The organism is Thermophagus xiamenensis (assembly GCF_900112795.1).
GTDB classification, from domain to species: domain Bacteria; phylum Bacteroidota; class Bacteroidia; order Bacteroidales; family Marinilabiliaceae; genus Thermophagus; species Thermophagus xiamenensis.
Map to the genome: position 1 here is coordinate 1 of NZ_FONA01000021.1, position 57671 is coordinate 57671.

Here is a 57671-nt window from a genome sequence, read left to right on the forward strand (position 1 = left end):
GAATGCAAAAAGGCGACCCTGGATGGACGGAATATTTGCGAAAGTGGAAAGCCTAAGTCCACCTTTTAATTATTCTAATGCATAATCCGGGATAAGTCGATTCCCTATCTAAAAAAAATCAAATAATTATAATTTACGGTATGATTTTTCGTAAACATTAGACACATCAGATATCATAAATAGATTTAACGAGCATAACCATGAAGACTTGTCTCCAAAATGCTTTGACGGAAATGGCTCCGAAACGCTCTTCAAATATATTGGTGATGATCACACGTTGGATTTCGGGATAAACTGGTATCTCAATAAAGACAAATTAAAACTGGCATTGCACTATGTCATTCAGAACGGGTCCATTTCGCCAAACACGGGTGATTCCATATGGCTGGCTTGTCAGATGAGATTATAAAAACCTTTATCCCGATACTTCAGAAACAAAATTATAGTTACCTAAAATTAAACCACTATGAAAAATACATGGATCCAACTTTTATTTATACTATCCTTCGTCATTTATCTCTCATCATGTGTCCCGGCACAGAGAAAAGATATTACCATGGCATAAAGTTTGATATTTCACCTTGTGTAAAATTCATGCCACGTGTAATGAATAATATTCTACGAACCATATTATTCGTAACCTTATTATTCCTTTCGCCCTGTAAATTTCAACATTTTATACAGGCCCAACTTGGTATTGCTCAAACAAAGGTTCCCAATCCACATAAAACAACCATCGGCGTTTCAACCTGCAGCATTTCTGAATTATCATCCAGTTGCTTTGTAAACATTGAATCACCTTCTCCTTCGCATCACTTAACCGGATTAAAATCCGGCAACAATTTCTACAACGCATTTTCACTTTATCCCGTCACTTACCGGTATCCCGAAAAGGAAAGAACTCTCATCTCTTCTAAAATACCTCTTTACATTTTGTTTCATAACATTAAGGTCTTTCTATGACCACACAAACTCCGGAAATTTAGTATCCCATTATCCTGCACCGATTAAAGGGATAACTCGAAATTATATCCAGTTGATGAAACGAGCATGGCAACTTAGGGTTGTCACAAAAGAAAATGTATAAAACGACAGAGGCAGAAGGCAGAAGAAGTTTTTAATGAATCTGCAGGAAAATCTTCTGATCGCATCTATCATGCCTATTTTCAAAAGAAGTAAACATTAACAACACTAAATAAAAAATTTATATACCCATGAATTTTCAAGACAAAACAATAACGGTAAGTTATAAATCGGTAGTAATTCTTCGTGTTATGGTCAGCCTGATTTTTATAGTGGCTAGTTTTAGTCATTTTTTCAAACTCGAACATACCGTCAGCCGAATAGAAAGTGCTAAACTGGGGTTTATCGGGCACATGCTCGGCTCGCCCGAAACGGCAGTGATTCTTTCCGGCATTGTTATGCTTATAGCAGGAATTTCATTACTTATAGGTTTTAAAACGAGATGGGCAGCCATTGCCCTTATCGCAGTTTTAATCCCCATTACCTTAACCATTCAGGTAGGACAAATGGCAACATTAGGACCGCTTTTCAAAAATATTGCCATCCTTGGTGGACTTATTTTTTTTAGTATGAACCCAAAACTAAATGACCAAACATCATGAAAAATTGGATAATTGTTTTATCAACAATACTTTCCCTTTTATTATCGGGAACCCATCAATTAAACGCAAGCAATAAAATCCACGAAAAGGACAACTATCTGATATTTTCGAAAGACATACGGCAAATAGGTCCCATACTGACAACCGCTAAGGAATTAATGAATGAAGACGATGAAAAATTTGGTGAATTTCACGTTGTTTTCTGTGGAAAAACGGTGAAAGACATTCCCAATAACACCGATTTTATAAAGTTATTGGAAGAAGCCGATGCGCTCAACATAAAAGTTTTTGCTTGCGGTATTTCTCTTAACAAATTTAGCGTTGACAGAAATAGCTTACCTGAAAAAATTAAAATCACGGAAAATGGAATTCTATACGGATTACAACATACAAAAAATGGGTTTATAACGCTTTCAATATAACAGACCCACAAAAAATTCCGGTTGAATAAGAGGGTGTCTGAAAAGATTATATCTTTCCGGAACCACATTACAATCTGGTTGGGGAAAGAATTATAATCATCAGTAACGTTAGGCACCCTCTCTTCCACTTCTCCGGTCGTTAGTCTATTCTTACTTTCTTCAGGGGTCAATACACTCGACACCCTCGCATCAAAACGCCCATAAACAATTGTTATAGTTCCTCTTACCAACCCAATCTTTATTCTCTCTGGCCGGGAATCTTATTGATTGGTCCTGCTCGCCTCAATATTTTTTTAAAAAACTTAATACTATGTATTGCATAGTACTAATTTTATTTCATATATTTGCAATACCTTATTCAGGGTATTGACAGGTAATGTGTGTAAGTTTGCACAAAACAATTCATGCAGAATACCTGAAACCAACGACTTAAATAAAATTTACACAAATGACATGAAGAGAAAACAACCACTCACAAAAAGCAAATGGACAACCATCATTGCTGTTAGCGGCCTCTGCTTTTTGTCCGTTCTAACGGGCCAATGGCAACCGTGCCCAAGTGAAGAGGATAAACCTTCAGTCACCACTGAGATAATGAAAAAAGATGTTGAACACTGTTCCGAAGCAGATTCGGGACACGAAAGATCGAATACAGGAACCCATGTGTTCATGATTGGTCTTCCGTTTTAAAAAACAATCTTATGAAGATAGAAAATGCCAAAGCTCAGATGCGTAAAGGTGTGCTGGAATATTGCATTCTTTCGGTGCTATCCAGAGGTGATGCATACGCCTCTGACATCATTAAAGACCTTAAAGAAGCACGTATCATCGTGGTAGAAGGAACGCTTTATCCACTCCTTACCAGATTAAAAAATGCAGGGCTTCTTTCCTACCGATGGGAAGAGTCGACACAAGGTCCTCCAAGAAAATATTATGAGCTGACCGACCGTGGTCAGGAATTTCTTCAGGAACTTGACAAATCCTGGAAAGAGTTAGTAGATTCTGTTAATTCTATAAATGAAAAAAAACATAACGATGAAAAAAGTAGTTACCATTAACATATCAGGTCATTCCTTTTATATTGATGAAGATGCCTTTGCACGGCTGGATGATTATCTTAAAAAACTGGAAACCTGGTCGCAAGACAAGGAGAGCGGCCGGGAAATATATTCCGATATTGAAGCACGTATCAGGGAATTGTTCGAAGAGAGAATTAACCCTTCCACTTCGGTCATAACGACTACTTTGGTGGACGAAATTATCGCTATTATGGGTCATCCGGAAGATTTCTCGGAAGAAGGTACTGACGAACCATTCGACGGACAAAAATCTAACACATCCTATTCTACTCCTCCGCCCCGACGTCGCTTATACCGCGATATAGAAGACCGCGTCATCGGAGGTGTTTGTTCAGGAATAGCAGCCTATTTCAACATCGACAGGGTTTTTGTTAGGGTATTGTTTGCCATTTTGCCTTTTTTAAGCTTTGGTGCCATCATACCCATTTATATTATTTTGTGGATAGCCATCCCACCTGCACTAACAGCGACCCAACGACTGGAAATGCAAGGCCATGATGTTAATATTTCAAATATTGAGAAAAATATTCGCAATGAATATTATAAAGTAAAAAACAAATTCCAGCAATCGGATGCTTACCGAAGAGGAGAAAACTATCTTTCAGGCATTCAAAAGCGAGACCGCACAGCTTTGATAATTGCATCGGTAGTTATAGGCGTTATAATCATTGGCAATTTAATAAACATCCCTTTTAATTTGGGCTGGGCACCGGGGTTCCATGTTAATTTACCCTTTGTACATATGGGATTTCCCGGTGTTTTGCCTCTGACAGTAATACTATTAATTTTAGGACTGGCTTTCCGCACTGCCCTGAAGGGATTTCTGATATTGATAGGTGTGCTGCTAGTTTCGGCTTTTCTGTTCAAAATGATCGGGATTTTTATTTGGCCCCATTTAATTTTCCCTCATCTTTGAAACTCTTGACTATTTAATGCATTTTTCATTACCATAAAATATTAGCAAACCTGACATCATGAAAAAAACCATACAAATCAATCTAGCCGGACATGCTTTTAGCATGGACGAAGATGCATATGATCGGCTTAACACCTATCTGGAACAAGTAAAAGCCAAACTTGGGATGACTGCAGAAGCACAAGAAACCTTTGAAGACATCAACCTTCGTATTGCCGAGCTCTTTAGAAGCATCCATCCCGATGCCACAACATCGGTTACCATTGAAAATGTAGAAGAAGTCATCAAAACATTAGGCGATCCGGCCGATTACGATACCCCTTCCGACCCAGATGACTCATCAAGCGCCTCATATGCAAGAGAACCTTACCGAAAAAAACAGCTATTCAGAGACCCTGACAACCGAATATTGGGTGGAGTCTGCAGCGGATTGGGTTATTACTTTAACATAGACCCAATAATTTTTCGTTTACTATTTATCCTGGGAACATTTTTCTATGCATCATCAATCCTTATTTATCTAATACTATGGATTGCGATTCCCAAAGCCAAGACCTTGCAACAACGGATTATGATGACAGGCGTTTCGGCAGGTATTGAATCATCAGGGAAACGACCGGCAGTGAGAAGCCAAAGCAACGATTTAATTAAACGCACCCTTCGCATAATTTCAATAGTTGCCGGTATAATCCTGATTGTTCTCTCATTTATATCCCTCACCGGATTAATCATGACCTTTTCCATGACAGATTTGGTCTTCGAAAAAATATTTAGTCATGAAATATGGCTTCCTGAAATTGAACAACTATTCCTTTTACCTGAACAGCAAATAATGGTATTAATCGGCTCACTTCTAATCGTTGGCATTCCGTTATTGGTAATATTTTATCTGGGATTATTTCTTGTTTTTAGATTTAAAAAGGGTGCAGTAACAATCCTGGTCACCTCACTTATTCTATGGTTAATTGGAATAGGCCTGATAAGCTATTCTGCCATTCGAATGGCCACCGAATATTCCGCCAAAATGGAAATAGAAGAACGAAAATTATTGGAATTACCATCTTCGGACACTATCTATATAAAACCTTCAGCTTCGTCACTTAAATTAGGGGAAGGAGAACAAATATTTAGCAGTAATGGTATCACTATCAAAAATCAAAAAGAAGGATTAGTTCTGGTGGGGACACCCAAATTTAACCTGATTAAAAATGCAAAAAATTTCGAAATATCAATCCGGAAAAAGTCGCGGGGTCGCAACTCAGAAGAAGCTCTTAAAAATGCTGAAAGGATTGAATATTTTTTTCTGCAGGATGATTCTCTTTTATTACTCGACCGCTATTTCAGCATCCAGAATCCGGGGATATTGCGAAACCAGACCATTGAGGTAAATATTCAAATCCCAGAAAACAAACATATCGTTGTAGCAGATGAATTTAAATATTTGATGCAATAGGGATAGAAAAGACAGAGTCAGAAAAAGTGATTAGTCACTAGTCAACAGTCATTAGTGTTAATGGAATAGTAACTAATGAACTAACCACTAATGATTACTTTTAAGAAACAATATATCAATGAAGTAAGTAAAATTTATACGGATGAAACGAGCATGGCAGCTTTTGCCACAAAAGAACATGTAAATTTTATTAAGCCATGCGAGTTCCATTCGGCCAATGAGTTAAATAAATTATATACGAATGAAAAAGATATTACTAATAATTACTGTTTTATTAGTTGCAGCTCCGGCACTTAGGGCTCAACTTAGCGCATCTGAAAAATTATATGCCGGTCTGGAAGGCGCCGAAGGTGTAACCATTCTCACACTATCCAAAGATATTATTGATCTGGTGGATATGACGGTTGATGAAGAAACTAAACAAGTAACCGGTCCATTGCAAAAAGTAAAGCTAATGATATGCAATGAAGCGAATGGCTCCTCTGCCATAGGCTCGGTATTAAAAACAATGAGAAGCAGGCCTTACAAAGAAATTGCAGAGGAAGATATAGAGGATACGGACAGTCGGGTTTTCGTCCTCCGTTCAGGAAAAAGGATTAAAGAATGTCATATTATTGACCACAACGAAGGGAAACTGATTATGCTTTCATTTTACGGCAATTTTAAGGTAGAAGATATCGACAAATTTAAACAAAAGGCTGACGACATAAGATAATTTAGTAACTTAGTCATTGGAAATCAGACTTAAGTTTCAATATCTTAAAAAATGACACGAAAACTTTTAGTCACTCTCTTCATATTATTAATTACTACAGTCATAATTCCTCAGAAAATATGTGATGACACACTTTCAGATAAGGAAATAAGACATATTCTTGGCACACTGCCGCGTTTAGTACCCAAGTTAAAAGAAGTAGGCATAACCGTATCGCCGGCTTATTATATTTGGCCCAGGGATGCTTCATTACATTCTACAGGTCAATCAATTCTCGAACAATTTGGATATGATGCACTTTTGCTAGATGCTTTGGAAACCTTTTGCAAAGCCTGGTTTTGTCTTAATTACGACACCCTAAATAATGACAGGCTGCAATTTTTACAAACCACCAAAGAACATATTAACGAAAATCCCTATATTTCCGATGAGCAGAAAAAAATTAACATCCGTATTCTAAACAAAAGCCTTGGGCATAACAAAGAAGAATTGAAACAGGTTATTGGAGAAAAAAATTTAAGAATAATACGTACTTATCGCAGTAAGATTTCAGAACTTTGGGCAAAATTGGACTAACACACAACTCCCCAGCAGGGGTCAGTACTTTAAAGAACTTATTTAAATTCCATTCCTATCAATGAAATATCATCAAAAACAGCGCCCAATTCAATGTGGTAAGAAACCAATTGCTTTGCTTCTTCCATATTTTCTTCAATACTTTTTTGATTGGTAATAATCTTCTCAATATTCATCAACCCAGAATGCACCTCATTGTCACGTTCCAATTCAATAAGCCCATCTGTAAAGGCCATTAGTTTGGCATTTTTGGGAACTTTTATCTTACCTACTTCGATGGAAGGAATAACATCCAACATGCCTAAGCCTATACAACCCTGGTCAAGAGACATTAGATGTGATTTTCGTCGGTCAAACAGCAAAGGCGGTAAATGTCCGGCATTTACATAAACAAGCCGACGACTGCGCAGGTTATATTTCCCAATAAAAAGCGTGATGAATTTTTCATTATTGGCACTGGCATTTACTCTCTGATTCAATTGATGAATCAGTTTTTTCATATCAATCCCGGAGGTGAAAAGTGTGCGTACAACAGCCTGAAAATTGGACATTAATAAAGCTGCAGAGATACCTTTGCCTGAAACATCGGCCACGCAAAATCCAATGGAATGACGTGACAAAGGAATAATATCATAGTAATCACCACCTACACCCCAATGAGGATGATAAAACGCATGCAATGACAATTTTCGATGGTTTGGAAGATCCTCCGGACTGGGAATGAGTTGAGTCTGTATTTTGGAAGCCACCTCCATCTCCTTCTTAAGGGCCTCTTGTTCCAGGATAGCTTCCTGCATGCGTTTGTTTTCAATGAAAACAATAATCAGATTGGATATTATTTGTATTAACTTTAAGTGCTTTATGGTAGGACTTATTCCGTGGTGTTCTTCTTCCACATCACCAATAAGAACATATCCTATAGCACGATAACGATGGAAAAGAGGAATTACAGCATCAAACCCTTGCAAGGGGAGGGGCGGAGAAAGGGTAATATTTTCTATTGTTTTGAATGGTAATAAATCCCTTTCAACTTTAATTTTTTCAACCTCTTGGGCAGAGACACCAGAAACCAGCAAATTTTTCCACTCACCATCAGAATTGGTAAAAACAAGAATTTTCCCAACCTCTAACTCTTCTCGAAGCAATATTTCAAACTCGGCCAGCAAATCTTCAACCGAATGGTCCTGGTTGATGGTTTGCGCTATATCTAACAATATATTGAGTCTATCTTTATATAATCGAAGTCGCTTCTTTTTCACCTGCGTAATCATGGGAATTTAATGTCATACATTCCGCATAAATGTACGAAATTATATTATTCTTTGCGAAAATTTATTTTATTGAAATTTATCAACAATAAAAAACCTGCCAAAAGTATCAGATACTTTTTTGACAGGTTTGGAAAATTATTTTTTAACGTCAAAAGAACTATTAACCTAAATACTTTTAATCTTTCACTCTTTCCACATATGATTGGTCGCGAGTATCCACCTTAATACGATCACCGGTATTAATAAACAGAGGAACCATAATGGTGGCACCGGTATCAATGGTGGCGGGTTTCAATGAGCTGGTTGAGGAAGTATCGCCCCGCACCCCTGGCTCGGTATAAGTAACCTCATAGGTAATAAACTGCGGCAGATTAACCATCAAAGGGGTTTCGGTATCGGCGTGATAAACCACCTCAACTTCCAATCCTTCTTTTAATAAATGAGGACTTTCTACAAGGTCCTTTGCCAAATTGATTTGTTCAAAGGTTTCACTATTCATAAAATGATACCCCAAATCATCGTTATATAAAAACTGATGGGGTCGTCGTTCCACACGCGCCTCATTAACTTTATGTCCGGATGGAAATGTATTATCAATTACTTTCCCTGTTGCCACATTTTTAAGTTTGGTTCTGACAAAGGCAGGACCTTTACCGGGCTTCACATGCTGAAACTGGACAATAAAGTAGAGCTGCCCGTTTAATTCGATGCACATGCCATTTCTAAAATCTGCAGTAGTTGCCATTTAATTTTCTGTTAAAATTAGATGTGTAATTTTTGCCCTGCAAAAATAGTGTAAATCAGATTAACCCTCCAAATTATTGGCTTTATTCTACCACGAAACTGGAAAATGGTTCCTGAAGGCCTCTAAATTGTTCCAAGTTACAAGTAAAAGCTCCAACCCTTAGCTGAAACCGAATACGTACGGGCACGCGGTTCTTGTCACGAGAGATCCAAACTTGCATATCGTCCTCGGTTTTAAAGGCACGACCGACCTCTGTCACCGGTGAAAACAAATAGCATTCCAATTTGCCCAACGGGGTATTTATAACATCTATGCCCATATAACGAATGCGAAGGGGGAACAACTCATCTGAGAAATAGGTCATAATTTCGATAACCTCGCCTTTTTTCAGGTTATCATTAAATTTATTTTTACGCGCATAATAAAATGCAGAAAGAATATCCTGAATATTCTTGGGGACCCAATGTTCACCAGATTTTTGGCTTCTTACCAATGCAGAATCCTCATGATGATGTTCAAACAATACTTCATTATAATATTTGTACCCCCCTTCCCGAATGCTTCGGATGGCTTTAACAGGTAATTGGGAGGAAGGATCAATAAAGCTTTCATACCGGTCACGCACTTTATAAACGGCGTCCGCCAATCCAACAGTTCTGCCACTGGCTACGACATGATGCACCGGTTTCCCCAATAAAACAGTATCTTTTACAGTCAACCGGGCCTCTCCGCCTTTTATGAATCCATATTTGAGGGAATAAACGAGTTCCTCACCAGGAGAATAGTTCATGCTACCACTGCCAGGAAAAGGTATAACCATATTTCCGGCCAAGGCAGATATCCCTGCAAAACAAGACAGAATAAAAAAAGTAGCTTTAAAAATCATAACAATAAGGTTTTGCTCCCAAAAAACTAAATATTTATAGTTTTTATATGGGAGCTTTGCTTAATTGTTACAATTTTAGGGCCAATTTATTCATAGCGTAATGCATCGATGGGGTCAAGACTGGCAGCCTTACGGGCCGGATACCATCCGAAAAAGATTCCAACTACTGCACAAACGGCAAATGAGAGCAAAATGGATTGCTCGGTTACCAATATGGGCCAATTCAAAAAATTGCCTATTCCATAAGAAACAGCCAGACCAAGAAAAATTCCTAACAACCCCCCTCCCACACTTACAATTATGGCTTCCATAAGAAACTGCGACAGGATATCTATCCCGCGCCCTCCGATAGCCATTCGCAATCCTATTTCGCGCGTCCGCTCCGTTACGGAGACAAACATGATGTTCATGATGCCAATGCCACCTACCAACAATGAAATTCCCGCAATGGCACCTAAAAGAATGGTAAGCATCTCACTGGTGGAACTAAATGTGGATATCAATTCCTGTTGAGACCTTACGGTGAAATCATCTTCATCGTCCTCACCAAGTTCGTGAGAAAGCCTCAAAGCCTCAGCTATTTCTTCTTCTGCGGCTTCGGAATCGGCCTCGCTGGTAGCACTGGCATAGATATCCTGAATGTGTGTAATGGCCATGACTCGTTTTTGTACAGTGGTGTATGGCGCCAGAATAATATCATCCTGGTCCTGTCCAAAAGAGTTCTCTCCTTTTTCGCCCAATACTCCAATCACCTTAAAGGGAATTTTTCCAAACCGAACCGTTTCTCCAATGACCGATTCTTTGTCCGGGAATAACTCTTCAACCACTGTCTGCCCCAACAAACAAACCTTGGATGCACGTTTAATATGATAATCACTAAACATGACCCCCTCGTCCACTTCCATTTTTCTGATGTCCAAGAATTCTGTGTTTACGCCTTGAATCATGGTAGGCCAGTTATTGGAACCTGCAATGGCCTGCCCCGATGTTTTCACCACGGGAGAAATAGCCGAAATATGCTCAGCATATTTTTTTATGGTCTCTATATCTTTCATATCCAAGGTTTTCATGGATGACGGATCAATTCTCACGCCACCCCGCTCTTCACTTCCCGGGCGAATCATCACCATATTTGCACCCATGGAAGAAATCTGTTCCTGAATACTTTGTTTGGATCCCTGCCCTATGGCCAGCATGGTAATAACAGATGTTACCCCGATGATGATTCCCAGCATGGTCAGAAAGGTTCGCATCTTATTACGAAACATTGCCTTGAGGGCTATCTTTGCAAGATTAAATATATTCATGGTTTGTGAAATTTCTGATTACATGCTTTTTGCCGGACGACCAATATTGGCATAATCGTCAATAATTTCGCCGTCTTTTAATACGATGGTACGTTTGCTGTACTCGGCGATGTCAGGTTCGTGCGTAACAAAAACGATTGTTTTTCCCTGACTGTTCAGCTCCTGAAACAGAGACATGATGTCGAGGGTTGTTTTGCTGTCGAGATTTCCTGTGGCTTCATCGGCCAATATCATTACGGGGTCATTGACCAGGGCCCGGGCAATGGCCACCCGCTGCTGCTGACCGCCGGAAAGCTGATTGGGCGCATGGTCCATACGATTGGCCAATCCGACAATTCGCAGGGCTTCAACAGCCATTTCCTTTCTTTTACGTGAAGGAATAGTGGAATTATACATTAAGGGCAACTCCACGTTTTCCAAGGCTGAAGTACGAGGAAGCAAGTTAAAAGACTGAAAGACAAATCCTATTTTCCGATTTCGGATTAAAGCCAGTTCATTTTTGGACAAACTGCTTACATCGACCCCGTCGAGGAAATAATGCCCGGATGTGGGCTTATCGAGTGCACCAAGAACATTTAATAAGGTAGATTTTCCCGAACCACTGGTTCCCATTATGGTAACGAATTCGCCCTCTTCCACGGTAAAAGAAACACCTCGTAAGGCATGAACGGTCTCAATCCCCACAATAAAATCTCTTTTCAGCTGCGATATTTTTATGATTTCATGCTTCATTGCATCATTTCGTTTTATCAAAAATTCATGTTAACCCCGAATAACCGGTACTTTCTAAACCACATTTCTTAAATAGTTCCGAATTGTGTTTTCGGGAAAAAGATACCGAAGCTTTCCGACAATACCATCAAGAAGCATTATCTTCTGCCCCCACCCGGTCTGCTGGGCATAAAAGGACTCCTGTCCGACTCGGAAGAACCATTGATTTGTGCATGATCCATTCCTATAACTACCGAATCCCCGGGCAAAACCCCTTCTTTTATTTCGTAAAAAACACCATCATCTATTCCGGTAATCACGATGGTTGGCTTTAAAGTGCCATGTTCCCACAGCCATAATCTTTTATGATCTGCGGCCGATTCATCTCCCATCCTATCTTCTGGCCCTCTATGAGGAGGCATATCCATTCCTTCTGGCATATTCCCTTCCGGCGAAAACTGAAAGGCAGCAGCAGGAACAACGGTAACATCCGTAGCTTCCTCCGTTATAATGGTAACCTCGGCCGTTAACCCCGGTTTTAGTTTCAAGTCAGGGTTGGGCGCATCGATAATAACGGTATATGTCACCACATTACTCTCTTCCACAGCCTCCAGGCGTACCTGGGTTACTTTACCGGCAAATACCTGATCGGGATAGGCATCAACGGTAAAAGTCACTCTTTGCCCCTCTTCCACCTGGCCAATATCTGCTTCATCAACATCTGCTTCCACTTGCATTTGCGTCAAATCTTTGGCAATCAAAAATAAGGTAGGCGTACTAAAACTGGCTGCCACAGTCTGTCCTTCTTCCACACTTACACTAAGAACAACGCCGTCGATAGGAGAATAGATGCGAGCATAAGAAAGATTAACCGCTGCTTGTTCAACCTCCGACTCAAGAGATTCAACCGAAGCTTTAGCTGTCCTGTAAAGGTAGTTGGCTTCATCATATTCGGCCTCGCTCACCATGCCTTTTTCAAAAAGCATTTTAACACGCTGAAAGGCTTTTTCCTGATATTCCAGTTCACTGCGTGCTGATGATAAACTTGCCTTACGTTGCAAGAGACTTGCACTTAAAGCACTTTCATCAATTTGAGCTATTAACTGTCCTTTGGTAACTTTGTCGTTGTAATCGACAAAAATGTTTTGGATGACACCCGAAACCTGAGTACCCACTTCCACCTGATCTATTGGTTCAACGGTTCCCGTTGCGGTAACGGTGTTAACGATACTCCCTTTTTCAACCACTTGAATACGCGGTTTCAATTCATTTTCAGGGCTCTTTTTCCCCACAAAAAAAACAATTACCAGGATCAGAGCCAGGATGGCTGCACCCCCATAGATGTATTTACGCTTCATAATGTTGTTGGTATTTCGTGACATTTTACTTTAAAAACGCGAACACGTTCTCTCTGTTAAGTTTATTATATAGTTTTCAAATTCTTCCCTTTTCCCAAAAGGGTACGGGGAAGCACCTGTTAAAATTTTCTATTCACTTGTATTTGTTTCCATTGCCGTATCGTAATTCTCCGTACCAATAGGATAACCTCTGTAAAAATCCAATATCTTGTGGTACAACAAAACCGAATATCTGGCTTGAATAAGTTCCGCATTGGCGTTTAACAAATCGTTTTTAGACTGCCGCAAGTCTATTGCATTGGACATCCCCAACTGAAATTGCTCCTGCTGATATTCGTAGCTAATCTTTGCTGCATTTACTTTCTCAAGAGCCGCCTGATAGCGTTCCTGTTGTCCTTTAAGTTCCACAAAAACCTGTTCAACAGTTTGCAGAAGATTATTTTGGGTTTCCCGGGCATTCAATTCAGCCTGGTAGACCATTACTTTCGAACGGGCTACATTGGCTTTATTCTGGTTCCGACTGAAAATGGGAACACTTAATGATAGCCCCACATACTGAGTGAACCGGTCATTAAATTGAGAACCCAAAGAACCATCGTAATTATCGGAATAGGAAGAACTGGCAGAAGCATTAAGATTAATTGTTGGCAAATATCCTGCCTTAGCGTTGGCGAGGTCAATACGTGCAACCTCAGTTGACAAATTACTGTTTTTTACCTCAGGACGTTTGGTTAAAACCTCTACCACGATGGTGTCCAATGAAGGGACCTCGTCGTTTGGGACATCCACCCGGTCAGGGAACAGTGGACTAAAATCAATATCATACGATAGATTGAGCATGGTTTTCAGGTCGGTGATGCGGATATCCAACTCATTTTTTGCAGTCACCATAGAATAACGGTCCGAAGCATATTGGGACTCGATCTCTGCTAAGTCTTTTCGCGAAATGGTTCCGGCATCAAACAATGCTTTGTAACGTTCCAGATTTACCTTTGATGTTTCAACCACATCCTGATAGTACAGATAATTCTCTCTAGCATAAAGGATATTGAGCCATGCCTGAGTAACCGACAAAACGATATCATTTTGGGCTTCGGCAACATCAAGTCGTGCCTTCTCTAATTCAATTTCTCCGGCCTTGATGTTATTATTTATGATGCCTCCCTGATAAATGGGCACTTCAGTATTTACTCCAACCTGTACGCCTTTTGAGAACTCACCACCCGTATTATCAAAAGCCCGGGAATTATTGCCCGACAGGGTTGATGAAGCACTTAATGAAGGCAGTCGACTACTCTTTGTTTCCAAAAGATTTGCTTCTTCTGCTTCTATGGCTATTCTTGCACTTTGAACAGATATATTGTTTTCGAGCGCATATTCTATACATTTTTCCAAGGTCCATCCTTTCGCTCCTTCTTCATTCTGCGAATAAAGAGGAATAGTGAATAACAGCCCTAATAACAGTATTGCGTTAATTATTCGTCCCATCTTAGAAATTTCAGTTTTGATTTGGATGCCTAAATTATACCAGCAGATATTCATTCTTCCATTTTTTCATTCAACAACCACTTTTTCACTACCATAATGTATTTTATCTCTATATTACGAACTCTTTAAAGGTGTAGCACCGGCTATCTTTGTTAACATCTCATTAACATGGAATAAAAATTCAAAAACATATCTTTGTTAAGAATCAATCTAAATATTAAGAACAGATTTTATTAACCTAAAAACAATAGTACTATGAAACGTAAACTGGCTTTATCCTTTCTTTTGGTATTTACTTTAGCAATTACGGCTCCCGTAATGAGCAGCGCAGCTATTCAGGAACCGGAAAAAACCGAAAAAAAGGCATGTGACAAGGAAAAACCATGCTGCGAAAAAGAAAAAAAAGCATGTGACAAGAAAGCAGAGAAAAAAGAATGTAGTAAGGCTTGTGATAAAAAAGCTAAAGAAGAAAAAAAATAGTTGTTGTATGACAAGAAAAAGGGCTTCCTATCAAATTAGGATAGCCCTTTTTTTGTAAAGCTTTAGAATCGTCCCATGGGGAAAGGCCTGTCGCCAGGGGGTCCCTCCATAAGTCCGGGACGTTCCGGTCGCTCCATACGTTGACCGAAGAAATCGCGAAAAGTCCAGGTAAAGGTAACCATAGCATAACGTTGCACTACCAAAGAACGACTCTGTTCTTCATAAGTTTCGGTAACAGTACGCGATATACTTTGGTTTTCTTTTAGAATGTCATAAACCCCAAGTTTTATCTCCCCCGATCTATCCTTAAAAATTTTTTTCCCTAAAGATGCATTCAGCAACGTATAATTGGGATCAATAGATTCCGACAACCCCACATACCAAAGATGGTTCAACGTGGAATTAAAAACCCAGTCATCACCAAAAATCCAGTTTACTTTACAACCAGAAGTCTGGGTATAATAACTTTCTTCTTGAGTATCTAACGTCGAATGGACCTCATCCCATCCACCATTCCAAAAAAGGGAAAAATCCAAATCCTCACTAATGTTACTGGAAAGCTGAACACCCTGATTAAATGACCATGTTTCTTTTTTAGTAACCTGATCATTGACCATGCCTGGCGTTCTATTATAGCCCAAATCAGTATTAAGAGACAGGTTGCTACCCAACCAAGTTACCGGTGTTCCAAAATTAATCACGCCTTTTAAATCCCAATAGCCATCCATGTTTTCAGGAATGGTCAGCTGACCACCATCAGGTACGGTATAACCCTTCGGTACCGATTCATTATTGGTATAGGTATGATTAACAATATAATCGGAACCAATTTCCAGGAATAGAATAAAAGCAACATTTCTGCCGGTTTCAGCATTGACGTCGGTATACCGAGCCATGGCACGATGGATCGTTTGCTGTGAAAGGTTGGGGTTTCCGGTGGTAAGGAACAATGGTTCGCTATTATCAACCACATCCTGCAACTGATTGGCACTTGGCTCCTGGGTCGAAGCATTATACATGGCCATAAGATTTTTACCCTCACCTGGTTTCCAATTAAGCCAAATACGCGGTCTAAAACTGGTAAAACTTTTTTTCAGGTCATAGGATTCCGGATATTCACGATTTGCCTTAAGTTTCGATTTTTCTGCCGACAATGATAGAGTAATATTAAAAGCACCTTTATTAAATCGATATCCAGCTTCCGAAAAATAGGTTTCGAACGTGCTGGAAAATACATTAGACAGAGTGGGATCCAAAGTATATTGATACAGCTCATTGGAAAAAACCCACTTCTCATTTTCCGAATCGGAGAATGAACCACCTAGGGTAAGCATCACCTGGCTGTATTGACCCACAGGTTCGGTATAAACTAACCGGCTACGGATACTGCTGGTGGTATTCTCAATAAGCTTATCCAGGTCATAATCGGTTAAAATATCTGATTCACCGAACGTTTCCTCAATCGTCTGTTGCTCTTCCTCTCCTTCTTTTTTATTATAGGAATTATTAACCATTAAAGAAATGGTACGTCCTTTTAGTCCAAACTTATGCCTATAAATTAATGTATTTCCCAAATTATATCCGTCATTCTCCTTGTCCAAATCTGTCTCCGTAGCATTTAGCAAATCATCTCCATCAAAAGTTTCACTATAACTGAAACTAAAACTCTCATTATTCTGAAAGCTAGCCTGAGGCAGTAATATGATAGAGTTATTTTCATCGATATCGTAAATAATACGGGCATTAAGCCGATTATTAAAATTGTAGAATCCGGATTCACTTTTTTCAGAATAAAACTTTAACGAATCGGTTCCATAGAGAAAATCTCTCCATGTTTCAGATTCATTTTCATTATCAATATAGTTAAAGAAGTAGCTGGCACTCACTGTCAGCTTTTCACCAAACTTATTTTGGTAGTTAATACCAAATGAATTGGTACTGTTGATTCCGCCATTCGAGGCCATTTGGATTGACTGGTCCAGCGGGCCTCTCAGGGCTCCACCACCGCCACCTCCGCCACGACGGCCTCCCCCCATTCCGGACATAGCCCCCAGCATGTCTTCACGAGTAAAATTCTGCCGGTTTACATTATTAAATGAGGTAATGATGGAAATCCGATTGTCACCATTAAATTTGTTATACATCCCTCCTGCTTGGTAATAATGGTCGGTACCGTAACCGGCAAACAACTTTCCAAACTTACCGTTACGACGAGATGGCTTGGTAATAATATTCATGGTTTTTTGACTATTGCCATCGTCAAACCCGGAAAATTGGGCCTGATCACTCATCTTATCAAACACTTGCACCCTTTCAATAATTTCTGCAGGCAAATTTTTAAGAGCAATGGACGGATCGCTTCCAAAAAATTCATAACCATCTACAAGCACTTTTTTTATTTCTTCACCGTGTGCCTTTACTGTACCGTCTTCCACAACAATTCCCGGCATTTTGGTCACCAGGTCTTCCACACTGGCATCTTGATGGGTTTTAAAAGATTCGGCACGAAATTCCGTGGTGTCCCCAACCACTTTTACCGGTGGTGCCCAATCCTTAACTGTCACTTCTTTTAGGTTATATGCTTCGGGCTGCAAACCAACGGTTGCCTTTTGATAACCTCCTTTTACGGCGATAACACCTCCCTTGGTTCTATAGCCAATAAATGAAATACGATAATAATAATTCCCTGCTTTGGGCAGTTGAATCTTAAAAAATCCTGATTCATTGGTTACTCCAAAATATTGTCGGCTTGCATCCTCGCGATCTTGGATAATAACATTCGCTTGAGACAATCCTTTTCCGCTTATTGAGTCTATTACCTGAATCCCTATAGTGTATCCACCATCCTGACCGACAGCGCCAAGCGAGACAAATATCAAAATTAACAATAAAACCTTTCTCATAGCTTTTAAATTCGCATGATACATTTATAAAAAAACTACCACAATCATTGTCAGTAAAAAATTCATTTAATTTATTGGTCAGATGGAACTCGCATGACAAATTTTTTTATTAAGGTTCTATTGTGACACCATTTATTGTCATACTTATTTCATCGATTTTACCACGAATGCACCACAAAAACATCTTCATATTAAACCTATTAGCACACTCGTCACAAAACAAACCTAAAGAATCCACCTACGGGTAGAAATTTTTTTCATCCAAAGGTTTTATTTCTTCTACATTCAAAGCTTTTACTTCTACTTTCTACCATGACAAAAAATGGAACTATTGCTTTTTGGTAGTCATATTAATTTTGAGTACAGTCTCTTAACAGAATAGAGGGGAAATGAGTAAATATTATTCTTTCAATGCAGATCAATTAGGGTCCTTTATCCGTGGCAAATAATTCTGCCCATTCTTCTTAATTTATTAAAGATTAACATCTTTGTCCTTAAATAATTACAACCACTAAGGATTAAAGCCTGGCACCATTGGTATTTTACAAATGGTTATTACCCATAACTTTTTGAGCCAATAAGTTCAGTTTCTAAATAAAAGGATTATATGCCCTCAACACCTTGGGGTTAAAAAAAGAACCCAAACCAAAATATTTAATCAACCATTATTTTTAACATATTACATAAGTCGAGAAGGATAACATTTCATAAAGAAACGTCACGCCCCATAAAAAGAAGAAAGTTGTAATCAAGGTTATAGATTGAAGAGGCTTTTTCGAACCTCATCACGATAAGACTGACCTATAGGTACCACCTTTGATGTATGATGCATCTGCAATTGATTGCCATACAGTGCCTTTACCTGCAAACGATTAACGATATATGATTTATGAACACGCATAAAAACTTCGGAAGGCAGAGTCTCAATAAGTTTTTTCAACGAATCGAGAGAAACCAGTTTTTGGTCGATACAATGATATGCCACATACTCCCGCAAACTTTCGATAAACAAAATATCAGAAACTTTGACCCGATAAGATTTATGGTTGGCCTTAACAATAATATATTCCTGTTCGTGTTGGAAATTTTGCACCAATAGGTTATTATCGGTGGTTCGTGCTTGCAACCGTTCTCCCGCCTTTTGTACCGATTGTACAAAACGTTCAAAAGAAAACGGTTTTAGTAAATAATCGATTACATCCAATTCATAACCTTCGAGAGCATACTCAGGATAAGCAGATGTGATAACAACTAATATATTTTTCAGATGAAATGATTTAAGAAAATCCATTCCCGAAATCTCCGGCATTTGAATATCGAGAAAAGCCAGATCAACAGAGCCACTCTGCAAAGCGGGCAATGCTTCGAGGGGCGACTTAAAGGCCCCGACCAACTCCAGATGCGGAAATTTTGTAATATAATCCTTCAAAAGCGACCGGGCAGGAAATTCATCATCAATTATAACACATCGAATAGTCATCAGGCATCAATTTCCAGTTTAACTTCAAAAACATCCTCATTGTCTTCAATAACCAGTTTATGGCATTCTTTATATAAAACAGAAAGTCGTTTTTTTACATTTTCAATCCCAATACCTTTCAACCGATCTTTGGAAACATGCCCCCTGGGCTTACTGTTTAAAATATAAAAAGAAAGATGTCCACCTGTATCTTTCAATGACATAACAATACGTCCATTCTTTGTATCATCGATATTTCCATGTTTAAAAGCATTCTCGACAAAAGGGAAAATAAGCATAGGTTCGATTCGTCGATCCCGATCAATTTGTTGAAAATCTATTTCAATATTGGGTTGTTCTTCTAATTTAATTTTTTGAAATTCAATAAAATCGAGGATATAGTCGACTTCTCTTCCGATGGGAATTTTTTTGTCATCCGTTTCATACAAAATATACCTCAACATTGAAGAGAGTTTTAAAATCAACTGGGAAGTTTTGGGATTACCCTGCTGAGAAAGGGAGTAAATATTGTTCAGGGCATTAAATAAAAAATGCGGATTCATCTGGGATTTAAGAAATTTCATTTCTGTCTCCAGATTCTGGTTGGTTAAAGAGAGTTGTTCCTTTTCCTTTCGCTTTGACTCCAAAAAAACCCAAAACAAAGTACTAAGAAACAACATTCCCACAAATGGAAGTAAACCGAAAATCATACGACGAGGAAAAATTTCCCCTCTCGGACGAGGACTATTGGTAGGATTTCTCAACCCAAAGGTTCGCCTGTTGAGGGAAAGAGTATCAATTTGAACTTCTCTGCCACTTGGTGGAGGCGGCACTTCATTAGGGACCCACACCTTTCGAACTCTTAACTGTTCCCAGGTTTCTGGTTTTATTGGATCAGTTACGTGATATATAAAGGAAACAAAACTTAGCAAAAGTATTAACGAGAAAATATACCCCTTAATTTTATTGCGTCCCATTAAAAGAGGCAGCAAAATAAGAATATTGATATAAAATATAAATGCATTGATTCCTAGCGTTCGAATGGTTAAAATAATAGCTGTACGGGTATCAAAAAATATTGCAGGACCATAAAAAAAGACTATTGAATACCCCACCCACAGAAGAATATGCCACCTGCCAAGTCGTTTCCATTCTCGAACAATTATCGCTAAAATATTTCTCAAACAGCTATTTGTCATTCTTCAAAAATAAAAACTTATCCTGTGAAATTATTCATATATTCTCAAAATTCTCCAACCTCTATTCTCAGTTGAAACTATCATAAATATTTTAGTCACACCAAGACATCAATAAAATAAACAAACAGGAAGGGTGAGTGTATTGGTTTTTAAGTCTTTAGTTTTTTTCTGACAAAAAGAAACTAACAGGATTAAGAATTCTTTTTATCAATCAAAAATATTAAAAACTAAAAGATGATTCTTCCATCCGGCAAATAACATAGAAAATATTTTATGCGGATGAAATGAGCAAGGCAACATTATCCACCACAAGAAAATGTAAAAAATAATAAGGCCATGCAAGTTCTAATAGACTTATGCACTAAAAAACATTATTCCAATATTTATTTTAAAAAAGGAATACCTGATCACCTAACAAGTGATCAGGCTTTAAGGTTAATCATTATCGTCCTGTTCTTCGTCAGGATAAAAGGTCCACACATCATCAAAATAGTAGCCAGAACTATTACCGGTGGCCACGAAAGCCTGGTTATTAATCGTAAATGCCACCGCATCCGTCCGGGAAGAACCTTCGAAATTAGACTTCTCTTCCCAAAAATCGGTCTCCGGGTCATATTCCCAAGTTCTATTTCCGGCATATCCTGGACCTCCGGTAGTAATATATGCATAACCATTTAGTGTGAATGCAACACCATTAGATCCTACAATGCTATAATCATCATCATAACTTTCATCGTCGTTGGTTCCACTGGTTATCTTTCTTAATTCGGTCCAGACATCGGTTTCAGGATTATATTTCCATGCATCTGTAACATAATCACTGTTGTCTACACCCGTAAATATGTATCCTTCCCCATTAATAACAAAAGCTACGGCATCGCGTCGTTTAGAACCTTTGACACTTTTCTTCTGAGTCCATTGTCCGGTTGAAGGATCATATTCGTAAAAATCTTTCAGTCTGTTACCGTCATAACCGGTCCCTACGTACCCTTTATCGTTAATTGCGAAGGCAACGGCACCATAACGTCCCGAACCGGGGAAATCAGCAATACGCGTCCAACTACCCTTCGCCCCGTCATTGGGATCAAATTCCCAAAAGTCATTTAGCTTATTCTCATCATCATCAAAACCGGTACCTACATATCCTTTCCCGGCAGCAGCAAAAGCTACGGCACCATTACGAGCGGGAGCCTCATCAGGCAGGGGTGCCACTTCCTCCCAAGTGTCATATTGTGGATCATATCTCCAGAAATCACGGTAGCGTTCATCTTCTTCACCATTATATCCGGTTCCTACATAGGCATAATCACCGATAACAAAAACTACGGCATCGGTACGGGGCAGCCCCTCAAAGGCACCAAGTTCAACCCAGTTACCCCATAGTTCATCATCATCGTCACTATCACATCCATTTATAATTGCCACAACAGCCAAAAGTGTCAACCAATACAAGAAGGATTTTTTCATTCTTACTTTTTTTGTTTCCATATTTTACTTTTTGTGTAACTCAAGGAAGCAAATAAAGCGTACAGCGCACCCAAGATGATATTTTTTCAACCAAACACTCATTATTGTCTTACAATCGGTCATTTTTTTTCTATTATCCATATATTTTTGGGTTCATAGGAAAAATTAGCCAGTTGATAGGAGTGACTCTCTGCTTTGTTGAAAAAAAATCAGCTTTCTGAATGCCCGGTCTAAATTCGTGCTCAAATAATTAATTATTTTATGCAAAGAGAGATAGGAAATATCAGACCAATAATTATACTTCTTCTGTTGACCGTGGTCCCTCTCCTTATACCATCCTGCTCGGAGGGGGACCTTTCTATTGGTGACCAATTTGTCAAAACGGATACCTATACGGCCATTGTTGACACATTTAGTTTACAGCTTTCTACCATTAAAATGGATTCTGTAGAAACTTCTTCCACCGGCATTGCGCTAACCGGCTACTACACAGATGACTATAGCGCAACCAAAGCTGTATCCTTTTTTGAAATTATGAATGAAGCCTATTCCATTGACGGAAAAGAGCAGTTCGACTCAATTTGTTTAATCTTAAATCATTCGGGCTTCTATTTGGGAGATACATCCCAAGTTTTCACCATAAACGTACACCGGGTGGAAGAGGAAATAGAAACCAATACTTCGGGGACAATAAGTAACAATAGTTTCTTAAAATATTCTGCAACACCCCTTGCCAGTTATCAGTATACCCCAGAACCTTATAAGGAAAGAACTATTTATATTAGGTTGGATGATAATCTGGGAAAAACCTTGTTGGATACCCTACAGACTGATACTAATTTAACCTCTTCCGAATTTATCGATTGGTTTAAAGGATTGGCTTTAGTTCCAGACACTGTCAACAACAATCTCATTCTGGGTTTTGAAGCCGGAAGTGATAGTATCTACCTAAGACTTTATACTCACCGGGTAGAGCTGGAGAAAGTTAAAAATTACTTCGATTTTTCTCTAAATGAATCATCATTACAATACAACCACATCAAAAGTTATCCGGTTAATACCGCATTAGAAACACTTGATTCATACAAAGAAAAACTTAAATCCGAGAATCTGGACAAAAAGGCCATTTTAGAAGCCGGAACAGGTTATTTTACCCGAATCGACATCCCAGGACTATCCTCAATGAAAGCTTTACAACAAATAGGCAGAATTGTAAAAGCCAATCTGATAGTAGGAGTTGACCCATCAACTTTTGATTTCCAAGATCCGCCGGAAACCATTTATCTTCTTGAAGCAGATAAAATTAATCAGGTAGCGGGTTATATCGTCAACAGCAGTGACTACCCTGTTTCGGGAACCTTGGTATCTACCTCAACTCTTTACGAAAAAGAATGGTATTATACCTTTGATATAACCTACTTTCTCAACGCACTGGTAGATGAAGAGATAACCTCTGAGGGCACAGGAATGCTAGTTGCCTTTTCCGAAGATAATCTACAGGGTAGTTGTTATAAAATGATTTTCGATGGTTATGATGGTGAAGGCGCTTACACTCAACTAAATGTTTTTTACTATTACTACGATGTCGAAGAAAAATAAAATCAATCACAATAACCTCTGTTATTACTGAACATAAAGCAATGCCGCTGAAAATATTAAATAAGTCATCAATACCAAAGCTTCGTTGAGGGGGATAAAAAGGTTTCAACGATAGAGTAACAAATCGAGATTTAACAAAAAATGAAAAAAATATTCCTAATCATATCATCTCTTCTAATGGTCTGGCATTATACTGTTAAAAGTCAAAACAGCACTTCTTCTCCTTACTCTGTCTATGGATTTGGTGTATTGGAATCCACGACCAATACCATCAACAGTGGTATGGGTGGAAGCGGCGTTGCGTTGCCTTCGAATGGTTATCTGAACTATCAAAACCCGGCATCTTTAAGTGCTTTGGATAGTTTAACCTTTTATTTTAATATCCAGGCAAAAGGAATAATTAACCATTATTCCATGTCGGGAAAAGCTCAGAGCAACTTTGATTCGAATATAGATGCTTTTTCATTTGGTTTTAGAGTAGCACGCTTTTGGGGAATGAGCTTTGGTTTGTATCCTTTCTCAAGCGTAGGATATACCATCGAACAAGAAAACGACATACTAGGGTCTTCTCTGACATATCCCGTAATACTGGAAGGTAGTGGAGGACTTTCGCGTATTTCCCTATCCAATGGCTTCCGATTAACCAAAAATTTTTCAGTAGGATTAGATGCTTCATTTATCTGGGGCTCCACTGATATTGTAGAAACAGCTGATTATTCAGCATTAGGCCAAAATAATATCATTAATACCCGAAAATGGTATTTCAACAATCTTCTGTTAAAATACGGGCTGCAATATCAAAGCAAGCAAAAGCATGGTGCACTTTTTGCTGGAATATCATGGCAACCCGAAACCAACATCTACGCCACATTTAATCAAACCATTGAGGATGAATCGACAACATCGTATTACGAAAATGATGCGTCAGCCGACGACGTAATACTTCCCAACATGTACAGTGCTGGTTTTGCCATATCCAAAGACAAAGGATGGACATTTTCAGCCGATTATTCTTTCGCTAAGTGGTCGGTTTTAAACGATTATTCAACCCTCAAAGGTACCTTCTCCGACTCATATACCGTAAATACCGGTATAGCCTATTCACTTCCGAAAAACAAATCCAAATTCATTAACCAGATTCAATGGCGTGCAGGGGCCTTTTATTCAGACGGCTACCTAAAAGTTAAAGAACAGAAAATTGATGAAAAAGGTATCACAGCAGGTCTTTCCCTTCCTTTAAGCAGAAATGGAAACATTTTACACATTTCTTATGCCTATTCGCTCAAAGGAACCAGCAAGTCAAGCCTTGTTAGGGAACAATACCACACCATTAAAATAGGTTTTTCCATGACCGAAAGGTGGTTCTCAAAAAGTATGTTTTATTAGAATTAAATTATTTTCCGTAAAGCAATTTCTTATTCCTATTTTTAAAAGCTAAAAGGTTTAATTTTTTCACACCAGTAATCCGAGGGGTGATTTAATATTTTTTATATTTTTGCACAAGCAACCACTCATTTTATTACCCCATGGTTGAATTTTTAATATTTATATGCATCATAACCCCATTTTTGTCAGGGTATATTAAAAAAAGAAAACAACTTAAAGAACTAAAAATTAGTCACACCCTTTTACAAAGGGAATGTGACAAATGGCGCTCTACTGCCGGCGATAATAGGGATGAGTCCTACTCAAAAACTAACGATAAGGAAAAACAAACGGAATTACTTTCAATTGTTGCCACACAAACTGAAAATGCCATCATGATAATGGATCCTGAAGGAAACATTGAGTGGATAAACGAAGGATTTACCCGCATGTATGGCTATACCTTTGATGAATTTATTGAAACCAGAGGGAGCAACATTCGCCAAACAAGTTTTAGCAGCATAATAGAAGAGCGTTTATATAAATGTAAAATATTAAAACAACCGGTCTTTTATGATGCACCTAACATTACCAGAGATGGCAGAGAAATATGGACGCGTACTACGTTAACTCCCATTTTCAACGATAAAGGGGAAGTCATACATCTTGCAACCATAGATACCGACATAGACCGGCGAAAACGGGCAGCCGATGTTTTGTTAAAAGAATTATCCGTTTTACGCCAACGATTGAATCAGCTAACCCATCACCAGCAAAAAGTAAGCAATGTAATTAATCATTTATTACATAATCAAAAAAAATCGGGTAAAGAGGTAGAAGCGACAAAACAAATTATATCATTCATCAATGATGTATCGGATCGGGTAAAAATTATGGGTTTGAATGCTTCCATAGAAGCAGCCACCATTGCCCGCAATGGACAAAAGAATATGCATGAAGCAGGATTTAGGGTTTTGGCATCAGAAATTATTAAACTTTCAGAAGAAACAAAAACCAAATCTTCTGAAATCGGCAAAATAATAAACCGATTGGACGAATCGTTCGACGTTGTAATTCAATACAAAAACGAAGTAGAAAATACCACTCGGTTATTTATGCAAAACATAACCCGCTTGGAGGAGGGTTTAAAAAAAGTTGAAGAAGTGGCTGAAAAATTAAATGAATAACAGAAAAAAAACATTTAAAGCCAAATAAAAAATCCTGTATTATTTCATATTTAAGAAATTACCCCTAACAATTTTCAGGAAAGAATAATACTTAACCTTAAAATAATTTCCGGTAGAATGTTCCCAACGCAAACGACAATCTTTACAAGTGGGATCATCACAAAAGAAAAAAGAAGGGTCTTCCTTTAATTTTTTCATTTCAACCGCAAGGGTACCTGCCATGTCGGTCAATGCGGCATCGGCATTACCAACTTTTATCCACTTTAAACAACCGGCCTGTTCATACAACGGGATAAACTTGGGAAAGCCACGTGCACAGCCTCCATTCCAGTTCACTTTAAATAATTTAATGTTCCCCTCTTCATCCAAATAATTAACTCCTTTGGGTGGATTTTTCTTGGTAAATCCCAGCTTTTCAATGGCCACATGAGTAGTTCCTACCCCAATTGTATTGCGTCCTACCGAAAGATTAAGTGCGCCCATACGGGCCATCCGCTCGAGCACATCATATCCACCACTTTCAGGGGTGTGGTTATCCATGAGTTCATGAGCCAGTTTCCCAATAGCCGTAAAGCGTTGAATGGGATGCTTACTTCTAACCATAAGCGGATGCCTAATCATTACATTAGCCAATGCCCCTGCATAGGAAGCGGTCTTTGGGGTGCTAATTTGCCGGGCATGCTTTTTGCTCAAAGGTAAAGGATAAGAAGTAACAAAAGAATCGATAACCAAAGTACCTTCAGGGCCAACTGTATCAAGCAATGCCTCTAACAATGTTTCGGCACCCCCATCAATTTTACCAATAGCTCTAATCGATACTTTCAAATGTAATAGGGCACCCTTGGGGATACCACCCTTTTTCAAATCCGAAACTAAATCTTTTTTTGTCCACATCATTGCCTTGATAAAATTTTTTTTGAAAGCAAGCTTTTTTAAAAAAATCGAAGAAAATTGTCGTCCTAAAACAATAAGAAAATAAGATAAATAATCTCAACGGTATTTTTCAACTAAGCTCCATTCAAAAAATCTTCAAATACTTCAATTTTTTTCATCCTTGCCAGTAATTTTCTGGCTTTTGAAACGGTTGGTGGCGAAATAAACATACCCTTTTTTACAGAGATTCCTCTGTTGGCTTTATTGGTTTCTTCAGCAAGCTCAATAATTTCTTTCGCTCTATTCAATTCTATCGGGTCTGGTGTATAATAGTTTTTTACCAACTCAATTTCACTAGGCGACATAACCAGCATACCTTCAAATCCCAGTTCTTTAGCTTCTTCCATATGTCTTTTTAAGCCTTCTCTGTCGCCAATATTAACATAAGGGGTATCAATTGGGACAACCCCTGCTGCTCGGGCAGCCATACTAATCATATGCCTCGGCATAAGAATAGATCGACCACCAGGACCATGCTCTCCCTCTATCTCGGCTAAAAAATCTTCACTACCAAACAAAAGGGCAACAACCCGCTTAGAAGCTGTAGCTATACTATAAGCATTTAATATGGCTTCAGGCGTTTCGAGAAGAGCAATAATCTTAAAATGCCCCTTTTCAATACCCAGATTTTTCTCTTTTAAGGTCAACTGAGCATCAAAAACTTCCATATCCCTGGCATTACTTGTCTTGGGATATACAAATCCATATAGTCTAGGATCGGCCACTGTATCCAAATCCTTTAAGGTATCTCCAGTCTCCATCGGATTAATTCTAACAAATACCGGCCGACGATCTATCAAATCAGAGTTTAATACCCTTGTAATGGAAACCCTGGCTTCCTCTTTTTGGGATACTGGGACAGCATCCTCCAAATCCAAAACAATAACATCGGCATCGGAAGCAAAGGCCTTTTCCACATAATGAGCATTGTGTCCGGAAGTGAACAACAAAGTCCTAGCAACAAAATCGCCGTTAAATCTTGAATACGTCATTATTTAATTCTTTTTTGGAATCAAAACTTCCCTTAAAAAAGAAAGAACCTTCTCACCTTTTTGATTGGTTACCGTCGTTTTAACTTTAATCACGCCCCTATCTGGCTTTGAACGGGAAGAACGTACAGATAATATTTGTGATTCAGCATAGATCGTATCCCCAATAAAAACAGGAGAATGATGTAAAACTTCAGAATAGTTAAGATTAGCAATAGCTCTTCCACTAATTTCTCTGACGGTAAGACCAACAGCTAAAGAAAACACCAGGGTTCCTACGACCAAAACCTGACCATGTGTGGCCTCCGAAGCATAATGTTGATCCAAATGTACCGGATGGTGATTCATTGTGAGCAACGAAAAAAGATTATTGTCAGATTCGGTGATAGTTTTCCCCGGCCAATGCCGAATTACCATACCTTCCTTAAAATCTTCCAAGTATCTACCAAAATCACTATCATGAATTAGTTCTGATTGCATTAGTATATATTTTTTTAAACATTTGTCTAATAAAAGTTAGAAATAGATTTTAGTCGTAGTAAATAGTGTAACTATTAGTGACTACGGACTTTTCACCAATCACTACCTTCATCTGCCTGCACACATTTTATATTCCTTTAAAGTCTACATCAATCATACTATTTTATCCGTCAATTTTCTAATAAAAATAGAAATATTCCGAGATATGCAAACATAGTTTTCCATTTTCCCCATAAAGTTAGTAACTCCTAACATATCATTATTCACTGAATCAAATTATAAATCTTGATATATAAAACAAACCCGGGGCACAAGGGCCCCGGGTCAATTAATTTCTATCAATTATATAGATTATCAATACCTTAATGAGATTCTCACCACCAAATAAATTCAATTATACTTTATCGCCATCATATCCCCACTTAAGGTAAATAGCTCCCCATGTAAAACCGGCACCGAAAGTCGCCAAAATTAAATTATCGCCTTTTTTAAGTTTTTTCTCCCACTCCCATAAACATAAGGGAAGAGTCGCCGCAGTAGTATTGCCATAACGCTGGATATTAATCATTACCTTACTTTTATCGATTCCCATACGTTGGGCAGTACCTTCTATAATCCGCATATTTGCCTGATGAGGTACCAGCCAGTCAAGGGTTTCGGCAGTAATATTGTTACGCTCCATAACCTCAACAGCCACATCAGCCATTTTAGACACAGCATGCTTAAACACATGTCGCCCTTCCTGATAAATATAGTGTTCTCTGTTATCAATGGTTTCGTGAGTAGGAGGTTTGACCGAACCACCGGCTTTCTGGTGCAAATAAACTCTTCCAAAACCATCACTTTTCAGGATACTGTCGGTAACACCAAGATCTTCGGTAGTGGGTTCAAGCAAAACGGCCCCGGCACCATCGCCAAACAACACACAAGTAGTACGATCGGTATAATCGGTAATTGAAGACATTTTATCTGCTCCAACCACAATAACCTTTTTTCTTGCACCGGTTTCAACGAATTTAGCGGCAGTATCAAGAGCATACAAAAAGCCGGAACATCCTGCATTTAAATCAAAGCTATGTGCATTCCGAATGTTACATTTATCGGAAATAATATTGGCAGTGGCAGGAAAAACATGATCCGGGGTCACGGTAGCACAAATCAGCATATCAACCTCATCGGGGGAGGTCCCTGATTTTTGTAAAACCTGATTCACAGCTTCGACTCCCATGTCGGAAGAGCCTTTCCCTTCACCCTTCAAAATCCGTCGTTCACGAATTCCCACACGGGTAGTAATCCATTCGTCCGACGTATCGACCATTTTGCTAAGTTCCTCATTAGTGAGAACATAATCGGGGACATATCCCCCTACTGCGGTAATTACTGCATTCAATTTTGCCATTGTTACAGACTGGATTTAGTGGCCAAAGCAGATCATTGAAAGAACCTAAAAGTCAGCTCTGGCTCATAAACAAAAGGCCTTATGATTCAAGCCAAAAAAATTGCCCCTAATGACCTTACACAGGGGCTATGTTACAAAAAATAAGGCGGTGCCTATATTGGCTAAAAAAAAGAAAAAATTAAAACTGACTGTATTTTTTAATTTTTAACACATTATTTTTTCAACAAAAAATGTATCAAAGGGAAAAACATAAATGTAATCTAAAATTAAACAGTCACCTCTTTTTCTATTGCCAGTTTTCCTCTATAATGTCCACATTCTTGACAAACTCTGTGCAACCTGATAGTAGCACCGCAATTAGAGCAAACGCCCAAGGCAGGAACAGTTGCTTTGTAATGAGTACGTCTTTTGTCTCTTCTGGTTTTTGATGTTTTTCGTTTTGGATGTGCCATTTTTATCTCCTTTTATTTGTTGTTTTTATTTATCAATTTTTTTAACTCGTCCCAACGAGGATCTATATCTTTCAAACCACTATCTTCTTTGTTTTCGTCCGAGATATCATCAACAACATACTGGTTAAGTTGCTTCAACATATCAGGATCACATCCCGGCAACCCACCGTTGTCGGGGTGAACATGCCTTACAGGCATACTTACTACAATAAACTCATACATATGCCTGGCGATATTAAACGAGTGTTCCTCATAAGGGAGCACTAATATATCATCGCCAGAATCGTCAAATGTATCTCCAAATTTAATATACAATGTTCCATTATACTTCACCGGAACGTCCATTTTCCCCAAACATCTATCACACAACGCTTCAACACAACCATTAATTTCAAACAAAAGCTCCATCATATTAGAGCTTTTTTGGAGCACAACTATTGCAGATAATTTTCCTGCTTCAATCTGTGGTTGGTCAAACAACTCAAAAAAAGCATCCTCCAGCTCGTATTCAAAAACATGCTTACCAGCCTTCAGCCCCTTAAAGGGAATGTCATAATCGCTGAGTTTATTTTGTCGTTGTACTACCATACGTAAAAACTTCGCAAAGGTATAAAATATTCAATGCGTGAGAAAAAGAATTCTATAAAAAGTTATTTCTCAATCGGCAAGAAATACTTCAAACCGGCAGTTTTCCTGTCTCTTTTGAATCCAACAAAATTCGAAAAGTAGTTCCTTTCCCTGGAGCTGATTCTTTTACAAAAATCCGCCCATTATGATACTCTTCAACAATTCTCCGAACCAAAGTAAGACCAAGTCCCCACCCACGCTTTTTAGTGGTATATCCAGGTTTAAAAATGGTGTTATGTATTTTTCTCGGTATCCCTTTTCCTGTATCAGAAATATCAATAAAAATTTTCTTATGCCAGACACCCCAATTAAAGACAATAACACCTTCACCCTGCATAGCATCTACTGAATTTTTACATAGATTTTCTATCACCCATTCAAAAAGAGGCCGGTTAACAACTACGTTCATAGCTTTAATTTGATTTTCAGTTTCGATTCGAAATTGCACCCGAGAGGAAATACGATGAGAAAGATAAACAATCACATCATTTAACATATTAGCTAGATTAACCTGTTCCAGGTGAGGAGGTGAACCAATTTTTGAAAAACGATCGGCAATAGTTTGGAGCCGGTGGACATCATGACGCATTTCATCTACCAAATTAGCATCAGTATTTTTCAATGAAAGCACCTCGAGCCAACCTAGCAAAGATGAAGTAGGTGTCCCCAATTGATGGGCAGTCTCTTTTGCCATACCCACCCATACTTGATCCTGCTCCCATCGACGAGCAACACTAAAAGTCCAGTAAGCCAGCAAAACAAATAACATCACAACCAAAAGTTGGACGATTGGAAACCATCTTAATTTAATAAGCATCACAGAATCGGCATAATAAAGGTACTGACGTTCTCCATCCCCTAAATCAATAGTAATGGGATTCCGATTTCCATCTTTCATCTTTTGGAGTTGGCGATGCAAAAACTCTGCTTCCTTTTTAACAGGCAGTTTTAGGTTTCGGAAAAAATAGATTGTGTCATTCTCATCGGCGATAATAAGAGGCACGGTATTATTATTTTGAATTATCTCAAAGATTAATTCCAAAGATTGATCATCTAAGTCGGGACGGGTAAATAATCGATTGGCTTTGGCCCATAATTCCATTTTTCTTGTTTCCTGATCTCTAAGTTGGGCAGTGAGACGATTTGTATAGAACAAAGAAGCAGCACCAATCAATAAAGCTCCGGCCATAAAAAAAAATTTCCACCACTTTTTTCTGCTGTACAATTCCATAAGAAAGAAATTAAAAAAATCCCGCCCCCTAACAGATGCAAAAAAGAATACCTTATCCGATGTGGAAAATCACCTAAATTTCTCGTCTCGATTCAGAAATATTCTGACATAACTATTGTAACGGCTTAAAGCAATATTTCCTTTTTCGACAGCATCTTTCACTGCACACCCTGGCTCGTGAAGATGGGTACAATTATGGTATCGGCATTGTGACGAAAATTTAAAAATTTCTCTAAAAAAATGAGCCAACTCTTCCTTTTTAATGTTAAACAAACCAAACCCCCGAATACCAGGCGTATCAATAATGTAACCACCAATACCGAGAGGATGCATCTCAGTAAATGTAGTAGTATGTCGACCTGTATTATGTGCATCAGATATTTTAGCAGTTTTAAGATTAAGTGTGGGTTCCACTCTATTAATTAGTGTACTTTTTCCGACGCCAGAATGTCCTGCCAACAAAGAAACCTTATTCTTCAATAACTCTCTAACCAAATCAATATTTTGATCGTGTTTGGCTGAAGTAACCAAAACATTATACCCTATATTATTATATATTTGAATGGTTTCCTTTAATTGATCCTTATGATAATGGTCGTATCGATCTATTTTATTAAAGATAATGGTAGTAGGGATATCATAAGCTTCGGTTGTAGCAAGAAACCGATCGATAAAGACTGGCGTAGTTACAGGATAGTTAATTGTAGCAACTAGAATTGCCTGATCAATATTAGCAGCAAGGATTTGGGTTTGTCGTGAAAGATTAGAAGCTCTTCGAACTATATAGTTTTTTCGTTCCAAAATTTCTTCAATGATTCCAATACCGTTTTTTTCATCGACAGAAAATATTACCCTGTCACCCACGGCAACCGGATTGGTACTTTTAATGTCGTTCAACCTAAAACGGCCTTTAATTTTACATGACACAGGCCTTTCGTCATCTGATTTGACGAGATACCAGCTTCCTGTCGATTTTATTACAAGTCCTTCTTTCAAAAAGTCCTGATTTAGTTAAAGTTAATTTTAAATTCGCTAATTATATCAAACGATAGCATCGAAATATTATATACTACCCTTCAATAATCCAATCACTCATAAAATTACAATGTATATTTAGAATAATTCAGTTGGTTCTGCTTTTACTTTTTTAATTTCCTAATATATAATGATAATAACTTATAATTTTTCACTTCCCAAAAATACAGATTTATCATATTTCGTCATAATAAATTGGCCATGTAAGAATATAAATACCCAACAAATTATATTAGAAATATAGATTTAATTAATTTTCAAAACAACAAATCTGTATAACAGAAAATTAGGATAGATTCTTTTACACTTGAGGATTATATTTCAAATAATCCTTTATATCCAAGAAAGCCTTTTCGAGCCTCATCATCCTGTCGATCATAAATCTATGAATTTCCGGCCATGTCTCTTTAATATAAATATCACCGGGGCGTTCAACATAGACGCGACAAACCTCTCGACCATTATCCTTGGTATACGCCCAGTCCCAGATCATAGGTTCTCCAAATTGATTTTCAAAAAGAGATTTGGCAGCTTCTAATTTTTCATATAGAGTTAAACGTTTTTCTTCGTCTTTTATATTGATTTCTAAAGCTACAATAATTTTTTCCCGTCCTACATCAAAACGTAAATCTAAACCTTTAATGCCTGTTTTATCAGCGATCCAAACTTTTTTTCGTCCTTTTTGGCCGGGCAGTCTACGCGTCCGATTGGCCAATTTTTGCCAGAATTCTAGCCGAAGTGCCTTAGCTTCTTCTTTTGAAAACATACAGAACCCCAATAATCTTAATAAAATACCACCGAAAGAATGACCTCATTAATAGCTTCTAAGGAAATAAAATAAGACAATCATTAAAATTTTCACCAATGATAGCTTAAGTAAACTTATCAGAATTACTACAATCAGGACTTAATAATAAAAAGAAAATTTATTGAACACGACTTTTGAAATTCTTCCACAATCAGAACATTTTTTACTATTATTCAAGATCATTATTTCATTTTTTCTTACCCCCCACCACTAACAATAAATATAGTAAATATAAAATACCTGTTCCCATAAGTCCTATGGCGATCCTTTCCATTGTTACAGAACCACCATGAATCATACCAAATCCTAGAACGACAAACAACACAGCTACTATGCCCAATTTGGTTTTCATCGTATTAAATTTAACTCATTTGTCAAATAAGACCTGCATGTCTAAGATTAACTATATTGTTATGGTCTTAACTTAATTTCTAAACAACTGGTTCCTTTCAAAATTTAATACACAAAGATAGTAAATTCTATTAAAGTCATTATTTTAGCCTTTTGTTAGACCAAATCCCAGCTGTGCTATCTTTTCGAAACCAAAAGAATTCAATCAATAATGGAACGAATAATTAATTTTCTTGTTTCCAGACGACTAATGGGCATATTATTCCTGATCTTAGCAGCTGTCCTGGCGGTGGCCACTTTCCTTGAAAATGATTTTGGAACACGAGCCGCAAGAGCCATGGTTTATAATACATGGTGGTTCGAACTCCTATTTGTCCTTTTAGCAATCAACATGTTTGGTAGCCTCTTTATATTCAATCTTTGGAGATGGGAAAAAGCACCAGTAACAATATTTCATTGTGCATTTTTTGTAATAATCTGTGGAGCTGCAATAACCAGATATACCGGATATGAAGGGAAAATGCACATCCGTGAGGGCAATACATCCAATACAATTTATACGATTGATGAATACGTCTCAATTGAAATACATGATCAATCAGGCACAAGAGCATTTCATAAACGAGTATTTTTATCAGCCAAAACGCCTCGTCAATTTTCTGCCAAAGTAAAAATCAATGAAGAAAAATATAAAATAAAAAGCACCGGTTATATTCCATCAGTTAAAGGCTCTCGAAGCTCTGACATGGTAATATTTACAATTTCGAATGGAAAACAAACCCAAACTCTGCATGTTTATGGCCAACCCGGGAAAGTTGGACAGCCAGAATCTTTAGTACTAAACAACGGAACTCTAATTATTAAATATGGATCCCTGCCTCTTCAATTACCATTTTCTCTTTATTTGCGCAAATTTGAAATAGAACGTTACCCAGGATCCGAAAGTCCCTCTTCTTATGCAAGTGAAGTAACAGTTATTGACCCCGATAATTCAACGAAAAGGGACTTTCGAATTTTTATGAATAATATATTGAGCTACAAAGGCTATAGATTCTATCAATCCTCGTATGATAGGGATGAAAAAGGAACTATTTTGTCAGTAAATCACGATTTTACCGGAACTCTTATCACATATATTGGTTACTTTCTTTTGAGTATTAGCATGATATGGTCACTATTTGCACCACACACTAGATTTAGACAATTGTTAACCAAAACCAACCGAATCTATCAAGCACGAAAAATGCTTGCCATATTGATTTTAACCACAATTGCCAGTCCCTCAAAGGGACAGAATCTCTTTCCTTATCCGGACCAGAAGATAGCCAAAGCGTTTGGCGAAATATGGGTGCAGGGCAAAGGTGGCCGTATCAAGCCACTAAATTCGCTGCATCAAGAAATCATGGTAAAATTAGTTAAACACAATTCATTCAAAGGCTTAACACCGGATCAAATGTTATTGGGAATTCTTTCATATCCCAACGAGTGGAAACAAGTACCACTAATAACTATTAAGCACCCGAAGTTAAAAAAGATTTTGGGGATTGATGGGCGTAAAGCTGCGTTAAATGACTTCTTTTCTACAGACCACCAATACAAAATTATGCAGTTGGTTAATGATGCTTATAGAAAAAGTCCGGCCAACCGCAACAAATTAGAACAGGAATTAATAAAAGTTGACGAACAGGTGAATGTTTTTTTTATGGCTCAATCCGGCCAATTTCACCGAATTTTCCCTGTAAGTAAAGACCCACAAATTCCCTGGATATCACCTGTCGAAAAACGACTTAATTTATCACAAAAAGACAGCTTATTTATCAGCCAGAGCGTTAATATGCTTATTAACACTCTCAGAAACAATGATAAAGAAAAAACTTTCCAACTAGTAAATAAATTAAAATCATTTCAAGAGGACAAGGCCGGCCATATATTGCCATCTAAAACTAAAATGCAAGCAGAACTCTTATACAACCGATTAAACATCTTCATGTGGCTAGCAACCTTCTTCTTTTCTATAGGAATTGTTTTAATTATTTACAACATCGCAAGTTTAATTTACCTTCCACTATATAAAAAATGGGTACACAAATTATCCATAGTGCTAATCTTGGCAGGATTCTTATATCAATCCTTTGGGTTGGGGCTGAGGTGGTATATTTCGAACCATGCACCATGGAGCAATGGTTATGAATCAATGCTAACTATTGCCTGGACCTTGTTACTGGCAGGTCTCTTATTTAGCCGTCGTTCGCCTTTGGTTTTGTCTGTCACCACTTTATTTGCAGGAATTGTATTAATGGTATCTCATTTGAGTTGGATGAATCCTGAAATAACGAACTTAGTTCCTGTATTAAAGTCATATTGGCTTACATTACATGTGGCTGTTATAATTGGGGGGTATGGTTTTTTGACGTTGGGCGCTCTTCTCGGTTTTATGAACCTTTTGATAACTTCATTAAAAACCCCGTCCAACGCTTCTCGGTTAAAAAATACCATAATGGAGCTCACGGCCATAAACGAGATGTCTCTAATTGTTGGATTGTACCTAATGACTATAGGTTCATTTCTTGGCGGCATTTGGGCCAATGAATCCTGGGGTCGTTACTGGGGATGGGACCCTAAAGAAACATGGTCTCTTATTACCATTCTTATTTATGCTTTTGTTGTACATATGCGTCTAATTCCCGGACTACGAAATTTTTTGGTTTTTAATACTGCTTCTCTAATAGCCTTCGCTTCAGTTATTATGACATATCTTGGTGTCAACTATTATCTTACCGGGATGCATTCCTATGCAGCTGGAGATCCAGTGCCAATTCCTACCCCAATTTACTACATCGTAGCGGTTATTGTTACAGTCATTATAGCAGCGTTTTGGAAAGAACAACGATTTACTATTAAAGAATCTCATTAGCATTTTATGATTTCTGAAATAAAATTTACGTAACTAATTGGTAGAATGAAAATCGCTTGAAGTCATAAGCATATACTATATTTTTTGTGACAAATTTTCTTGGTCATGCTCCTATCATTATCATATTTTCCCCAACTCCAAGGCATAATACGCTATATAACGGCTCCTCAGCCTTCTCACTTCTACATTTACACTTTCATGCATGTTCTTTAATAACAAACATTCTTGTTCATGCCCTTTTTATCTGTTAACTTTATAATAGCGCAAGAGGAGTGTAAAATATCTATGATTATGAAGGAAGCTCTGTTATATCAAAAATTAAGCAATAAAAGCGTTCAGTGTAATTTGTGTTCTCATTTATGCAAAATCCCATTAGGAAAGTCAGGAATTTGTAGGGTAAGAAAAAACATTAATGGGAATCTTTATTCTTTAATCTACGGAAAATTAATTGCACAACATTGCGATCCTGTAGAAAAAAAACCTTTATATCATTTTTATCCCGGAACCAAAGCCTTATCTATTGGAACTTTAGGTTGTAATTTCCATTGCTCCTTTTGTCAAAATTGTGATATATCCCAAATCACGGATAAACAGATTGCAGCATTCGGGAAAAGCTATCAACCAAATGAAATTGTAGATTTAGCAATTCAAAAAGGATGTAAAAGCATAGCTTACACCTACAATGAACCTACCATTTTCTTTGAATATGCTTATGATGTTGCGCGAATAGCAAATCAAAGAGGACTAAAAAACATTTGGGTTTCCAACGGTTATATGACTGAAAAAATGCTTGATTGGATGCTACCGTGGATAGACGCCTTCAATATTGATCTTAAAGCTTTTCAAGAAAAGACTTACCACCAAGTAACAGGAGGACATCTGAAACCGGTATTAGATTCCTTAATAAAAATAGCAAAAAGTGGCAAATGGCTCGAAGTTACGACCCTCATCATTCCTGAAATTAATGATTCTCCCTCAGAATTAAACGCAATAGCACAATTTATCGCAAACCACCTCGGGTTTGATGTGCCCTGGCATATAAGTAGATTTTTCCCTGCTTATAAAATGAATGAGATTCCTCCCACTCCTTTGGAAACGCTTTTAACTGCCTATGAGATAGGGAAAAATTCCGGATTAAATTATATTTATATAGGGAATATCCCCAATAATAAACATCAAAACACCCTTTGCCCTAAATGTCACAACTTACTGGTCGAACGGTCCGGATATCATATTTATTCCTATACCCTTGATAACGGGAAATGTCCATATTGTCAGAACCCTATTCCAATAATTACCGAATAAAATTAAATATTAATATGCTTTAACCCCTAACACAAAACTATCTTTAAATTCTCTGACATTGCCATTTAAATCAAAAATTCGACACCAGATGACATATATTCCCGGTGGTGCCAGTGTATGATCGTCAGTAATACCATCCCATATAATTTTGCCGGAAGTACTCAATGTTTGATTATTTATCAGATGTTTAACAGGTCGACCCTCAATATCATATATTATAAAAGTACCTTTCTGACCAGGAATTCCTAATGTATAATTCACAATCAAGAAGTCATCAACTCCGTCTAAATCGGGAGTAAACACCTTAGGTGTAAGTTCTAACAATTTGGAATACTGCCCTGAAGATGTCTCCACATATTGCGAGTTTTTCCCTGTAGGAGTTCCATACCCCACCATGGAAGAGGCTGATTGCCAGGACATGGGACTATTTGTAATAGCATCGTATGAAATCCGCTCTAAAGCCACCCCTTTCGTCTCTGCCAACAGTTCAAAATGATAATCCGGAGAATAATCAAACCTATCAATCACATGTCCATTCAAGGATGTCAAAAAAACAACACCACCATCCGAATAAAAGTTGGGGAATTTTGACAATTCAACCAGCTGATCTTCAGCTTCACAAATAAAATTTGATTTTACCCATTCGGCATTTTTTGTAAAACATAAATGCCGACCAGGTAAAAACCAACGTGTTCGATCAGACAGTCGGAACAATTCTTCCGGTTGATTTTGGGAGCCATTTCTGGCAATACACAAACTGTCAAGCGCAGCAATCTTGCCTGAACGATTATAAAGTTCTACATATTCAAATCCACCGACAGGAGGGTCAAACAACAGCTCATTAATTACAATGTCAAAACTATCAACTTGACCCGGTAGACCAAAAAGCAATGAGTGCTCCTCAGAAAATAAATTACCTGACAAATCAGAAATATTTGAAGGTAAATTCAACTTTTCTATCTTATGAGGAATTAATCGCGTCTTAAACGCTACCCTAACCTGGTCTTTAAATACGCTGTCCCATAAAATTCTTTCGATATCCAACCCATTCGATGTTAAAGAAAAGCCACTATCTACTATATTTTCATATTTTATTGGTTCAGAAAAGGCCAACGTCAATACTGAATCATTCTCAAGCCAAGAATCGACAAGCCTTGGTCCAGAAAAGTCGGGATTAACAGTTGTAACAGAATTGGGTTCTCCTGGAGTCCCACCTCTGTTGTTAGTAGAATAGGCCCAATTACTCAAATCATTAGATAAGTTGTCAGGATCAATAAGTTCCATCGACCACCCACCTTGTTGTTTAAAAAAATTGTCACTTTCTAATACGGATGGGTATCTAAATGCGTCAACCACAATACCTGACGGATTATATAACACCAATTCGCCACCCATATTGTTTAATGTAACCCATTTTTCTGGAATATACCTCCCCTTAGAAGTAACTGCATCATTTTGGATAATTACCACATATTCATTCGGGAAAAGGAGGTAAGACTCTAAGGTTATTTTATTTCCGTTAATACTTAAAATCATATTTTTTAAATCAACAGGAAGTTCAGAACGGTTGTATAGTTCCAGGTATTCAACTTCAGGAAGCAATACCTGTGGTGATGGATCATGCATTATTTCGGAAAAGACAATATCAAATGGCGCAGCTTCATGATAATACAACTGGTAAGGCCCGTAAGGGATTACATCACCATTGGGAAGTGTCAAATTTTCAATATAGCATATGGTCTCTTCCGCATCACCAATAGGCCGATTAAGACGTAAACGATAATTCCCTTGTTTCAGGTCTAATATTTCAGAAACCTTAATATTTCCATTTCCTATATTAAAATTATCTGGTTGTAATAAACCCTCTGGCAATGATAGATTAAAAGATAAGAAAAGGTCATAATATCCCTCTGCATAAAATTGAAGGACTTTAGGAGACTGGTATGAAAAAATTAAAATTGTATCGTCTATACATTGTCCATTTTTCGAGCACCAACCAGAAATGAACAATTGACCCTCTTTAATATCGGGGAGTAAATTCATCAACTCGACTTTTGAGGAATTAAAACCATCGCCATAGACGAAATTATCTATTGAAGGAAGTTCAAAGTTAACGCCCCTCAAAACAGGTTGCGAATAAGTAGAGGAAAGAGTATCAGAAAACTCAAATAGCAAGGTATAACCATTAACAACTTGAAAATTGGTGATATTAAATGGATAAGGATTGCCGGTGATAGAAATGTTTAGAATATAAAATTTATTAGCCCTAGTTTTGGTATAATGACAGCTGAAACCAAACCATTTTGCCCCAAAACCGAAACTGCTAAAAGCTTCTCCTACTGTAATCCATCCTGTCCCAATATTTACCTCAAGTTTCCAATAACCATCAGCTCGGCGATTAACCTTTATATCCAATGCCACCTGTTCTTGGTTTAATAGTTTTTCTGCCCCTTCGATCAATAGATGATCTTCTCCTTCAATTCTTTCCCATAAGGTTATATTATCGTGTGTAGTTCCTATTACTAAATAAAACCCATTTTTAAATTCCTCTTGCCCATCAGTGGCTAAGTAAATTTTCATATAATTATATGCTGACGGATTAAAATCTAAAAGAACCCGAATATTCCAAACAGCATCATTAATTCCCGTTGATGGCGAAAAAAGAAACGCATCTCCTGCTTCTTCAGGCGCGTTTAATCGAAGTCCCCCATTCTCATCTTTCACAAACAGAGCAGTATCCCCTATCCACCCCTGGGGATAATCATCGAAAGAAATAGAATAAATATTGAAAACAGAAGTCCCATAGCATACAGCAAGTAAAAAGTAATAACCAATCAATCTCATTTGATTAGGGTTTATTACTAAAAACTATTACTTTTGTAACAATTGGATTGTTTTCCTAAAAAAAAGACATCCAAATTGAAATTTGGACACTCTTTTAATCGTTTTGCTTAACTCAGATTTTTGTCCTAAAAATTAGATATTTTTTTAATAATAGCAAAGTTTTATAATATTGTGTTTCTAAACATAAATAGGAGAACGAGAGATTTTAAAAAACAATTAACAGAATAACCAGTTATATATGAAAATAGCGATTGTAGGAGCCAGCGGTGCCGTAGGGCAAGAGTTTCTAAATATTTTAGAAAACAGGAAAGATTTTCCTATTGATGAATTGGTACTTTTTGGGTCATCACGAAGCGCCGGGAAAAAGTATTCATTCAGAGGCAAAGAAATAGAAGTGAAAGAACTTCAACACAACGATGATTTTAAGGATATCGATATTGCACTTACCAGTGCGGGAGCTTCGACCTCAAAAAAATTTGCCGAAACCATTACAAAGTACGGCACAATCATGATTGACAATTCCAGCGCTTTCCGAATGGACGATGATGTTCCTTTAGTAGTACCTGAAGTTAATGCAGAAGATTGTGCGAACTGTCCTCGAAAAATAATTGCTAATCCCAATTGCACCACCATTCAGATGGTTGTAGCACTCAAAGCGATAGAAGATGTATCCCATATTCGTCGTGCTCATGTAGCTACTTACCAGGCTGCCAGCGGTGCGGGTGCCAGCGGCATGGCCGAATTGGAAGGACAAATTCGCCAAATCGTCGAAGGCGAAAAGCCTACTGTTCAGAAGTTTGTTCACCAATTGGCCATGAACATTATTCCGCAGGTGGATGTATTTACCGACAATGGTTACACCAAGGAAGAAATGAAAATGTTCAATGAAACTCGGAAAATTATGCATTCCGACATACAGGTTAGCGCCATGTGTGTCAGGATTCCGATACTTAGAGCACATTCAGAAGCAGTCTGGGTAGAAACAGAGCGACCTATAAGTGTAGAAGAAGCGAAAGAGGCCTTCGCAAAAGCCAAGGGAATAAAAATTATTGATAATCCTGAAAACCATGAATATCCCATGCCTTTATACCTTTCAGGAAAAGATGAGGTTTATGTGGGTCGTATTCGTTCCGATTTGTCCAATCCCAACGGTCTTACTTTCTGGGTCGTGGCAGATCAAATTAGAAAAGGAGCTGCAATGAATGCGGTTCAAATTGCAGAATATTTAATACAAAAAAATTTAGTAAAATAACTTTTCTGCTTGATTTAAACCTAAAGTAATTGTACCATATTAAACCGGCCTGATGTCATTGAATGCTTTTCAGGTCGGTTTTTTCTACTTTATAAAACGTTTTTATTAATCCCAGTATTGGGATTAATACATTCGCTAAAGCAAAAACTTAGATGGTGGGACTTCCATTTCTATTCCATAAAATTTATCTAATTCATAGGTATGGTGGAACTCGCAAAATATAGCCAACAGTAGGAATATTTTCAATTTTCAACCGAGGATCACTTTTTAAATAGCGTCTCAACTTGCTAATAAAAACATCTAAGCTTCGTCCGTGAAAATAGTCCACATCCCCCCAAAGCTGCATTAATATTTCATCACGCTTTACCAATTGATTCTTACGGTTACAAAGCATGCGCAGAACTTCACACTCCCGACGCGTTAATCGTTGCTCTTTATTTTCGAATCTTAAAAGTTGATGTGTAAAATCAATAGAAAACAATCCCAAAGGGATCTCTTGGTTAAACTGTTCTTTTGAATTATAGCTCAAACGTCGTTGAATAGCATTAATTCTCCATAATAGCTCTTCTGGATCGAAAGGTTTCACTAAATAATCATCAACCCCAAGTTCAAAAGCTTTTCGTTTATCTTCTTTTTTTTCACTATGACTAATAATTATTATTGGAATAAAAAAATCTTTCTCGCGAACTCTCTCTGTTAAACTAAAACCATCAAGCCCAGAAAGAGCAACATCAAAAATGCAAAAATTAAAGTGACCGTTGCAATAACTATCAAACCCATTAAAACCTTCCACACAATGTTTCACACGGTATCCATTAGACCTTAATTGTTCTTTTAGTTTGGGTCCAAATACCAGATCATCTTCAACCAGTAAAATATTTAAAATTGGATATCTCATCAAAACTTTAAACAAGAATAAAACACTAAGGTTTATTTTAAAAAGCTTTGAAAGAGAATTAGATTAATATTTTTTTAGTATTGACCGTATGACTTTATATGGATAGATTAAACGAGTACAACAAAAATGAAATCACTTAAAACGAAGTATTATTTATTTGGAATAAAAATTTCAGGAGATCCTGTGTAAAAAGAAAAAAACATCCCAGATACAACAATCAATAGGTTGAAAAGCATACCCCATACTATTCACACACTTTTCTAAAGACCGAAGAAGCATCAGAAAACATTTCCGTCAAAGAATTTTTCTTTTGGGAATAGTGGCAATAAAATCTTTTAAATAAAACGGCTCAAAATAAGCAACATCTTCAAATTGTTGATTTCGCCATGCATCATAAGCCAAATAAGCCATATTCCTGGCCAGAGGGCCTTCGTCTTCCAAGAAAAATGCATTCTGATGCTTCAGTACATCTTTACACTTTTGCGCACCATTACCAAAAAAGAATACTTTGCGCTTTTGTAGAATATCAAGATAACTATTAGCATCGATAATATCGGCAGAAGTATCTCGTTGCTGAATCATGTTCTGATCGAACATGGCCGTATAAACTTCCATACGACGGGCATCAATCATAGGACAATACCAGTCATTGGAATCGGGTGAGGAAACAGCATGTGTTTTTACTATTGGCCACGCCAAAATAGCCAAAGAAGATATAGCAATCAAAGGCTTATCCAATGCAAAACAAATCCCTTTAGCAGTAGAAACACCAATTCTCAGCCCGGTATACGAACCGGGACCGCTACTAACAGCTACTGCATCAATATCATAAATTTCTTGGTTAACCAAGGAATCGTCAAACAATTCTTGAATAAGTATTGTCAAACGATGAGCATGAGAGTTCCCTTCATTATCTTGTCGGGCAGCAATAACCTCCCCATCATCAACTAATGCTGCAGAACATATGGTAGTAGATGTTTCGATACAAAGTATAAGCGCCATTTGAATTGTTTTTGGCAAAAATAGCGAAACACCTTAAAGATTAAAATTTGAGCTCAATCTTTTTGGTTATTAATGAATGTAAAATGAAACACCTACTCCCAAACTCCATATTTCCAAAATATTAACATAATTGGTTCGCACAGCTTCGAGTAAATAAGCATCCAAGGCTGAAAATTCAAAATAAATGCCCATCCCTGTAAAATGTTTATCCTTAATAGGCAAGTACCATTCTCCACCCCAAAAAGGTGCTGCGTGAATTTTATTCTGAAAATAATACTTTTCAGGGTAATAGGGGGGCAATTTTCGGAATGTATTATTGGTATTGCCCCAATTGATCAATAAACCTGCTCTTGGCCAGAAATGTTTTAACCAAGGCTCTGAGGTTAAATAGAAACTACTTTTTAAAGATACAGTATGGACAGAAACATTGCTTCCACCAAAATTTTCCGACAAATAACCATACATCAAGGTTGGTTCATATATGTCCCACAAACGATACCCGAAGCCTAATGAAAAAAAACCTATACTTCCCGCATATTGCACTTTTGCATGTTTTGGGAAAAACCATCTCGGCCGAATGTAAATAGTATCTTCCCCTATAATCTTCAGCTTAGGTTGATATAACTTATCGAATATCTTTGACCTAGAAGATAAACTATTTGATGGTATTTGACCATTTATTTCAGCCAAACAAATTGATGCTATAAAAACCCCAACTATTCTTAGGTAACTCATAAACTAAATGGATTGACGCGTAACAATGAGCGTATCTTTTTTTACTTGCAGAAATACTATTTCACGGTCGGTACTATCTCCTGTAATCAAAAAAGGAACATCACAATTTTCCCTAGAACCGTAAAAATATGTGTGGGTATGCCCATGAACAGAGAGATCTACTTTACAGCTCTCCAAAATATTATAAAACAGATATCGGTTCCCGATGCTAAAAGAATCATCCCATGGTTGAATATGGGCAAATACGAAAATATAATCTAAACCTTTTTCATCCTTCACATTACAAGCATTGTACAACCACTCAAAATCAGGGTCCTTCACATTTTTTTCCCAAATTATATCATCAAAAAAAACAAACCGACAATTATTATAATCCAACACAAAATTGAGTGGTCCGAACATTTCTTTAAAAACATACTCTCCATTAGAAAGATAGTCGTGATTACCTATTAAAGTAATCAAAGGATGTTTCAAAGAAGAAGTTATTTCGGAATACCAATAAAATTCGCGGTAAATTCCACTCAAAGTTATATCGCCATTGTGGACCACAAAATCTATTGAATCGATTTGGTTGAGATATTCAATTTGGTCTTTAAAATCATCATAGTAAGTATGACTATCACCTAAAAGAGCTATGGTAAAAGGACGAAATGTATCTTTTTGAATATCATCTAAGAATTTTATTGTCCTCGTATTACAAGCCTCAGGTAAATCACCTACTCCACTTTGATAAGGACTATATTCAATTAGATTTTCACATCCGCCCAAAAGAATCCCACTAAATAAACTGTATATCCAAAAGTAACGACTCATAATACGCTCTTGTTGACATCCTTTCTTTCTTCTTATAACCAATTTATGCTCTTATTCTGATAGCAATATGGCAATGAAAAGCAGCATTTTAATGCTACATTGTCATATATTATCCATCGGTATTGATTAAATAAATAGAAAAATCTACCCTTTAAATTCGTTTACAACAAATGAAATTCAAATTAAAATTTAATTCAATCTAAAACAGACATAGTAACAAAAATGATGGATGAATCAACAAATACCCGGAACAAATAAAACCGCCAAATAAGATTGCCAATACAAGAACAGATATAAAAAAGAAAGTAGCAGAAGTACACGGCAGAAGGCAGAAAAGGAATTTATCAATTTCATGGTTGTTGGAAGGATGGTTTCCCCTTTAAACTTCGACATGAGTTCAGCCGAATGCATTGAAGATGTGCAAGTTAGAATTAAAAAATTTTAACCAGACAGGAAAGATTAATCTTTGGACTGGAAATGAAAACTAATTTCACTACTACGGTAATTAACTCAATCAAAAAATTTTGTCTCGGATTCTTTTGTCTGTTTTGACTGATCTATAGGAATAGTAAAAAAGAAGGAAGCACCATGCCCTGGTTCTGATTCAACCCAGATATTGCCCCCCATCAGTGTCACAAGACTTTTGCTTATTGAAAGGCCCAATCCAGCTCCTTTTCTGGCTGAACGGGGTTCATTGCATACCTGTTCAAAGCGCTCAAAAATGAGTTTATGGTTTTTCGGTTCAATACCGACCCCATTATCCACCACAAAAAATTGAAACATATTGTTTACATGCTCATAACCAAAGGTAATTTGTCCTCCTTGAGGCGTAAACTTTAAAGCATTACCAATCAAATTATTAAATACTTGTGTTATTTTTCCTCCGTCGCTAACCAGGTAATGTTCTTTTTGTGGTATACGACAGTTCAACTCAATCGATTTACTCTGCGCCTCTATACTGAAAAAACGCATTAAATCTGACATTAGGCGGTTTAAATTTATTTTTTCCGGAAACAAGCGTACTTGACCTGTTTCAAGTTTTGAAACCTCGAGAACATTATTGATTATGGAAAGCAATTGTTGACCACTATTAACAATAATATCTATATAGCTATCCTTTTCATTCTGACTAAGATGAGGATTTCTAAGTAATTCAGAAAAACCAATAATGGCATTCATAGGCGTCCTAATTTCATGACTCATATTGGCCAAAAAAGCAGACTTAAGCCGGTCACTTCTTTCTGCTCGTTCCTTTGCCCTGATCAATTCGTTTTCTACTTCTCGTGAATGAGTGATATCCCTGACAATGGTTAAAACTCTATCTTTATCCATATAAACCATCCGTGATTCAAACACACCACATAAATCCCCACCTTTTAACTCATATTCATACGTTTCAACATTTTTATGTAACATTACTTCTTTAATTTTTTCTCGGGTAAGGTCAGCTAAATCAGGAGGTAAAACTGCATCGACAGGCCTATCAAGAAAAGCTTCAGGAGGGACAATTAACGAATTGATAGAATTGGCATGATAATCTTTAATGATTCCCTTTCTATCGAATATAAAAATTAGATCGGGCATAACCGAAAGCAAACTTGTTATTCGTGCCTGGTTGTATTGGGCAACCTCTACCGATTCACGCAAGTTGTCAATAAGTTGTTTCTCTAGTGTTACATCGGCAAATGTTCCCAAAGCTTTGTCGGGGTTTCCGTTTTTAAATAACATTATTCCTGATGCCCTATAGTAAATTAATTTCCCTTTTGAGCTAAAAATTCGAAATTCATCCTTCCATTCCTTTTTTTGTTTAAATTCTTTTTTCCAAAAAGAAACAATACGTTCTTTATCCTCCGGATGAACAAAAGTCAAAAACTCATCTAAAGTTTGTGGAGTATTATTTTCTCCCACTAAGGTATCATATTTCCCATACCATTTCAGAACATCGGTACAAGGCTCCCACTCAAAAATTATATCATTAGCATGAGTGGCCACAGTTCGGAAACGCTCTTCACTTTCACGAAGTTTTTCCTCTGTCTTTTTCCGATTGGTAATATCACGGCCTAAAACAACAATTCCTTTTCTGGCACCTGTTTCATCGAACACCGGTGTTTTTATGACATCAAAGACCCTAAGCGTTCCATCAGGTAAAGGAATAACTTCTTCTGTCTCCACTCTTTGCTTTTTCTCCCAAGCTTCCTGATCAGTAGAAATGCATTGTTCAAATACATCTGCCAGCTCGGGCACCATCTTTTTTAATTGTTCATCGCTTTTCAGAAAGAATTCGTTTCCCTTCAAGCGAAAAAGTTTTTTAGTAGATACATTTGCTTCAAGCCATTTCCCTGTTGAATCTTTAAAACAAATAATATCTGGGGTTGCATTTATCAATATCTGCAAGCGTTCCTTATTGCTTAATAATTTGGCCAGGGTAACAATTTGTCGGAATTTAGCAGTTTTATTTATAAAAAAATTTGCAATCTTCTGAAGAATATTAACACTTCTCCACATTTTAACAACATTTTATCATTAATGGCTGTCACTTTAATTAACACAGACAGTTTGGAGTCGAAAAATAATTAATTAAAATGCCCAAATTAAGGCTAATCTTCCTATTTTTGAGCAAAGGTTTTATTTTGTTGGCCAATGGAACGAATCAATCAACATCAACAATCTTCTTCTTTTAGGCATAAAAATTGATGTTAAAAAAGGTAAACCAAATTTGCACTAACCTAAAAAACTGTTAACATGAAAAAGCTATCCTTTATTTTATTTTTAATCGGATCGATTCTGGCTTTTAATTCATGCAATGATGACGAAGTTGATTTCAATGCTTATGGTGACGTAATCGTCCTATCTCGTTATTTAGAAACTGACGAGCTAGAATTTGCAGCAGCCTATTATGCCTACGGAAATAAATCTATGGAAAATGTTACAGTAATAACACCTGACGGGAATAATATTGAGTTAGAGCCCTATAACGAATACATTACCTCTTCCTTTAAAAAGGAACCTACGGATGAAAATTACTCGCCAAACTTACCTCTTTCAGGGGTTTATCAATTTGTAATAAGCACCACAAGCAATGAAACCGATAGTGTTTCTGATATCGTAGAAAGTGAAAATTTTGTATATCCGGTAAAAATCAACGATGTAAGTTTTACAGATAATACCTTGAGTGCCGAATGGGACGAAGTTCCTAATGCGGACGCTTACGGAATTAGAATTGTAAATTTATCAGATCCTGAAACTATTTATTTCTCTTCTGGATGGTTTTCAGAAACATCTTTTGAACTCTCTTATGTCAATAGCCAAATAACCAATCCGCCCCAAAGCGGCGAAGAGGTTATCATCGAAATTTTAGCTTGCAAATTTGAAGATGTTGTAGGCGATATCTACAACATTGAATCCATTAGTTCAAGCCGTACCACCCTAATATGGGAATAAGTTTAATTCGTTAAATGTTTTCTAACAGTTCTTACTTTAATCAACTTACGCCTAATAATTAATTATACTTATAACCTTAAAGGTGGGTGTCTATTAATAAATTACATGATATTTGGGACACCCACCTTTAAATTTTCACTTCTACTTCCACATTGTAATACCCCTATATTTTACTATTTTTGCCTCGTCTTTAATGAATTTGATGAGAAAAAAGTTATGGAAACTGTAGTTAGTGGAATTCGCCCTACCGGAAATCTTCATCTGGGAAATTATTTTGGTGCTGTAAAAAACTTCCTGAAAATGCAGGAAAGCTATAATTGTTTCTTTTTTATTGCCGATTATCACTCACTAACGACCCACCCGCATCCGGATGATTTACATGGCAATGTACGGCAAATTTTATCCGAATACCTGGCTTGTGGACTTGACCCTGAAAAAGCTACGATATATATTCAAAGTGATTTACCTGAAGTTGCAGAATTAACCCTTCTGCTCAACATGAATGCTTACCTGGGGGAGCTGGAAAGAACAACCTCTTTTAAAGAGAAAGCCAGGAAGCAACCCAACAACGTTAATGCAGGGTTGTTAACTTACCCGGTATTAATGGCTTCTGATATTCTTATTCATCAAGCTGCCAAGGTGCCGGTAGGAAAGGATCAAGAACAACATCTAGAAATGACCCGCAAGTTTGCCAATCGATTTAACCGCATATATGAAATAGATTATTTTACAATTCCGCAACCATTTAGTTTCGATGGCTCTTTAATCAAAATACCGGGTCTTGACGGCACTGGAAAAATGGGCAAATCAGAAGGAAATGGTATCTTTTTAGCAGATGAACCTGAAGCCATTCGAAAAAAAGTAATGAAAGCTGTGACTGATAGTGGACCTTCTGTTCCCAATTCCCCTATTAGTGAACCGATTCAAAACCTGTTTACTATAATGGAAGCCGTATCAAAACAAGAAGTATTGGAACAGTTTAAAGAAGATTATGCCAAATGTACTATTCGATACGGCGACCTCAAAAAGAAACTGGCAGAAGATATTATTGCTTTTACTACCCCAATAAGAGAAAAAATTCTAGCTATTTCTAAGGATAAAGCTTACTTAAGAAAAGTTGCCGCACAAGGAAAAGAAAAAGCACATCAAAGCGCTGCCAAGACCATCAAAGAAGTGCGTGAAATAATTGGTTTTAAACCATTTTAATACTCATTAGGCATGTTTTGTTGCTTTGGGCGTTGACAAACCGGAAATGATTGATGTGTTAAATAATGGAATAACAAAGAAGATTAATTTTTGCCCAAATAAAATCACTCAACTTCCATAAACCGCTGTTTAACAACATTATACTTTCTTGGATCCAAAGGGATTTTAGTGCTTTCATTACCGGTAGCAATGATTAAAGAATTTTCTTCAACCTTGAATACTTTTCGAAGATTTACAACATATAGAGGATGACATCTATAAAAGCCATATTTCCCAAACATCTGTTCATAATAACGTAAAGGTCTTGGAACAAATATTTTTTCCAAAGAGTCATCATAAATTATACATCCACCTGCCACAGCCTCGCCATATAAAATACTAGACAACGGAACTGCTTTTGACGATTCTGTAGTAGGAAACACGACCGTCCTCGCCGATGCTGGCAATTTAGCATTGGTTAATAGGATTTCCATCCTACTTTGATATTCACTTTCTTCCATCGCATCACAGGCCTTATCTATGGCAAAAACCAACTCTGAAAGATCAAAAGGTTTCAATACATAACTGGCAGCAGAAAATCTAACAGCTTCAACCAAGTAATCTTCGTGCCCCGACAAAAAAACTACTTTAAAGTCAAAAAATTCTACTTTACGGAGTAAATCAAAAGCAGTGCCGTCGGGCAATCCAATATCTAACAACACCAAATCTGGTGCATTTGCTTTAATCGAAGCCCATGCATCTGCGACAGTAGAAACTCCATCAAGCAACTGAAATTCGGGAAAATGCTGCAATATTACTGCTCTAATGATCCTTTGCATCAAAGGTTCATCTTCTACAACCAATATTTTTTTCATTATATTATTTCATATCCCATATTAAACGCTCTCTATAATTCTTTTGTAAAAAGTTTTATCCTGCTTCTTATTAAAATTAGTCATTTCCACCACTGGAAGTGTTATACGAACCAATGTACCTCTATCAAAAGGATTAATTTGCTTTTTATCAAGAATAACCAAATCTGTTCTTCGTCCGGAATCTCTTGTCAACATATCAAGTCGCTCGCGTGTAATTTTTATGGCCATGGATTCATGATTCTTCCCTTTTTCACTGGCTTTTTTTGATGCATCTATCCCAATGCCGTTATCACCTACTTCAACAATCATTTTATCGCCTTCACGAAAAAACTTCACAGAAATAAACCCATCCGTTCCGGAAGGTCTAATCCCATGCTCAATGGCATTTTCAATAAATGGTTGAGTTAACATTGGTGGAACCATTATACTTTCTACATCCAGAGAGCTATCAATATCTAAGGAATATTCAAATGCCTCAGAAAAACGTAATCGCTGAAGTTCAAGATAATAGCCAAGTATTTCGGCTTCTTCTTTCAAGGATATATAATCATGAGCTGAACTCTGCAAAACCTGACGCATAAGTCTTGCAAAATCAGTAAGAAAGCGCGATGATTTTTCAATATCATGCTCAAGAATATAAACTTGAATAGCACTTAAAGCATTGAAAATAAAATGAGGATTCATCTGTGATCTTAGCAATCGTTGCTGATGGCGTACGTTTTTGTATCTATGTCTCAATTGCGATTGACGAACCAGCATAATAATTGCAAAAGAAATAGCCGCAACAATTATCAGCCCCAATGTCAGTATAAAGCGCTGACGATCCAGGGCAGCTTTTTGCTGTAGTGTTTGCTTATTTAATTCCTCTATTCGTTTACGCTGCCGCTCCGATTCAAAAATTGCTTCCTGAGTTGCTAAGTGATTAATATTTTTTTCATTAATTATACTATCACTATATGCTGCCGACATTTTAAAATATTCTAAAGCCTTAGCATATTCACCTCGTTTTTCAAATAACTCTGATAAAAGCTGTGAAGTTTCTTCAATCTGAAACAACGAACCAATTTCTTTCGCCACTTCAAGGCCTAATTTTAAATGCTTTTCAGCTAAAGGAAAATCGCCCATCTGCAAATAAGTTTGACCTATCTTAGTATGGCTAATTGCAACCTGCATCAAATCCCCCAGCTCCTCATTGAGATGTAGGGCTTTCTCCAAATACTCTAGGGCTTTAAAAGGACGTCCCTGTTGCAAGTAAGCACCCCCAATACTATTAAAACAAATAGATTGCCCCACTTTACTTCCTATTTGATAGTTATATTCAAGAGAAGCAAAAAAATGGTTCAACGCTGAATCAACTTGGCCTAATTTAAGCAAGGCTTCCCCCATATTATTGTGGTTAATGGCAAGGCCAAGCTTATTATTCATTAAGTTTGAAAGATTAAGAGCGCGCTTAAAATATTCTATTGAGGTTACATAACGATTTAAATTATAATTAACATTCCCAATACTATTAATCGACGCGCCTATCAACAAAGAATCCCCGGTTTCTTTAGCCAAATTTAGTGCCTTGGTGTGCATCTCCAAAGCAGTAGGATTATCATCGATACGGCGATATACCACCCCCAATTGATTATATACTTGCCCTAACAACCTTTTGTCTTCTGTTTTAGTAGCCAAATCCAAAGCCTTTTGATGATTCTTCATGGCCTCGCCATACTGAGCACGATTACGATAACGTTGTCCTAACAGATTATATATACGGGCCAATTGGTTGAGGCTTTCGTTTTTCCGGGCAATATCCATCGCCTCAGCCAAATAATCATCAGATATATCAACATGAAGGCCGCCTTGTCCATATAACTCTATAGACCGTTTTATCAATTGCTCAACAATGACAGAATCGGTTCCGGCTAAATCTATATCTCCTCCTATCTTTTGAACGGCGGACTCTTTTTCCACGCCATTCCGGCAAGAAAATAACTGAATACAAAGTAGGAACATCAATCCTGACTTACTCTGCATAAAAGGTCTGTTTTTTCAATAATGAAACTAAAGTTTTTCTTTAACGGACTAATATAGAAAAGCACTTTCATCCGGGAAATAGCAACACTGCTTTATCCATTACTTTGATTTAAACACACAAAGACAACTTAAAATATAGATCCCTAATTATTACTTTTGGAAAGTTACATAAATTTTATGCCTCTTAGTCATTATTACAGTGTTTTTTTTGATGAAGGTTTATCTTTGTACGCTAAATTATACTACAGTGAAGATAGGAACTATAGATTTTGGGAAAGAGCCTCTTTTTCTGGCTCCAATGGAAGATGTAACCAACAAAGTTTTCAGACAGCTTTGCAAAAGTTATGGAGCTGACCTAGTCTATACTGAATTTGTGTCGGCAGATGCCCTTATTCGGGAAATAGATAAAACAATAAAAAAAATAGATATTGGAGAAGATGAGCGCCCCATAGGCATACAGCTATACGGAAAGGATATAGATACCATGGTTGAAGCAGCACGGATCGCCGAAGAGGTTAATCCAGATTTAATTGATATTAATTTTGGTTGTCCTGTAAAGAAAATAGCAACTAAGGGAGCTGGTGCCGGATTGCTGCGCGATATCCCTAAAATGATTGCCATAACACAAGCTGTTGTAAAAGCTGTAAATAAACCTGTAACCGTTAAAACACGGCTTGGATGGGACGAGTCATCCAAAAACATCATCGAAATAGCAGAAAGACTACAAGACGTAGGCATACAGGCATTAACCATTCACGGCCGAACCAGAGCACAAATGTATTCTGGTGAAGCGGATTGGACGCTTATCGGAAAAGTAAAAAACAATCCCAGAATTAGCATTCCAATTATTGGAAACGGAGATGTTACCGATCCCTTAAAAGCCAAATATTTTTTTAATAATTTCGGTGTTGATGCCCTTATGATCGGAAGAGGGGCCATTGGTCGACCTTGGATTTTTCGGGAAATTAAACATTTTCTTAACACCGGAGAATTATTACCGGATCTTTCCATTCCTGAACATGTGGAATTAATACGAGACTTTGTTCATAAATCTATCGATTGGTTAGGTGAAAGAAGAGGAATTTTACATTCAAGAAGGCATTTAGCCATTACTTTTAAAGGACTTGATAATTTCAGACCTATTAAAATAAAAATGCTGCAAGCAGAAAACATACAAGAGTTGGAGGCTGTTTTTAATGAAATAAAAGTACGATGGAACAATTAATCATTCCCCTGACCTAAGTAGTAGCTTTTAACAATAACACGAACAGGATACCAGGCCGCCAACAACCCAATTATGGATACACTCAAACATACCATCACCAAATCACTCCATTGTAACTCGACAGGATAGGCATCAACAATAAATATACCTTCTCCACTAAATTGGAGTAACCCATATTGTTGTTGTATCCATACTAAAACAGCACCTAAAAATCCACCTCCCAACACACCCAGCAAGGATATCATCCAACCTTCGGTCAAAAAGATTTTATTAATTAACGAACGGGTAGCACCCATACTCTTCAAAGTCCCTATACTTTCTTTCTTCTCAAAAATAAGTAAAGATAATGTTCCTATGATATTGAAAAAGGCGATGACAAGAATAAACAACAAAATTAGATAAGCCATTAACTTTTCGACCTGCATCAGTTTATAAAAGGTGGCATGCTGTTCGTGCCTATCCAGAACGTTGAAATGTTTTCCTACTAGTTGCTGAAGTTGAATCTTTATTGCATTTACATCAAATCCTTCTTTAACAGAAATTCCTAACGAAGAAACTATATCATCCTGGTAATCAAACAATCTGCGTGCCTGTTCAATATTAATAATCAAATATTTCGAATCATATTCCAACTGCCGTACCGCAAAAATTCCTGAAGGATTTAAATACTCCTTATTAAATGAGAGGTCGGGACGCATCATATTAATTTGACCGGTACGTTTCGGTGCATATACCACCAATGGTTTCACGAAATTAAGTCTTAATCCTAACTGATCTGCTAAAGCATACCCGGCTACCCCAAAATTGATATTATGCTCCTTAACTTTATACTTCCCTTCTACAATAATGGTATCAATGCCTGACACTTTTGCAAAATTTTCATCAACACCCATAACAATAGCCGGAACTTGACGATTATCAGACCTTAGTAAGGCTTGATCTTCCAACATGCAAGTCACCTGATCAACCCCTTCCGTAGCATGAATCTCTTCTATTGGCAACATTTCCATTGAAAAAACTTTCCCTTCGACAGGGACAACCTTCAGTTCAGGATCAAAAGACTCATACAAAGAACCTATCAAACCATGAAGACCATTAAATACTGACAACACAACCACTAAGGCCATAGTCCCCACTAAAACCCCTGAAACAGATATCATCGAGATTACATTAATTATATTCTGGGATTTTTTCGCAAAGAGATATCTTAGTGCAATTCGAATGGCCAGATTCATTTAGTTGCGTATTTATGTAAAAATTGGATTCAATGTGCCCGGCTAATTGACTTACCCTTTAATCACACCCAAATGTATGATTTATTTATTTTCCGGTTTGTATGCTTTTATCAGAAGACCTGTCCCTGTTGAATGTGCTGTTTTAACATCAAAATAATTCAAAATCCAACAAAATGGCCAAACCAACAAATAGTAAACTGGAAGAAATATAAAGAATATTTTACTCTTATTGAGCATTATGATGGGATATTTCATTGACCATTTCCAGGCTATATGACCTGGCTCCCCGTAAGTGTACCGTACGTCTATTCGTTCAAAGCCAGCATCCCGGAGTTTCTGTGATATATCTTCAATACTGTACCCATCTCTAACATGTTCATCAATAAAACCAGTCACCCCTTCACTATGCTCGTGGACTTCGGAACCACCTTTATCGGATGGTGTAGAAATCAACAGCATCCCATTGGGGACAAGACTTTCAAAAAAATTTCGAAACACTTTCTTGTCCTCTTCAATATGTTCCATAACATCAACCGAAAGTACAAGATCAAACCTAGAAGGTTGTACAAAGCGCGTTAAATCAGCTTTCCGAAATTGCACCTGCTCTGCTTTACCAAGCTTTTTAATAAAGTTATTACAATCTTTTACCTGCTCTTCCTTTACATCAACACCCAAGATATTATAATTTGAACCAAGCCGAGACAGATACCAAGAGTACTGACCAAAACCTGAACCAGCATCCAAAATATTTGCCTTATGTTTCCGCGGGGCTGCCCATTTTTTCAATTCCCTTCTTATATACCACGAGCGCAGTAGCAATAAGTTTAATAAACGGTAAAACAAGATGCGCAGAGAAGGAGTAATGTTAAATATTCGTCCCAAAGAGCGCTTTATGGGGTCATATTGCATATCTCAAATTATTATTTCCATAGTTACCCGAATGCTATTCTTTTAACAAACGGTCTATTTTTTCAAGATAATCCAAACTGTCATCAATAAAAAATTCCAGATCGGGAATTACACGTAGCTGTTTTCCAACACGTTTCCCTAAAAGATATCGAATGTGAGATTTATTTTGGACAATATTGTTAAATACTTCATCCTTTTTATTTCCCGGGAAAATGCTCAAATATATTCTGGCAATACTTAAATCAGCTGTTACCCGCACTGCCGTAACAGAAACCATTGAACCCATAAGCAACTCACGGACTTCGCGCTGAAACATATCACCCAAATCTTTCTGCAGTAAACGTCCTATTCTTTTTTGTCGGGTTGAATCCATATTATTTTCCTTGTTAATTTGAATGCACGAATTTAGCTAAAAATATGAAAAAATAACCCCCATGCATATTACCATGCAGCCAATATTAAACCGCCATAAATAAATTACGAAACTCTATTCTTGACTG

At 37.3% G+C, this 57671-nt stretch carries 51 protein-coding genes (1 of these 51 running past the window's edge); 18 read left to right on the forward strand and 33 right to left on the reverse strand.

What is annotated here, in order from left to right:
* Positions 1-477: 477 nt before the first annotated feature.
* From BM130_RS12190 to BM130_RS12230, 8 genes are all read left to right on the forward strand, one after another.
* Positions 478-963 carry a hypothetical protein gene (locus BM130_RS12190; protein WP_138956956.1) on the forward strand — a complete coding sequence of 162 codons (486 nt, stop codon included), beginning with the start codon at positions 478-480 and terminating at the stop codon, positions 961-963.
* Positions 964-1214: 251 nt separating this feature from the next.
* Complete coding sequence (locus BM130_RS12195) at positions 1215-1625, forward strand: DoxX family protein (RefSeq protein WP_010528927.1); 411 nt, start codon at positions 1215-1217, stop codon at positions 1623-1625.
* Positions 1622-2047, forward strand: a complete 426-nt coding sequence (locus BM130_RS12200) for a hypothetical protein (RefSeq protein WP_010528926.1) — start codon at positions 1622-1624, stop codon at positions 2045-2047. Before BM130_RS12195 ends, BM130_RS12200 begins: the two co-directional genes overlap by 4 nt.
* A gap of 701 nt (positions 2048-2748) precedes the next feature.
* The gene (locus BM130_RS12210; protein ID WP_010528924.1) at positions 2749-3105 is read left to right on the forward strand and encodes a PadR family transcriptional regulator; all 357 of its coding nucleotides are present in this window, start codon (positions 2749-2751) and stop codon (positions 3103-3105) included.
* Positions 3083-4042, forward strand: a complete 960-nt coding sequence (locus tag BM130_RS12215) for a PspC domain-containing protein (protein WP_010528923.1) — start codon at positions 3083-3085, stop codon at positions 4040-4042. Before BM130_RS12210 ends, BM130_RS12215 begins: the two co-directional genes overlap by 23 nt.
* A 58-nt stretch (positions 4043-4100) precedes the next feature.
* Positions 4101-5495: a PspC domain-containing protein gene (locus tag BM130_RS12220; RefSeq protein ID WP_010528922.1), complete on the forward strand. Its 1395-nt coding sequence runs from the start codon at positions 4101-4103 to the stop codon at positions 5493-5495.
* 241 nt (positions 5496-5736) lie between these two features.
* Positions 5737-6210, forward strand: coding sequence for a DUF4252 domain-containing protein (locus tag BM130_RS12225; protein WP_010528921.1), 474 nt, complete (start codon positions 5737-5739; stop codon positions 6208-6210).
* Between the two features lie 51 nt (positions 6211-6261).
* Entirely contained in the window at positions 6262-6786 is a 525-nt protein-coding gene (locus BM130_RS12230; RefSeq protein WP_010528920.1) for a hypothetical protein, read from the forward strand.
* Between the two features lie 38 nt (positions 6787-6824).
* Here BM130_RS12230 and BM130_RS12235 read toward each other — a convergent pair whose 3' ends face one another.
* The 7 genes from BM130_RS12235 to BM130_RS12265 form a co-directional block, all read right to left on the reverse strand.
* Positions 6825-8057 (reverse strand): PP2C family protein-serine/threonine phosphatase, encoded by a 1233-nt coding sequence (locus tag BM130_RS12235; RefSeq protein ID WP_010528919.1) that lies wholly within the window; start codon positions 8055-8057, stop codon positions 6825-6827.
* A 175-nt stretch (positions 8058-8232) separates the two neighbouring features.
* Entirely contained in the window at positions 8233-8802 is a 570-nt protein-coding gene (efp, locus tag BM130_RS12240) for an elongation factor P (protein ID WP_010528918.1), read from the reverse strand.
* A gap of 82 nt (positions 8803-8884) precedes the next feature.
* Positions 8885-9688, reverse strand: a complete 804-nt coding sequence (locus BM130_RS12245; RefSeq protein ID WP_010528917.1) for a DUF3108 domain-containing protein — start codon at positions 9686-9688, stop codon at positions 8885-8887.
* A gap of 86 nt (positions 9689-9774) precedes the next feature.
* Positions 9775-10995, reverse strand: a complete 1221-nt coding sequence (locus BM130_RS12250; RefSeq protein ID WP_010528916.1) for an ABC transporter permease — start codon at positions 10993-10995, stop codon at positions 9775-9777.
* A gap of 18 nt (positions 10996-11013) precedes the next feature.
* Positions 11014-11727 carry an ABC transporter ATP-binding protein gene (locus tag BM130_RS12255; RefSeq protein WP_010528915.1) on the reverse strand — a complete coding sequence of 238 codons (714 nt, stop codon included), beginning with the start codon at positions 11725-11727 and terminating at the stop codon, positions 11014-11016.
* Between the two features lie 137 nt (positions 11728-11864).
* Positions 11865-13088, reverse strand: coding sequence for an efflux RND transporter periplasmic adaptor subunit (locus BM130_RS12260; RefSeq protein ID WP_254771986.1), 1224 nt, complete (start codon positions 13086-13088; stop codon positions 11865-11867).
* Positions 13089-13193: 105 nt separating this feature from the next.
* On the reverse strand, positions 13194-14606 hold the full coding sequence (locus tag BM130_RS12265) for a TolC family protein (protein WP_010528913.1): 1413 nt from the start codon (positions 14604-14606) through the stop codon (positions 13194-13196).
* Between the two features lie 201 nt (positions 14607-14807).
* On the opposite strand from BM130_RS12265, the gene BM130_RS12270 reads away from it, so the two are divergent.
* Positions 14808-15032, forward strand: coding sequence for a hypothetical protein (locus tag BM130_RS12270; protein WP_010528912.1), 225 nt, complete (start codon positions 14808-14810; stop codon positions 15030-15032).
* A gap of 62 nt (positions 15033-15094) precedes the next feature.
* On the opposite strand, the gene BM130_RS12275 is transcribed toward BM130_RS12270, so the two are convergent.
* From BM130_RS12275 to BM130_RS12290, 4 genes are all read right to left on the reverse strand, one after another.
* Positions 15095-17935, reverse strand: coding sequence for an outer membrane beta-barrel protein (locus tag BM130_RS12275; RefSeq protein WP_010528911.1), 2841 nt, complete (start codon positions 17933-17935; stop codon positions 15095-15097).
* Positions 17936-18689: 754 nt separating this feature from the next.
* The gene (locus BM130_RS12280; RefSeq protein ID WP_010528910.1) at positions 18690-19415 is read right to left on the reverse strand and encodes a LytR/AlgR family response regulator transcription factor; all 726 of its coding nucleotides are present in this window, start codon (positions 19413-19415) and stop codon (positions 18690-18692) included.
* Positions 19415-20593 carry a sensor histidine kinase gene (locus BM130_RS12285; protein WP_010528909.1) on the reverse strand — a complete coding sequence of 393 codons (1179 nt, stop codon included), beginning with the start codon at positions 20591-20593 and terminating at the stop codon, positions 19415-19417. Before BM130_RS12285 ends, BM130_RS12280 begins: the two co-directional genes overlap by 1 nt.
* A gap of 435 nt (positions 20594-21028) precedes the next feature.
* A complete protein-coding gene (locus BM130_RS12290) occupies positions 21029-22060 on the reverse strand; it encodes a Kelch repeat-containing protein (protein WP_044138865.1) in 1032 nt (343 codons plus the stop codon).
* A gap of 261 nt (positions 22061-22321) precedes the next feature.
* On the opposite strand from BM130_RS12290, the gene BM130_RS12295 reads away from it, so the two are divergent.
* The 3 genes from BM130_RS12295 to BM130_RS12305 all read left to right on the forward strand — a co-directional run bounded on the left by BM130_RS12295 (position 22322) and on the right by BM130_RS12305 (position 26211).
* The gene (locus BM130_RS12295) at positions 22322-23659 is read left to right on the forward strand and encodes a DUF4270 family protein (RefSeq protein ID WP_010528907.1); all 1338 of its coding nucleotides are present in this window, start codon (positions 22322-22324) and stop codon (positions 23657-23659) included.
* Positions 23660-23800: 141 nt separating this feature from the next.
* The gene (gene bamG / locus BM130_RS15710) at positions 23801-25045 is read left to right on the forward strand and encodes a BamG family beta-barrel-assembly machinery protein (protein WP_237706182.1); all 1245 of its coding nucleotides are present in this window, start codon (positions 23801-23803) and stop codon (positions 25043-25045) included.
* A 140-nt stretch (positions 25046-25185) separates the two neighbouring features.
* A complete protein-coding gene (locus BM130_RS12305; protein WP_010528905.1) occupies positions 25186-26211 on the forward strand; it encodes a methyl-accepting chemotaxis protein in 1026 nt (341 codons plus the stop codon).
* A gap of 39 nt (positions 26212-26250) precedes the next feature.
* Here BM130_RS12305 and BM130_RS12310 read toward each other — a convergent pair whose 3' ends face one another.
* From BM130_RS12310 to BM130_RS15485, 10 genes are all read right to left on the reverse strand, one after another.
* Positions 26251-27108, reverse strand: a complete 858-nt coding sequence (locus tag BM130_RS12310; protein WP_138956955.1) for an AAC(3) family N-acetyltransferase — start codon at positions 27106-27108, stop codon at positions 26251-26253.
* 110 nt (positions 27109-27218) lie between these two features.
* The gene (locus tag BM130_RS12315; protein WP_010528903.1) at positions 27219-28136 is read right to left on the reverse strand and encodes an HpcH/HpaI aldolase/citrate lyase family protein; all 918 of its coding nucleotides are present in this window, start codon (positions 28134-28136) and stop codon (positions 27219-27221) included.
* A 3-nt stretch (positions 28137-28139) separates the two neighbouring features.
* Entirely contained in the window at positions 28140-28613 is a 474-nt protein-coding gene (locus BM130_RS12320) for a MaoC family dehydratase (protein ID WP_010528902.1), read from the reverse strand.
* Between the two features lie 394 nt (positions 28614-29007).
* A complete protein-coding gene (locus tag BM130_RS12325) occupies positions 29008-30012 on the reverse strand; it encodes a beta-ketoacyl-ACP synthase III (protein WP_010528901.1) in 1005 nt (334 codons plus the stop codon).
* Positions 30013-30278: 266 nt separating this feature from the next.
* Positions 30279-30464, reverse strand: coding sequence for a 50S ribosomal protein L32 (gene rpmF, locus BM130_RS12330; RefSeq protein WP_010528900.1), 186 nt, complete (start codon positions 30462-30464; stop codon positions 30279-30281).
* Between the two features lie 12 nt (positions 30465-30476).
* Positions 30477-31052, reverse strand: coding sequence for a YceD family protein (locus BM130_RS12335; RefSeq protein ID WP_010528899.1), 576 nt, complete (start codon positions 31050-31052; stop codon positions 30477-30479).
* Positions 31053-31140: 88 nt separating this feature from the next.
* Positions 31141-32322: an ATP-binding protein gene (locus BM130_RS12340; protein WP_029626752.1), complete on the reverse strand. Its 1182-nt coding sequence runs from the start codon at positions 32320-32322 to the stop codon at positions 31141-31143.
* 69 nt (positions 32323-32391) lie between these two features.
* A complete protein-coding gene (gene rsgA / locus BM130_RS12345; protein ID WP_010528897.1) occupies positions 32392-33318 on the reverse strand; it encodes a ribosome small subunit-dependent GTPase A in 927 nt (308 codons plus the stop codon).
* 340 nt (positions 33319-33658) lie between these two features.
* A complete protein-coding gene (locus tag BM130_RS12350) occupies positions 33659-34123 on the reverse strand; it encodes a DUF4268 domain-containing protein (RefSeq protein WP_010528896.1) in 465 nt (154 codons plus the stop codon).
* Positions 34124-34352: 229 nt separating this feature from the next.
* Complete coding sequence (locus BM130_RS15485; RefSeq protein WP_157998119.1) at positions 34353-34517, reverse strand: hypothetical protein; 165 nt, start codon at positions 34515-34517, stop codon at positions 34353-34355.
* 210 nt (positions 34518-34727) lie between these two features.
* Here BM130_RS15485 and BM130_RS12355 point away from each other — a divergent pair, with 210 nt between their 5' ends.
* On the forward strand, positions 34728-37430 hold the full coding sequence (locus BM130_RS12355; RefSeq protein WP_010528895.1) for a cytochrome c biogenesis protein: 2703 nt from the start codon (positions 34728-34730) through the stop codon (positions 37428-37430).
* 291 nt (positions 37431-37721) lie between these two features.
* Positions 37722-38735: an AmmeMemoRadiSam system radical SAM enzyme gene (amrS, locus tag BM130_RS12360; RefSeq protein WP_010528894.1), complete on the forward strand. Its 1014-nt coding sequence runs from the start codon at positions 37722-37724 to the stop codon at positions 38733-38735.
* A 9-nt stretch (positions 38736-38744) separates the two neighbouring features.
* Here the strand turns inward: amrS and BM130_RS12365 are convergent, their stop codons facing one another.
* Positions 38745-41579 (reverse strand): lamin tail domain-containing protein, encoded by a 2835-nt coding sequence (locus BM130_RS12365; RefSeq protein WP_010528893.1) that lies wholly within the window; start codon positions 41577-41579, stop codon positions 38745-38747.
* A 238-nt stretch (positions 41580-41817) separates the two neighbouring features.
* Here BM130_RS12365 and BM130_RS12370 point away from each other — a divergent pair, with 238 nt between their 5' ends.
* On the forward strand, positions 41818-42831 hold the full coding sequence (locus BM130_RS12370; RefSeq protein ID WP_010528892.1) for an aspartate-semialdehyde dehydrogenase: 1014 nt from the start codon (positions 41818-41820) through the stop codon (positions 42829-42831).
* Positions 42832-43024: 193 nt separating this feature from the next.
* Here BM130_RS12370 and BM130_RS12375 read toward each other — a convergent pair whose 3' ends face one another.
* The 5 genes from BM130_RS12375 to BM130_RS12395 form a co-directional block, all read right to left on the reverse strand.
* Positions 43025-43729 (reverse strand): response regulator transcription factor, encoded by a 705-nt coding sequence (locus tag BM130_RS12375; protein ID WP_044138861.1) that lies wholly within the window; start codon positions 43727-43729, stop codon positions 43025-43027.
* A 294-nt stretch (positions 43730-44023) separates the two neighbouring features.
* On the reverse strand, positions 44024-44731 hold the full coding sequence (tsaB, locus tag BM130_RS12380) for a tRNA (adenosine(37)-N6)-threonylcarbamoyltransferase complex dimerization subunit type 1 TsaB (RefSeq protein WP_010528890.1): 708 nt from the start codon (positions 44729-44731) through the stop codon (positions 44024-44026).
* Between the two features lie 69 nt (positions 44732-44800).
* Positions 44801-45466, reverse strand: coding sequence for a hypothetical protein (locus tag BM130_RS12385; protein WP_029626751.1), 666 nt, complete (start codon positions 45464-45466; stop codon positions 44801-44803).
* A 3-nt stretch (positions 45467-45469) separates the two neighbouring features.
* Complete coding sequence (locus tag BM130_RS12390; RefSeq protein WP_010528888.1) at positions 45470-46279, reverse strand: metallophosphoesterase family protein; 810 nt, start codon at positions 46277-46279, stop codon at positions 45470-45472.
* A 510-nt stretch (positions 46280-46789) separates the two neighbouring features.
* Positions 46790-48784 carry a PAS domain-containing protein gene (locus BM130_RS12395; protein ID WP_010528887.1) on the reverse strand — a complete coding sequence of 665 codons (1995 nt, stop codon included), beginning with the start codon at positions 48782-48784 and terminating at the stop codon, positions 46790-46792.
* 237 nt (positions 48785-49021) lie between these two features.
* Here BM130_RS12395 and BM130_RS12400 point away from each other — a divergent pair, with 237 nt between their 5' ends.
* Positions 49022-49720, forward strand: a complete 699-nt coding sequence (locus BM130_RS12400; RefSeq protein WP_010528886.1) for a hypothetical protein — start codon at positions 49022-49024, stop codon at positions 49718-49720.
* 216 nt (positions 49721-49936) lie between these two features.
* Positions 49937-50926: a tryptophan--tRNA ligase gene (gene trpS / locus BM130_RS12405; protein WP_010528885.1), complete on the forward strand. Its 990-nt coding sequence runs from the start codon at positions 49937-49939 to the stop codon at positions 50924-50926.
* 104 nt (positions 50927-51030) lie between these two features.
* On the opposite strand, the gene BM130_RS12410 is transcribed toward trpS, so the two are convergent.
* Positions 51031-51780 (reverse strand): LytR/AlgR family response regulator transcription factor, encoded by a 750-nt coding sequence (locus BM130_RS12410; protein WP_010528884.1) that lies wholly within the window; start codon positions 51778-51780, stop codon positions 51031-51033.
* Between the two features lie 21 nt (positions 51781-51801).
* Positions 51802-53802 carry a tetratricopeptide repeat-containing sensor histidine kinase gene (locus BM130_RS12415; RefSeq protein WP_010528883.1) on the reverse strand — a complete coding sequence of 667 codons (2001 nt, stop codon included), beginning with the start codon at positions 53800-53802 and terminating at the stop codon, positions 51802-51804.
* A 247-nt stretch (positions 53803-54049) separates the two neighbouring features.
* On the opposite strand from BM130_RS12415, the gene dusB reads away from it, so the two are divergent.
* Positions 54050-55027 (forward strand): tRNA dihydrouridine synthase DusB, encoded by a 978-nt coding sequence (gene dusB / locus BM130_RS12420; protein WP_010528882.1) that lies wholly within the window; start codon positions 54050-54052, stop codon positions 55025-55027.
* Here the strand turns inward: dusB and BM130_RS12425 are convergent.
* From BM130_RS12425 to BM130_RS12440, 4 genes are all read right to left on the reverse strand, one after another.
* Positions 55024-56262 carry an ABC transporter permease gene (locus BM130_RS12425; RefSeq protein ID WP_010528881.1) on the reverse strand — a complete coding sequence of 413 codons (1239 nt, stop codon included), beginning with the start codon at positions 56260-56262 and terminating at the stop codon, positions 55024-55026. The two genes, dusB and BM130_RS12425, sit on opposite strands and share 4 nt — an antisense overlap.
* Positions 56263-56343: 81 nt before the next feature.
* Complete coding sequence (locus tag BM130_RS12430) at positions 56344-57171, reverse strand: class I SAM-dependent methyltransferase (RefSeq protein ID WP_010528880.1); 828 nt, start codon at positions 57169-57171, stop codon at positions 56344-56346.
* A 34-nt stretch (positions 57172-57205) separates the two neighbouring features.
* Positions 57206-57544 (reverse strand): 30S ribosome-binding factor RbfA, encoded by a 339-nt coding sequence (gene rbfA / locus BM130_RS12435; RefSeq protein WP_010528879.1) that lies wholly within the window; start codon positions 57542-57544, stop codon positions 57206-57208.
* A 104-nt stretch (positions 57545-57648) separates the two neighbouring features.
* Positions 57649-57671: the 3' end of a DUF6261 family protein gene (locus tag BM130_RS12440; RefSeq protein WP_010528878.1), read on the reverse strand. Its footprint extends 694 nt past the window's final position; 23 of the gene's 717 nt are visible here — the last part of the coding sequence; its start codon lies beyond the right edge, outside the window — the gene reads right to left on this strand; the stop codon is at positions 57649-57651.

Bases quoted from the DNA above. Each gene is read 5' to 3' on its own strand.
- BM130_RS12365 (WP_010528893.1), bottom strand. From the start codon at position 41,579: ATGAGATTGATTGGTTATTACTTTTTACTTGCTGTATGCTATGGGACT.
- BM130_RS12220 (WP_010528922.1), top strand. From the start codon at position 4,101: ATGAAAAAAACCATACAAATCAATCTAGCCGGACATGCTTTTAGCATG.
- BM130_RS12225 (WP_010528921.1), top strand. From the start codon at position 5,737: ATGAAAAAGATATTACTAATAATTACTGTTTTATTAGTTGCAGCTCCG.
- BM130_RS12235 (WP_010528919.1), bottom strand. From the start codon at position 8,057: ATGATTACGCAGGTGAAAAAGAAGCGACTTCGATTATATAAAGATAGA.
- BM130_RS12325 (WP_010528901.1), bottom strand. From the start codon at position 30,012: ATGGCAAAATTGAATGCAGTAATTACCGCAGTAGGGGGATATGTCCCC.
- BM130_RS12355 (WP_010528895.1), top strand. From the start codon at position 34,728: ATGGAACGAATAATTAATTTTCTTGTTTCCAGACGACTAATGGGCATA.
- BM130_RS12260 (WP_254771986.1), bottom strand. From the start codon at position 13,088: ATGTCACGAAATACCAACAACATTATGAAGCGTAAATACATCTATGGG.
- BM130_RS12430 (WP_010528880.1), bottom strand. From the start codon at position 57,171: ATGCAATATGACCCCATAAAGCGCTCTTTGGGACGAATATTTAACATT.
- BM130_RS12400 (WP_010528886.1), top strand. From the start codon at position 49,022: ATGAAAAAGCTATCCTTTATTTTATTTTTAATCGGATCGATTCTGGCT.
- BM130_RS12395 (WP_010528887.1), bottom strand. From the start codon at position 48,784: ATGTGGAGAAGTGTTAATATTCTTCAGAAGATTGCAAATTTTTTTATA.
- BM130_RS12255 (WP_010528915.1), bottom strand. From the start codon at position 11,727: ATGAAGCATGAAATCATAAAAATATCGCAGCTGAAAAGAGATTTTATT.
- BM130_RS12310 (WP_138956955.1), bottom strand. From the start codon at position 27,108: ATGATGTGGACAAAAAAAGATTTAGTTTCGGATTTGAAAAAGGGTGGT.
- BM130_RS12385 (WP_029626751.1), bottom strand. From the start codon at position 45,466: ATGAGTTACCTAAGAATAGTTGGGGTTTTTATAGCATCAATTTGTTTG.
- BM130_RS12230 (WP_010528920.1), top strand. From the start codon at position 6,262: ATGACACGAAAACTTTTAGTCACTCTCTTCATATTATTAATTACTACA.
- BM130_RS12320 (WP_010528902.1), bottom strand. From the start codon at position 28,613: ATGCAATCAGAACTAATTCATGATAGTGATTTTGGTAGATACTTGGAA.
- BM130_RS12375 (WP_044138861.1), bottom strand. From the start codon at position 43,729: ATGAGATATCCAATTTTAAATATTTTACTGGTTGAAGATGATCTGGTA.
- BM130_RS12210 (WP_010528924.1), top strand. From the start codon at position 2,749: ATGAAGATAGAAAATGCCAAAGCTCAGATGCGTAAAGGTGTGCTGGAA.
- BM130_RS12250 (WP_010528916.1), bottom strand. From the start codon at position 10,995: ATGAATATATTTAATCTTGCAAAGATAGCCCTCAAGGCAATGTTTCGT.
- rbfA (WP_010528879.1), bottom strand. From the start codon at position 57,544: ATGGATTCAACCCGACAAAAAAGAATAGGACGTTTACTGCAGAAAGAT.
- BM130_RS12370 (WP_010528892.1), top strand. From the start codon at position 41,818: ATGAAAATAGCGATTGTAGGAGCCAGCGGTGCCGTAGGGCAAGAGTTT.
- tsaB (WP_010528890.1), bottom strand. From the start codon at position 44,731: ATGGCGCTTATACTTTGTATCGAAACATCTACTACCATATGTTCTGCA.
- BM130_RS12290 (WP_044138865.1), bottom strand. From the start codon at position 22,060: ATGAAAAAATCCTTCTTGTATTGGTTGACACTTTTGGCTGTTGTGGCA.
- BM130_RS12295 (WP_010528907.1), top strand. From the start codon at position 22,322: ATGCAAAGAGAGATAGGAAATATCAGACCAATAATTATACTTCTTCTG.
- rpmF (WP_010528900.1), bottom strand. From the start codon at position 30,464: ATGGCACATCCAAAACGAAAAACATCAAAAACCAGAAGAGACAAAAGA.
- BM130_RS12315 (WP_010528903.1), bottom strand. From the start codon at position 28,136: ATGACGTATTCAAGATTTAACGGCGATTTTGTTGCTAGGACTTTGTTG.
- BM130_RS12190 (WP_138956956.1), top strand. From the start codon at position 478: ATGGATCCAACTTTTATTTATACTATCCTTCGTCATTTATCTCTCATC.
- BM130_RS12425 (WP_010528881.1), bottom strand. From the start codon at position 56,262: ATGAATCTGGCCATTCGAATTGCACTAAGATATCTCTTTGCGAAAAAA.
- BM130_RS12275 (WP_010528911.1), bottom strand. From the start codon at position 17,935: ATGAGAAAGGTTTTATTGTTAATTTTGATATTTGTCTCGCTTGGCGCT.
- BM130_RS12200 (WP_010528926.1), top strand. From the start codon at position 1,622: ATGAAAAATTGGATAATTGTTTTATCAACAATACTTTCCCTTTTATTA.
- BM130_RS12350 (WP_010528896.1), bottom strand. From the start codon at position 34,123: ATGTTTTCAAAAGAAGAAGCTAAGGCACTTCGGCTAGAATTCTGGCAA.
- BM130_RS12195 (WP_010528927.1), top strand. From the start codon at position 1,215: ATGAATTTTCAAGACAAAACAATAACGGTAAGTTATAAATCGGTAGTA.
- BM130_RS12215 (WP_010528923.1), top strand. From the start codon at position 3,083: ATGAAAAAAGTAGTTACCATTAACATATCAGGTCATTCCTTTTATATT.
- BM130_RS12415 (WP_010528883.1), bottom strand. From the start codon at position 53,802: ATGCAGAGTAAGTCAGGATTGATGTTCCTACTTTGTATTCAGTTATTT.
- BM130_RS12305 (WP_010528905.1), top strand. From the start codon at position 25,186: ATGGTTGAATTTTTAATATTTATATGCATCATAACCCCATTTTTGTCA.
- amrS (WP_010528894.1), top strand. From the start codon at position 37,722: ATGAAGGAAGCTCTGTTATATCAAAAATTAAGCAATAAAAGCGTTCAG.
- BM130_RS15485 (WP_157998119.1), bottom strand. From the start codon at position 34,517: ATGAAAACCAAATTGGGCATAGTAGCTGTGTTGTTTGTCGTTCTAGGA.
- BM130_RS12410 (WP_010528884.1), bottom strand. From the start codon at position 51,780: ATGAAAAAAATATTGGTTGTAGAAGATGAACCTTTGATGCAAAGGATC.
- BM130_RS12265 (WP_010528913.1), bottom strand. From the start codon at position 14,606: ATGAATATCTGCTGGTATAATTTAGGCATCCAAATCAAAACTGAAATT.
- bamG (WP_237706182.1), top strand. From the start codon at position 23,801: ATGAAAAAAATATTCCTAATCATATCATCTCTTCTAATGGTCTGGCAT.
- BM130_RS12390 (WP_010528888.1), bottom strand. From the start codon at position 46,279: ATGAGTCGTTACTTTTGGATATACAGTTTATTTAGTGGGATTCTTTTG.
- efp (WP_010528918.1), bottom strand. From the start codon at position 8,802: ATGGCAACTACTGCAGATTTTAGAAATGGCATGTGCATCGAATTAAAC.
- BM130_RS12280 (WP_010528910.1), bottom strand. From the start codon at position 19,415: ATGACTATTCGATGTGTTATAATTGATGATGAATTTCCTGCCCGGTCG.
- BM130_RS12285 (WP_010528909.1), bottom strand. From the start codon at position 20,593: ATGACAAATAGCTGTTTGAGAAATATTTTAGCGATAATTGTTCGAGAA.
- trpS (WP_010528885.1), top strand. From the start codon at position 49,937: ATGGAAACTGTAGTTAGTGGAATTCGCCCTACCGGAAATCTTCATCTG.
- BM130_RS12340 (WP_029626752.1), bottom strand. From the start codon at position 32,322: ATGGAATTGTACAGCAGAAAAAAGTGGTGGAAATTTTTTTTTATGGCC.
- BM130_RS12245 (WP_010528917.1), bottom strand. From the start codon at position 9,688: ATGATTTTTAAAGCTACTTTTTTTATTCTGTCTTGTTTTGCAGGGATA.
- BM130_RS12335 (WP_010528899.1), bottom strand. From the start codon at position 31,052: ATGGTAGTACAACGACAAAATAAACTCAGCGATTATGACATTCCCTTT.
- BM130_RS12270 (WP_010528912.1), top strand. From the start codon at position 14,808: ATGAAACGTAAACTGGCTTTATCCTTTCTTTTGGTATTTACTTTAGCA.